We start from the raw sequence: 55,673 nt of genomic DNA, 5'->3' as shown, positions 1-55,673 counted from the left end.
GCTCGAGACGGCGCTGAACAATTTCACGACGGCGCTGCAGTCGCTGTCGAACAATCCGAGCAACCAGTCGGCGCAGTCGGTGGCGCTGTCGGCGGCGCAGGGCGTGGCGCTGCAGCTCAACGCGACCACCAAGGGCATCCAGACCCTGCGCACCAATGTGGAGCAGGACATCGGCAATTCGGTCACGCAGGCGAATGCCGCGATCAAGCAGATCGCGACGCTGAACATGCAGCTGCAGGGGCTCAGCCCATCCGACCCGCTGTCGGCGACGTTGCAGGACCAGCGTGACAACGCCATCGACACGCTGTCCAAATACGTCGACATCCGTGTCGTCTCGGATGCGACCAACGGCACGAGCGTGTTCACCAATTCCGGCATCCAGCTGGTCGGCGCAGGCCTCAGCTCGGAGTTCACCTTCTCGTCGCCGGGGACGCTCGACGCCACCTCGCTCTACAGCAGCGATCCGACCAAGACCGGCGTCGGGCAGCTCAACATCAAGCTGTCGAATGGCGTATCGCTCGACGTCGTGTCGAACAATCTCCTGAACTCGGGGCAGATCGCGGCCGATCTCAAGCTGCGCGACCAGACCCTGGTGCAGGCGCAGACCCAGGTCGACCAGCTCGCGGCGACGATGGCCTCGGCGCTGTCCGACAAGACCACGGCGGGCACCGCGGTGACCGGTCCGCCGGCCGGCTTCGACGTCTCGACCACCGGGCTGCTGGCGGGCAATACCATCAATCTGACCTACACGGATTCGAGCAACGTCCAGCGCCAGGTCAAGATCGTCAACGTCAACGATCCAGCGGCGCTGCCGCTGCGGAATGCCACCGGTGCCAACCCGTCCTATGTCGGCGTCGACTTCTCGCTCGGCATGGCCTCGGTGGTGTCGCAGCTCAACAGCGCGCTCGGTGGCGCGCATCTGCAGTTTGCCAATCCATCCGGCACCACGCTGCGCATCACCGATGACGGCACAAGCCAGGCGACGGTCAAGGCGGCCTCGGCCACCACCACGGTGCAGACGCTCGCCAGCGGCAACGCGCAACTGCCGGTCTTCACCGACGGCGGCGCGCTCTACACCGGTGCGATCACCTCGACCGGCTCGCAGATGACGGGTCTCGCCGGGCGGCTCAACGTCAATCCGGCGCTGCTGAACGATCCGACCAAGCTGTCGACCTATTCGACCTCGCCGCAGACCGCGGCCGGCGACCCGACGCGGCCGGACTTCCTGTTCGCGCAGCTGACCTCGGCGACCTTCAGCTACTCGCCAACCACCGGCCTTGGCTCGGCGGCGCAGCCGTTCCAGGGCACGGTGTCCGGCTATCTGCAGCAGTTCGTCAGCCAGCAGGGCAGTGCCTCGACGCTGGCGACCCAGCTCAGCCAGGGCCAGAGCGTCGTGGTCAGCACGCTGAAGGAGAAGTTCCAGAGCACGGCGGGGGTCAACATGGACAGCGAGATGTCCAACCTGATCCAGGTCCAGAACACCTATGCGGCCAACGCCCATATCATGTCGGTCGTGCAAAGCATGATGCAGAGCCTGCTCCAGGCATTTTAGTGAGGCGCGTGTAAGATGTCGATCAGCAGTGTCAATTACGGAAATTCCCTGCTCGGCCTGTCCGTGCGGAACATCTCGAACCAGCTCGCGGACCTTTCCACGCAGCTCTCGAGCGGCGTCAAGGCGAACAACTACGCCGGCATGGGGCCCGACGAGGGGTTCGCGATCGCGGCGCGAGCGCAGCTCTCGAACATCTCGGCCTTCACGCTGACGATGACCCACGTCAATACCGTGATCGGCGCGGTCAATACCTCGCTGCAGTCGCTGTCCAAGATTCATGACCAGGTCCAGAGCGGCGCCTCGGCGACGCCGCAGAACCTGACCAGCACGGGCCAGACCACGGGACAGTTGACGGCGCTGTCCAACCTGTCGGCCATCACCGGCATCCTCAACACCCAGGTCGGCGATCGCTACATCTTCTCCGGCAGCGCCACCGACCGGCCGGCGATCGCGTCGGCCGACGACATCCTGAACGGCACCACGACGCAGGCCGGCCTGAAGCAGGTCATCGCCGAGCGGCAGCAGGCCGATCTCGGGCTCAACGGTCTCGGGCGTCTCAACCTTTCGGCGTCGGCCACGATGCCGATCACGCTGGCGGAGGACGTCGCCGGCTCGCCGTTCGGTTTCAAGCTGAGCGGCGTGACTTCGTCGCTCACCAACGCCACGGTGACCGGACCGTCCGGCTCGCCTGCGGGCATTTCGGTCGACCTCACGGCGGGCAATCCGAATGCGGGCGACCAGATCAGCTTCACCTTCAAGCTGCCCGACGGCACCTCGGAATCGATCAAGCTGACGGCGTCGACCACGACGCCGGCGCCGACCAATACGTTCGCCATCGGTGCGACGCCGGCGGCCACCTCCGCCAATCTCAACGCGGCGCTCAACACGGCGCTGTCGACCCTGGCCAACACCTCGCTGACCGCCGCCTCGGCAATCGTCGCCGGCGACAACTTCTTCAACACGGCGAGCTCCGTGTCGGGAACGGCCGTCAACAACAAGGCTACGACGCCCGCGCCGATCACCGGGGCGACGCTGCTGTCGGGCCCGGCAAATAGCGACTCCCTCGCGACCAATTTCACCGCCGGCGATACCATCACCGTCAACGGGCAGACGCTGACCTTCGTCGCCTCCGGCGCCAACGGCAACAACCAGATCAACGTCGGCGACAGCGTGCAGACGCTGCTGTCGAAGATCGACACGCTCAGTGGCACGTCGAAGCCGTCGACGGTCAGCGGCGGCGTGATCACCTTGCGCACCGACGACGCCGCCAGCTTCTCGGTGTCGAGCTCGAACGCGGGTGCGTTCGCGGCGCTGGGCTTCTCCGGCACAGTGACGGCGGCGACGCCGCCGTTGCGTGTCTCCGGCTCGCCGCTGGGGTCGGCGACCAGCCTCGTCAACGGGTCGGCCAACACCGTCGCCTGGTACACGGGCAACAGCGGTCCCGGCTCGGCGCGGTCGAGCGCGACCATCCGGATCGACACCGCGCAGAGCATTCAGTTCGGCGCCCAGGGCAACGAGTTCGCGATCCGCAACCTCGTGCAGCAGACCGCGGTCTACGCCGCCGTCAACACGCCGCCGGCGGGAGCGAATGCGCCGCAGCAGATCGGCGCGCTCAGCCAGCGCATCGCCGCCAACCTGACGCCGCAGCTCGGTCAGCAGTCGATCTCGGACATCCAGACCGATTTCGCCAACGCCCAGACCACGATGAAAGACGCCACGGCGCGTCAGACCCAGGCCAAGGCCGCGATGCAGAGCATGGTCGACCAGACCGAGGGCATCTCGCAGCAGGAGGTGGCGAGCCAGATCCTGCAGCTGCAGACCAACCTCCAGGCGTCCTACCAGACGACGGCGATGCTGGCCCAGCTCACGCTGGTGAAATATCTGTAGCGCCCCTGGGGCGGCGGTTAGGTTTTCGTTAACCACGTCTCTTTAGCTTTTGTTCAGATCTGGGGCGAGAGCCTCTTTGTCTGGAGGCGGACGTGAGTGACGGAACCGACGAGCGCATTCACCTGGTGATCGCGACACCATGCTTCGGCGGCCAGGTGTCGAGCATCTATGCGAGCTCGATCTTCGCCCTGCAGCGCGAGTTGCGCGCCACCTCGAACGTCGACCTGACCGTCCACATGCGCGACGGTGATGCGCTGATCACCCGGGCGAGGGCGAATCTGGTCACCCTGTTCCTCAATGATCCCTCGGCCACGCATCTGTTGTTCGTCGATGCGGATATCGGCTTCACGCCAAGGCAGGTGTTCCGGCTGATCGAGTCCGGCGGCGACATGGTCGCCGGTGTCTATCCGGTCAAGAAGGTCAACTGGAACAAGGCGCGCCGCGCCATCAACGACAACCGGATGGACGTGCCGGCGGCGTCGCTCGATTACGTGCTGGAGATCGACAATCCGGATCACGTCGCGGTGGTCAACGGCTTCACCCGCGTGCGCTATGCCGGCACCGGCTTCCTGATGATCCGCCGCCGCGTCGTCGAGGCAATGATCGCGCACCCGGCCTACGCGCCGCTGCAGTTCTTCCGCGAGCATTCGCAGGACGCGCTGGCCGGCTGCCCGAACCGCTTCGCGCTGTTCGAATGCATGATCGATCCTGAAACGGGCACCTATCTCAGCGAGGATTTTGCGTTTTGCAGGCGATGGACCGATCTCGGCGGTGAGATCTGGGCCGATCTCGACAGCCGGCTCGATCATGTTGGTCCGTCCGTGTTCCACGGCAATGTCGCCTCGCAATTCGCGTCGGCGGTGGCGGTTCCCACCGCTGCCGCGGCCGACGCAGCCTGATGATCCGCGCGATGACCCCGGCGGCAACCCGGTCGCACATCTCTCAGCCATCCCCGATCGACCGGCGCGAGCAGGGCGCCGCGACCGGACTGCGTGATCTGTTTGCCTTGCTCGGCGATCTCCTGATCGACGGCGGCGACATCCGCCTGGCGCTCGATCGCCCCTGGGGCCGCAACGTCTATGGCTGCGGGCCGTCGCCCGAACCCGATGTGCTGTGCTTCGCATCGAGCACGGCCTCGCCGATTTCGGAACGCGCCTATGCGCGTGTCGAGCTGGCGCGCGAGCAACTGATGCATGGGGCGATCTCGCTCGGCCTCGACGCGGCGCTCGACCGGCGCACCGAGGAGATGCGCTGCGAATTGCGTGGATATCTCGGCCTTGCCGACGAGGTCGACATCGTGTTCTCGCCGTCCGGCACCGACTCGCAACTGCATGCGCTGGCACTGGTGCGGGCGGTGCTGGGTGAGGCTGTCACGAGCATCGTCGTCGGCGGCGACCAGACCGGCAGCGGCACCGCCACGAGCGCCCGGGGACACCATTTCAGCACGCGGACGGCCAACGGCCTGACGGTGCGAATGAACACTCCGATCGACGGGCTTTCGGGCGACGCCGTGTCGCTGCCGCTGCTCGACGGCGCATCGATGCAGCCGCGCGCTGATATCGACGCCGAGGTGCTCGACAGCGTCGAGGCGCTGGTGCGGAACGGCCGTAGCGTCTTGCTGCAGGTCATGGATTCCTCCAAGCTCGGCTGGCGCGCGCCGGACATGGCCTGCCTGGACGAGGTGGCGCGGCGCTGGCCGGGGCGCGTCCAGGTCGTCGTCGATGCCTGCCAGATGCGGCTCGGCGCGGCGCGGCTGCGCGATCATCTCGAGCGCGGCCATCTGGTGCTCGTCACGGGCTCGAAGTTCTTCGGCGGCCCCGCCTTCAGCGGCGCGCTGCTGGTGCCCGCGGCCGCAGCGGCTGCGCTGCGCGGCGGGCATCCGATCGCGCCCGGCCTGTTCGACTACGTCAATCGCAGCGATTGGCCGCTCGCCTGGACGGATCTGCGCGCGCGCACGGCGCCGCGCGCCAATATCGGCCAATGGCTGCGCTGGGAAGCCGCGCTGGCGGAGATCGCGGCGTATCACGCCGTGCCCGAGACGTTTCGCCGGATGGCGATCCGGCAGCTCGGCGAGTCGATCGAAAGCCTGCTGATGCTGTCGCCGGTGCTGTGTCCGATCACCACCCGCGCCCCCGCGCAGGATGGGAGCGATGGCGAATTCGGCTTTCCCACCATCTTCCCGTTCGCGCTCCAGCGCGATGGCGGACCGCTCGGCCTCGGTGAGACGCAGGCGGTGTATCGCGCGCTGCAGCGCGACCTCGGCAGCCGCTTCACTGGACGCGCGGCCGAGGTTGCCGCGCGCCAGTGCCTGATCGGCCAGCCGGTGCGGATCGAACGCGCGCGCGAGGCGCCGACGGCCGCGCTGCGGCTGTGCATCGGCGCGCGCCAGGTGACGGACGCGTGGTGCGCTGACGTCACCGCCGCCCGGGTCAATCTCGATTCCGACATCGACCGCGTCGCCGACATCGTCGCCAAAACAGAGCTGCTCGTATCGGATCTGAGCAGCCAGGATCTCAGGGACATCTGCAATGCCGACTGATTTGCTCGCGCTGGCCGAGGCCAGCGGCGCAGGATATGCCGACCGGATCGGCATGGCCAAGCTCGCCAAGGCCGCCTTCGACGGCCAGGACCTGAAACCGATGTGGGCCGCCTTGCTCGCCAAGCTGCTCGACGGCCGCGCGCAGCCGGGCGAGGGGCTCGATCTCGCGCTGATCGCGCAGCTCATCGGCGAGAAATCGTCCGGGCTCGCGATCCAGTACGACGTTCTGCAGTCGCAGCAGCTCTACCGCGTTGCCAGCAACAGTGCGACGCCGCGGCTGCGCGTGCTCGCGCTCGCTGCGGCCACCGACATGGGCAGCAACACGCCGATCGAGTTCCTGCTCGAGGACAGCGACATCGAGCTGCTGCTGCTCTATGTCGTTCCGGGCGCGGACCTGCTGGCGCCTTTGCCCGCTCATGACGTCGCCATCGTCATCGCCTCCGATTCCGAGGATTGTCAGCACGCGCTGCGCGAGATCGATGCCGTCGCGGCGCGCTGGCCGCGTCCGCTGCTGAATCCGCCGGAGCGGATCTGGCATCTCGATCGCGACAAGCTGCATGCGCTGCTGGCCGGCATCGACGGGCTCACCATTCCGGCGACCATCCCCGTCGACCGCGAGCGTCTGATCGAGATCGCCGACGAGCGCGAATGGATCACGGACGTCGACCACTCGCTCGCCTTCCCGGTCATTGTCCGGCCGCGCGGCTCGCATGCCGGCGTCGGCCTCGAGAAGATCGATGAGCCGCTCGAGCTGTCGCTCTATCTCGACGAGCGCGACGAGCAGGAATTCTTCGTCTCGCGCTTCGTCGACTATGCCAGCGAGGACGGCCAGTTCCGCAAGTACCGCATCGTGTTCGTCGACGGCACGGCCTACGCCTGCCACATGGCGATCGCGCGGCGCTGGGACATCTGGTACCTCAACGCCAACATGGCCGGCAGCGAGAGCAAGCGCCTCGAAGAGGCGACCTTCATGCAGACCTTCGATATCGGCTTCGGCCGCCGTCACCGCAGCGTGCTCGATGCGATCGCCGCGCGCGTCGGCCTCGATTATTTCATCATCGACTGCGCCGAGACCAGGGACGGCGCGCTGCTGGTGTTCGAGGCCGACAACACGGCCGTCGTCCACAACATGGATTCGCCGGAGGTCTTCCCCTACAAGCCGCCGCAGATGCAGAAGATCTTCGCGGCCTTCGCGGCCATGATCGACAAGCGCGCCGCGTCGCGGGCGGAGCAGGCGGCGTGACCGCCGGGCTGCGCATCGATCCTGCATCGCGGACGGCGGAGACGCTCGATCCGCAACATTGGGACGAGATGCGCGCGCTCGGTCATCGCATGCTCGATGACATGATCGACTATGTCGCTGATATCCGCGACCGGCCGGTATGGCAGCCGATGTCGCCTGCGACGCGGCAGAGCTTTCGCAGCGCGCTGCCGCATGCGCCGACGGATCTCGCCGAGGTCTATCGGGATTTCGGCGAGCTCGTCGTTCCCTACGCGACCGGCAACGTGCATCCCGGCTTCATGGGCTGGGTCCATGGCGGCGGCACCGTGGTCGGCATGCTCGCCGAGATGCTGGCTGCCGGACTGAACGCCAATCTCGGCGGCCGCGACCACGCGCCGATCGAGATCGAGCGGCAGGTCGTCGACTGGATGCGCCAGTTGTTCGGCTTTCCGGCAAGCGCGAGCGGCATCTTCGTCACCGGCACGTCGATGGCGAACCTGATGGCGGTGCTGGTGGCGCGCCGCTCCGCGCTCGGCGCGTCGGTTCGCACGCTGGGCCTCGGTGACGACGGCCGGCGCTTGCGCGCCTACACCTCGAGGGCCGCGCATGGCTGCATCGCCAAGGCGATGGACATTTGCGGACTGGGCAGCGACGCGCTCGGCTGCATCGCGGTGGATGCCGCACATCGCGTCGACGTCGGCGAGCTGCGGACCGCGATCGCGCGCGATCGCGCCGCGGGACTGCATCCGTTTCTCGTCGTCGCCTCGGCGGGCACCGTCGATATCGGCGCCATCGACGGCCTCGCCGATATTGCCGAGCTCTGCCGTGCCGAGGGGCTCTGGTTTCACGTCGACGGCGCCTTCGGTGCGCTCGCGATGCTGTCAGCGGAGCTCGCACCGAAGCTCGCCGGCATCGAGCAGGCGGATTCGATTGCGCTGGATTTTCACAAATGGGGGCAGGTGCCCTATGATGCGGGCTTCCTGCTGGTGCGCGATGGCACCAAGCATCGCGACGCCTTCGCCTCGCCGGCCGCCTATCTGCGCCGGGAAACCCGTGGTCTCGCGGCGGGCACCGAGTGGCCCTGCGATCTCGGTCCTGATCTGTCGCGCGGCTTCCGGGCGCTGAAGACCTGGTTCACGCTGAGGACGTTCGGCACGGACGCGCTCGGCGCCGTGATCGCGCGAAGCTGCGAGCTCGCGCGCCATCTGGAGGCGCGGGTGCGCGCCGAGCCCGAGCTCGAGCTGCTGGCGCCGGTCAATCTCAACATCGTCTGCTTCCGCTATCGTGCCGACGATGCCGATGCGCTCAACGGCGAGATCGTCGCCGATATCCACGAATCCGGCCTCGCCGCGCCGTCGACCACGATGCTCGACGGACGGCTGGCGATCCGTGCCGCGATCGTCAATCATCGCACCGGGACGAGCGACATCGACCGGCTGATTGCGGCGGTCCTCATGTTCGGCCGCCAGCGCGCGGCCGGTCTCACGCCGTTGATCGAGGTCGATGCGCCGCCGCTGGCGCTCTGAGCGCAAACCGCATCTCGGCGTCGTCCGCTGGTCGATGACGACCGCCGGCAGAATGTCGCCGCGCGTGTCGAAACCTTTCCAAAGGTGGTTGACGCGTTGTGAACGACGGGCGCGTTTGTTGAATCAACGAGCCTTTTCAAAGGGCGTTCTTGCGCGATGACGCGGCAATGAGCCGCGCCGATGCGCCTGTTCCGCTGATTGAGGCGGCTGCGCACCACAACCCTTCAGCGTTTGTTAGCCACTGCCATTCACCGTGACGCCCGTCGTCCGGGGTCGTTCAAATCGACCTGGGCTGCACCCTGATCTCGAAGGGATCGGGGTTTATTTCACACCAGAAGGGTATGAAAATGTCAGGTATCGTTCTCTCGGCGTCGGTGCGTCAGAATCTGCTCTCGCTTCAGTCGACGGCTCAGCTCCTCGCGACCACCCAGAACAATCTCTCCACGGGCAAGAAGGTCAACTCGGCGCTCGACAATCCGACCAACTTCTTCACCGCCCAGGGTCTCGACAACCGCGCTTCCGACATCTCCAATCTGCTCGACGGCATCGGCAACGGCGTGCAGGTGCTGCAGGCCGCCAATACCGGCATCACCTCGCTGCAGAAGCTCGTCGACAGCGCCAAGTCGATCGCCAACCAGGTTCTGCAGAGCGCGGTGGGTTACTCCACCAAGTCGAGCGTGACCTCGGCGGCTCTGACCGGCGCGACCGCCACCGACCTGCTCGGCTCCAGCTCGACGGCTGTGACCGGCTCGGTCGTGAACAACGACAATACCTCGAGCGCGGTGGCGATCACCGGCTCGACCAAGCTGTCGGGCACGGCGGGCACCGCGTCGAACAACCTCGCCACCGGCATCACCTCCGGTGAGACGCTGGTCGTCAACGGCACCACCTTCACCTTCGTCACCGGCACGTCCTCGTCCGGCACCAACATCGGCATCGGCGACAGCGTCAGCAACCTGCTGTCGGCGATCCAGACCCAGACCGGCGTCACCGCGTCGATCACCGCGGGTGCGATCACCTTGACGCCGCCGGCGGCGGGATTGACGCTCTCGGGCAGCACCGGCACCTTGGGCAAGCTCGGGCTGACTGCTGTCGGCGACGGCTTGTCAGGTCAGACCTTGACGGTCGGCGCCACAGGAGGTGGCACGGCGACCAGCATCACGTTCGGTCTAGGGACAGGACAGGTCAAGTCGCTGAACGATCTCAACGCCAAGCTCGCAGCCAACAACCTGCAGGCCACGGTCGACTCGTCCACCGGCAAGATCTCGATCACCACGACCAACGACGCGGCTTCGGCCACGATCGGCGCGATCGGTGGTACGTCGGCTGCGGCCAGCCAGGCCTTCAACGGCCTGACGGCGGCGGCTCCGGTGGCGGACGCGACCGCGCAGACGCAGCGCGCGAGCCTGGTCTCGCAGTACAACAACGTGCTGGCGCAGATCAACACGACCGCGAGCGATGCGTCGTTCAACGGCGTCAACCTGCTGAACGGCGACACGCTGAAGCTGACCTTCAACGAGAACGGCAAGTCGACGCTGTCGATCACTGGTGTCACGTTCAACTCGGCGGGCCTCGGCCTCTCGACGTTGACCTCGGGCACCGACTTCCTCGACAACAGCTCGGCGAACAAGGTCATCGGCGTGCTCACCACCGCGAGCTCCACGCTGCGCAACGAGGCCTCGACGCTGGGTTCGAACCTCTCGGTCGTGCAGGTTCGTCAGGACTTCAACAAGAACCTGATCAACGTGCTGCAGACCGGCTCGTCGAACCTGACGCTGGCCGACACCAACGAGGAAGCGGCCAACAGCCAGGCGCTGTCGACCCGCCAGTCGATCGCGGTGTCCGCGCTGTCGCTCGCCAACCAGTCGCAGGCGAGCGTGCTGCAGCTGCTGCGCTGATCCGCAAGCATCGCATCTCGACGACCAGGGCGGCGGGGGAAACCCCGCCGCCTTTTTATCGGAGGATAAGGTCCGACATTGCTGCGGCGTAGCTTGGCGATCGCGCAAAAAATCGAAAGGCCCGGCCTCGCGACCGGCGAGCCGGGCCTTCGATGTCGGGTGAGGAGGCGAAAGCTCAGGCCGCCGAGCTCACCGGCTTGTCCTGCTGTTCGGCTTCAGCCTGCTCGATCAGCTTCTTCTCATAGGCGACGAGCTTCTTGGCTTCCTTCAGCGCCTGGTAGAGATCGCCGTTGAGGATATGGCCGTTGATCGCCTCGATGATCGGCCAGGCGCTCGGCACCGTCGTGATGATGTCGCGCAGCAGGTTGAAATAGGTGCCGTGATCCGCGTCTGCCCCCGGCGAGATGTACATCAGCTGGACCGCAAGATAGACGAGCTTGGCCGGCGTGTCGGCCGTCTCCGGCGTCAGGATGTCCTTCTCGCGCAGGATCGGAATGTTCTCGCCGTCGATCAGGAGACGCGCGCGCTGGTCGGTGTTGGTGATCACGCAGGAGCCGATGATGATGCGCTCATGCGGCTTCAGTTCGACTTTCAGGGCCATTCTCATTCTCCGTTGCCGCATCGGCGTGGCGCCGAACCTGCTGCGTCGAGGCCGATGACCGGTCCAGCTGCCAGTCTAGATCGCGCGGGGAGTCTGCGCGCTCGATCGGTCGGCGCGCAGCAATCCTTTCCGATCATGGTTAACGGACGGTAAACGGCCGCGCACGCCCGGCGAATATGCGGTGTTTTCAAGGTGATCCGCGGCGAATCGCCGATGCGCGGCCGTGCCGATGCCGCGCATCGGGGACCGCGAGCGGTCGTGACTTCACTGTTTGTTAGCCGCTCGCATTTACCTTAACGCCCGTCGCCCGGTGGTGCAGTCACCGACGGGCTTCGCCTTGATCCTGAATGGATCGGGCAGTTTGTTTCACACCAGAAGGGTATGAAAATGTCAGGTATTGTTCTCTCGGCGTCGGTGCGTCAGAATCTGCTCTCGCTTCAGTCGACGGCTCAGCTCCTCGCCACCACCCAGAACAATCTCTCCACGGGCAAGAAGGTCAACTCGGCGCTCGACAATCCGACCAACTTCTTCACCGCCCAGGGTCTCGACAACCGCGCTTCCGACATCTCCAATCTGCTCGACGGCATCGGCAATGGCGTGCAGGTGCTGCAGGCCGCCAACACCGGCATCACCTCGTTGCAGAAGCTCGTCGACAGCGCCAAGTCGATCGCCAACCAGGTGCTGCAGAGCTCCGTGGGCTATTCCACCAAGTCCAGCGTCACCTCGGCGGCTCTGACCGGCGCGACCGCCACCGACCTGCTCGGCTCCAGCTCGACAGCTGTGACCGGCTCGGTCGTGAACAACGACAATACCTCGAGCGCGGTGGCGATCACCGGCTCGACCAAGCTGTCGGGCACGGCGGGCACCGCGTCGAACAACCTCGCCACCGGCATCACCTCCGGTGAGACGCTGGTCGTCAACGGCACCACCTTCACCTTCGTCACCGGCACGTCCTCGTCCGGCACCAACATCGGCATCGGCGACAGCGTCAGCAACCTGCTGTCGGCGATCCAGACCCAGACCGGCGTCACCGCGTCGATCACCGCGGGTGCGATCACCTTGACGCCGCCGGCGGCGGGATTGACGCTCTCGGGCAGCACCGGCACCTTGGGCAAGCTCGGGCTGACTGCTGTCGGCGACGGCTTGTCAGGTCAGACCTTGACGGTCGGCGCCACAGGAGGTGGCACGGCGACCAGCATCACGTTCGGTCTAGGGACAGGACAGGTCAAGTCGCTGAACGATCTCAACGCCAAGCTCGCAGCCAACAACCTGCAGGCCACGGTCGACTCGTCCACCGGCAAGATCTCGATCACCACGACCAACGACGCGGCTTCGGCCACGATCGGCGCGATCGGTGGTACGTCGGCTGCGGCCAGCCAGGCCTTCAACGGTCTGACGGCGGCGGCTCCGGTGGCGGACGCGACCGCGCAGACGCAGCGCGCGAGCCTGGTCTCTCAGTACAACAACGTGCTGGCGCAGATCAACACGACCGCGGCCGACGCGTCGTTCAACGGTGTCAACCTGCTGAACGGCGATACGCTGAAGCTGACCTTCAACGAGAACGGCAAGTCGACGCTGTCGATCACCGGCGTGACCTTCAATACCGGCGGTCTTGGTCTGTCGACCCTCACCTCGGGCACCGACTTCCTCGACAACAACTCGGCGAACAAGGTGATCACCCTGTTGAACTCGGCGAGCTCGACGCTGCGGTCGGAAGCCTCCACGCTGGGTTCGAACTTGTCGGTGGTGCAGATCCGTCAGGACTTCAACAAGAACCTGATCAACGTGCTGCAGACCGGCTCGTCGAACCTGACGCTGGCCGACACCAACGAGGAAGCGGCCAACAGCCAGGCGCTGTCGACCCGCCAGTCGATCGCGGTGTCCGCGCTGTCGCTCGCCAACCAGTCGCAGGCGAGCGTGCTGCAGCTGCTGCGCTGATCCGCAGGCATCGCATCTCGACAACCAACGCGGCGGGGGAAACCCCGCCGCTTTTTTTCGCCTGGTTTGGCCGTCCGGCCCGTATCAATACTGGCACGGAACCGGACGCGAGTGGAGCCCAGGATCGCAACCAGTCGTTAAGCAAGAAATTTAAAGCGCCATTAACCATGTTTTAAAAGTGGCTGGACTAGAACCTCCTGGTGAATAACTAGGAAGGTTTCACACATATGTCCGGTATCGTTCTCTCGGCTTCGGTTCGCCAAAACCTGCTGGCGCTGCAAAACACCGCATCGCTGCTGGCCACGACTCAAAACAACCTGGCCACCGGCAACAAGGTCAACACGGCGCTCGATAACCCCACCGAATTCTTCACCTCGCAATCGCTCAACAACCGCGCGAGCGACATTGCGAATCTGCTCGACAGCATCGGCAACGGTGTCCAGGTTCTCCAGGCTGCGAATACCGGTCTCACCTCGCTTCAGAAGCTCGTCGATAGCGCCAAGTCGATCGCAAGCCAGGTCCTCCAGGCCCCGACGGGGTACACCACCAAGTCGAGCGTGACCTCCGCGGTCATCTCAGGGGCGACGGCGAACAACCTGCTCGGCAGCTCCTCGAACAATTTCGTGACCGGCAGCGCGGTCAACAACGACAACCTCAGCTCGGCCGTTGCGATCACCGGATCCACCAGGCTGTCGGGTACGGCGAGCTCGACCTCGAACGACCTGGCGAGCAGCGTCACCACCGGCGATACGCTCGTGGTCAACGGTGTCGTGTTCACCTTCGTGGCCGGCTCGGTCTCGGCCGGTACCAACATCGGCGTCGGCGACACCGTCAGCAACCTCCTGGCTGCCATCGATTCGGTGACCGGAGCCACCGCAACGCCGTCCACGGTGGCAGCGGGCAAGATCCAGCTGGCGACAGGCACGGCGCAGGATCTGACAGTATCGGGCACGGCCCTGGCCAAGCTCGGATTGACCGCCGGCACGACCACACGAAATCCGCCAGCCTTGACAGGACAGACGCTGACAATTGCCTCGACAGGGGGCGGCGTCGCAACGAACATAACGTTCGGCACAGGTGCTTCGCAGATCTCGACGCTGGCACAGCTCAATACGGCTCTCGCGACCAACAACCTGCAGGCCAGCCTGAGCACGACGGGTCAGCTTACGATCCTCACCACCAACGAAGCGGCATCGTCGACGATCGGCGCGGTCGCCGGCTCTTCGACCGCGGCCAGCATGGCCTTTAACGGCGTGACGGCATCGACCCCGGTGGCCGACACCAACTCCCAGACGACGCGTGCCGGCCTGATCGCGCAGTACAACAACGTCCTGGCGCAGATCAACACCACGGCGCAGGACGCCTCGTTCAACGGCATCAACCTGCTCAACGGCGACACGCTCAAGTTGGTGTTCAACGAGACCGGACGGTCCACGCTGAACATCACCGGCGTGACCTTCAACAGCACCGGTCTCGGCCTATCGGCGCTGGTGGTCGGAAGCGACTTCCTCGACAGCAACTCGGCCAACAAGGTGCTCACGACCTTGAACAGTGCATCGACTGCGATCCGCTCTGAAGCGTCGTCGCTCGGTTCGAACCTCTCGATCGTGCAGATCCGTCAGGACTTCAACAAGAACCTGATCAACGTGCTGCAGACCGGCTCGTCGAACCTGACCTTGGCCGACACCAACGAGGAGGCGGCCAACAGCCAGGCGCTGTCGACCCGCCAGTCGATCGCGGTCTCGGCGCTAGCGCTGGCCAATCAGTCGCAGGCGAGCGTGCTGCAGCTTCTGCGCTGAGCGCGAACGCGCTGGAATGATATCTCATCGAAGCGGCGGGCCATGCCCGCCGCTTCTGCTTTTGGCTATGCCGTGCGTGGCAGCGCGGGTCTCCGTTCGATGTCGGTGGGTGAGCTGCGTGAAGGCGCCGTTGTTCGTGTAGTTCGCGCCGCCGAGGCGTGATGAACAACGTACGATCCTCGTCCGGACATTTTGAATCATCGCGTTCGCAAGAAATTAAGAGGTGCACCAAACAAGGCGATTTGCGGTGCTCCGTGACGCTACGAAACGAATTCCGCTAACGGCCGCTAACCATATTTTAAAGGCACGCAAAGTACAAAACCTGAGCAGTTTGGTCGTGTCCCTGCGTCAGTCCGGAGTAGTTGATGTCATATGCCGCTCAAGCCTATGCCCGCACGTCGCAGACGACGGCATCACCACGGGAGATCGAAGCTCAGGCTCTGTTGAAAGCGGCACGGCAGCTGCAGGAAGTCCAGGCCAATTGGAGCGGCCCTGATCGCAACATGTACAAGGCTCTGCTCTTCAATCGTCGCTTGTGGACGATCTTCATGAGCGCGATGGAGGCGGACGACAATCCGAATCCGCTCGACATCCGCCAGAACATCGCCAACATCGGCGTGTTCGTGATGAAGCAGACGATCGAGATGCAGATGGATCCGGATCCGGCGAAGCTCAAGTCGCTGATCGACATCAACTGCCACATCGCCGCGGGATTGTCCGGGCGGAGCTGACCGTCGGGGACAGGGGCGGGTGGCGCGTCGTCATGACCGATATCACCAGCATCCTGTCTGCGTCCTACAAGTCGAACCTGCTCAGTGCGGCGCGAAGCAACAGCAAATACGTGGCCGTCGATCCGACGCTCTATCAGGGCGGCTGGAGCGGAAAATATGCCAACGGGAAGTCGTTCACGGTCTCGGTCTCCAACGTAAAGGGCTTTCACGCCAAGGTTCGCTACCAGGGCGAGGGCGTGAACAAGTATCAGGACGTGCTGATCAGGGATAATGCGTTGGGGATCGGCGATACGAAGTTCACGCTGACCGGCAACGGCAAGGCCCAGATCAAGAACGTGGTCACCGACGCCGCCTCGGGCCAGACCTATCTCGACACCGCCTACGCGACCCGGAGCAGTTGATCCGCCAAAGCTGCGCCGCTCGATACGGCAACGCCGCCCGGTGGGGCGGCGTGCAGGCGGCGGCGGAATGAAGCGGTAGGCCCCGTGGGGGCTCAGGCGGTGCGATCGGTCGCCACGACGCGCGGCACGTCCGCCTTCTGCATATCCTTCTGAAGGTCGAGCGTGTTGAAGTAGGCCCGGCGGCGCAGCACGGCCTCATCCGGATATTGGGTCACGACCTGATCGGTCTTGCGGTTGACCACCTGGAACACCAGGGCGGCAGCGGCGCGATCGTAATAGGCCTGCCGCGACACCGACAGATCGTTCGCGACGTTGACCGGGACGTCGTTGCGCACGGAGGCGCCAGGCTCGGCCGCGGTCACGGTCTGGCTGGGAGGAAGGTCCGTTGGAACAGCGCTCACCACCGCCTGGCTCGACGGCGGAATTATCGGAACGGACGCTGGCGTCCCTACCGCTCTTACGCTGAAATCGGAACTCATGGCAGCCTCCTCATGGCCATCGAGTCAATTCCCAACCCATCCCGCTTGCAACTATGCCGATGACCAATCAACGTTATGTTAGGAAATAGGATGAACGGCGCGTTGTGATTCGCCAGGGCCTTTTAAGCTTATCCGAGCGTTAAAACGGCGACGGCCGCGCAGCCCTCGAGGCGGCGCGGCGCTGCAATGCAGTGGGGGGTGCCGGTGGTGAGGCTCAGAGCGTCCGGCTGACGGCGAGCGGGGTGAGGTGCCGTGCGCCCGGGGCGGCGCGGCGGCCGCCGGCGGTATACGTGCTGGGGATGTTCTTGCGCTGAACCTCGGCATTGACGCCGCGCACGATCTTTTCCGAGATCGCGTGCGCAGTCGCCAGCACGGTCAGGTTCACCTGCAGCAGGGCGCGGAAGGTGTCGTGGTGACGGTGCAGGGTGGCGAGCAGCTCCGGCGCGGTCTGCTTCATGAACTCCTGGCTCGCCTTGAGGCGGCCCACGGTCGTGACGTAGTGGCGGGACAGCTCGGTCTTCTTCGGGCCGAACGCCATGCCTTCGCGCAGCTTGCCGGCGCGAACTAGCTCGGTCTCCTGCTCGATGACCGCGATCAGCTCGCTCATGACGCTCACCATCTCGTCGGCGAGCGCGCGTGCCTCTGCGGCGCTGGTGGCGGCGGCGTAGGTCGTCTTCTTCGCTTGGCCCTGTGCGGTCATTTCATAACTCCCTTCGGCGTGAGCGTTTGCCGCCCACGCGCTTGTCACGCGAACATCTACGCTTTGCCGTTGGCGCCGGTGCTGCTGCCGGCCTGTTGCAGGATGAGAGTGCGGAAGACGTCGTTGGAGATGCCGACGCCGCCGGCCTTGGCGAAGTTCTTGGAATATTGCTCCGTCAGCATCGAGCGCCAGACGCCGGTGCCGGGCGTGTCGCCGAACGGCCCTTCGCCCTTCACGCCGCTGGTCATCTGCGAAAACATGCTGTTGAGGAACATTGCTTCGAAGTCGGTCGCCGTCGCCTTGGCCCTGGCCTGCGCCTTGGGCGAGACCTTCGTCAGGGCCTCGGCGAGATCGAGATCGGTGCGCGGCGCGGTGACGGCCGCGGCCGTCGGCATGTTGAGAGCGACGCGGCCATGATAGGAGTCGATGAAGGACGTCGCCATCACATCACCTCGATGTCGGCTTCGATCGCACCCGCCGCCTTGATGGCCTGCAGGATGCTGATCAGGTCGCGGGGACCGATGCCGAGGCCGTTGAGGCCGTCGACCAGCTGCTGCAAGGACACACCGTCCTTGACGACCGCGAACTTCTTGCCTTCCTCGGTGACACCGACGCTGGTGCGCGGTGTGACCACGGTGCGGCCGCGCGACAGTGGATTGGGCTGGCTGACCTGCGGACTTTCGGAGATCGTGACGGTGAGGTTGCCTTGCGCCACGGCGACGGTCGCCACGCGCACGTCGCGGCCCATCACGATGATGCCGGAGCGCTCGTCGATGACGATCTTGGCGGCGAGATCAGGATCGACCTGCAACTGCTCGATCTCGGTCAGGAAGGCGACGACGTTGCCCTTGAACTCGGCGGGAACGCTGAGCTGCACCGTCGAAGGGTCGATCGGCTCGGCGGTCTTGACGCCGAGGAAATCGTTGATGGCGGCGGCGATGCGCTTTGCGGTGGTGAAGTCGGCGTTGCGCAGGGCGAGCCGCACGTTCGGCAGCCGGTTCAGGGCGAACTCGATCTCGCGCTCGATGATGGCGCCATTGGCGATGCGGCCGACCGTCGGCACGCCGCGCACGATCTTGGCGGCCTCGCCCTCGGCCTGGAAGCCGGAGATCGCGAGCGAGCCCTGCGCCACCGCATAGACGTTGCCGTCGGCGCCGAGCAGGGGGGTGACGAGCAGGGTGCCGCCCTGCAGGTTCTTGGCGTCGCCGAGCGCGGACACCGTGACGTCCATGCGCGTGCCTTGCGTCGCGAATGGCGGCAGGTTGCCAGTGACCATGACAGCGGCGACGTTGCCGGTGCGGATGGTGGCGCCGCGGATGTTGACGCCCATGCGCTCGAGCATCGCCTGCAGCGACTGCTTGGTGAAGGGGATGTTGTTCAGCGTGTCGCCGGTGCCGTTGAGGCCGACCACGAGGCCATAGCCGATCAACTGGTTCTGGCGCACGCCCTCGATATTGGCGAGATCCTTGATCCGCGAGGTCGCGTTCGCAGACATGACGGTAGATGCCAGCGCCAGCACGGCGGCGCAGGCGACCTGAAACAGGCGCGTGGTTCGGACGCGTCGCATCCTATGCTCCCCTCGAACTCTTCAAGCGATCACTCGGCCACTCCCATGACCGCATGATCGACGTTAACTATGCGAGCGTCGTGCCACGGCGATGCTCCGGGCTAACTCATTGAAAGAGTGTGAAATCGACTCGAAGCTTTGCCGCGGTCCAGGGGGACTCCGGGGGAACGAAGCTGCCGCCCCGGCAGAATTTGCCGGGCCGTTTACGCACCGTTAACCACGGCGGAGCCAATCTCCCGCTCGACACGCGAAGCTTGCGGGAGCCATCGATGCGCATCTACGGACCGAACGGCACGACCCTGGGCTCGTCGACCAGCTCCACGCGGAAGACCTCGTCCAGCGGCTTCAAGCTGCCTGACGTCGGCACCACGCAGGACACGCGCGCGACGCTCGCGCCCAAGCAGACCGCGAACATCGATGCGCTGCTGGCGCTGCAGGGTATCGAGGAGGAGCCGGCGGAGCGCCGCAAGCGCTCGGTCCAGCGCGGCAAGCGCGCGCTCGACGTGCTCGATGATCTCAAGCTGACGCTGCTGTCCGGCAAGCTCGACACCGCGATGGCGCTGCGGCTGCGCGATGCCGCGGCCGACCTGAAGCAGACCTCGGGCGACCCGGGACTGGATGCGATCCTCTCCGAGATCGAGCTGCGCGTCGAGGTCGAGCTCGCCAAGGCCGGGCGGAGCTGAGACGCTTCGCGCGTTCAAGCCGCCTTCGACGGCTGTTGCGCGTCGTAGCGCCGCTGCGCGGCGGTGACTTCCTTGAGATGACGCTCGGCCCAGTCGCGCAGCGGATCGACCGCGGCGGCGAGCGTCAGCCCGAGCGGCGTGATCGAATATTCGACGGTGACCGGGACGGTCGCGATCGCGCGCCGCCGCACCAGGCCGTCGCGCTCCAGGCTCTTCAGCACCTGGGACAGCATCTTCTGCGAAATCCCTTCGATCGACCGCCGCAACTGATTGAAGCGCAAGGGTTCGTTGCGCAGCAGGATCAGGATCAGCACGGCCCATTTGTCGCCGACGCGATCGAGGATCTGTCGCGTTGGGCAGTCGGCCGAATAGACGTTCGCGGCTCTCATCGGTTACTCCGGCGTGACCAGGTGATCTTAAAGTGCGCTCTTAACACCAGCATTCGTTCCGCTATCTAGTCACTATCGGATACCGAGGCGGCTTCGTCCAGATCTCGGATCCGACCTCGTGATCTCGAACATAGGAGCTTCCCATGAAGATCGCCGTCGCCGGCGCGTCCGGCCGTGCCGGGTCCCGCATTACCGCCGAGCTGGCCAGCCGCGGCCACCAGGTCACCGGCATCGCCCGCAACCCGGAGAAGATCGCCGGTCACGCCAACGTCAAGGCGGTGCGGGGCGATGCCAACGACCGCGCCGCGCTGGCAAAGCTCTGGGCCGGCCATGACGTCGCGATCAGCGCGATCCATTTCTCGGCCAGCGATGTCGAGACCCTGATCGGGGCGGCCAAGGACTCGGGCGTATCGCGTTACCTCGTGGTCGGCGGCGCCGGCTCGCTCGAGGTCGCGCCGGGTGTGCGGCTGGTGACGACGCCCGGCTTTCCGGCCGCCTACAAGGCCGAAGCGGAGAAGGGCGCCGCGTTCCTCGATCGTCTGCGCCAGGAGAAGGAGCTCGACTGGACCTTCCTGTCGCCCTCGGCGATGATCGATTTCGGTGCCCGGACGGCCAAGTTCCGGCTCGGAACGGACCAGTTGCTGGTCGATGCCGACGGCAAGAGTTTCATCACCTTCGAGGACTTCGCGGTCGCGATGGCCGACGAAATCGAGCGTCCGGCGCACCGGCGGGCCCGTTTCACGGTCGGTTATTGAGGCCGTCCACGGCGTCCCGCCGGCTGCGGCCGAATTTGCCTGTGCAACGGCCCGAACGGCGGGGCGCCCGTGCCGATGGAAATATTGTCTGTCACATGAGGCCGCTATATAACGCGGCCGCGAACGGGCGTATTCCGTCCGCCGGTGCCGAGACCGGCGCCAGCACGTACAGATGGGCTGACCTTGGAAAAGTTGAAGAACTACAAACCTTCCGAAAAAGAGCCTTTCATGAACGAACGCCAGCGCGACTATTTCCGCGCCAAGCTGCTGGCATGGAAGGAGGAGATCCTGCGCGAATCGAAGCTCACCCTGCAGGCTCTGCAGGAGGAGAACGTGAACCATCCGGACCTCGCCGACCGCGCGTCGTCGGAGACCGACCGGGCGATCGAGCTTCGCGCCCGTGACCGCCAGCGCAAGCTGATCTCCAAGATCGACGCGGCGCTCCAGCGCATCGAGGACAACACCTACGGCTATTGCGAGGAGACCGGTGAGCCGATTTCGCTGAAGCGGCTCGAGGCCCGGCCCATTGCGACGCTGTCGGTGGAGGCGCAGGAACGCCACGAGAAGCGTGAAAAGGTCTATCGCGACGAGTAGGTCGCGACACTGACCTGAACGAGCGGGGATTGCGGCCGCCTGCCGGGTGCGGCCGCAGTATCTGTTGACGGCTGAGACGGTGCTTGTGCGATCCGCACAGGCTGTGCGGGAGCGAGCGCAAGCGCCTTTGGTTTTCCGAACGTCAGGAACTTTTTCGCGCCTGCTGAATTAACTGCGGTTCCATCTCGGAACGCCGCGGGGAATCATGGGCGAGCCGGACATAGCCAGAGGCGCGCTGGCGACGATGCAGCGCTCCTACGGCGCCCTGAGCATCAAGGGACGCCTCCTTCTGCTGGCCGGCATTCTGTTCCTGCCCTGCGTCGGACTGATTGCCTATGTCATCGTGTCGATGGCGCAATCCGCCGACGCCTCAATTCGGCACGGCCTGTCCTATGCCGCGCAGACGATCTCCGGAGCTGTCGACGCCGAATTGCGGCGCTATATCGCGCTCGCCGAGGTGCTGGCGAAGTCTCCTGAACTCAGCGCGGCCGATCTCAGCGACTTCGAGGCGGAGGCGCGCCGCGTCGGTGCGGTCAGCGGCGAAGGCTGGATCATCGTGTCGGACGCGAGCGGCCGCATCCTGCTCAACACCGGGGCGACGCCGGGCAAGCCGCTCGGCGAGCGCACGCCCGAAGGCCGGCACTCGCAGGAGCGCGCTTTTCAGTCAGGAAGGCCATCGATCTCCGACATCTTCACCGGTCCCAATTCCGGCGCGTGGGTGGCGACCGTCGATGTCCCTGTCGTCAAGGATGGCAAGCCGTTCCGTTGCCTGTCGATCGCCATGCCGGCCGCGAACTACACCCGGCTGCTGGCCCAGCAGCAACTGCCGGCCGACTGGCTGGTCGGCATCATGGACGGCCAGGGCCGCTACATCTCGCGCATTCCGAAGAACGCCACCACGATCGGGCAGCCGGCGTCGGCCGGCTGGCGGGCGACTGCCAAGGCCGAGGGGATCGCGGAGTTTCCGTCGATCGAGGGCGATCGTGTCATCAACGCCAATGCGCGTCCCCAACTGAGCGACTGGACTGTCGGGGTCGGCATCAAGCAGGCGGCTTTCGCCCAGGCGATCTCCTCGACGGTGCAGACCGCAACCATCGTGGCAACGACGATCTGTGCCCTGGCGCTGCTGCTGGCGGCCGGCATCGGCCGAAGCATCGCCCGGCCGCTCGAAAGCATCGCCGTCAAGAGCGCCATCCCAGGCGAGGCCGCGCCCTCCGATCCTCCGGAGGTTCGGGCGCTCAACGCCCGACTGGCTGCGGCCGAAAAGGCGCAGGCGGAGAGTGCGCGCGTCATCCAGGAGAATTTCGGGATGCTCGCCCAAGCCAGGGACGATGCGTCGCGCACGGCCGGGCAGCTCAAACTCGCCGCGAAATATGGACGGCTTGGCACCTTTACCTGGGACGGCAGATCCGGCGCCAGCCACTGGTCCGACGAGATCGAAGAACTCTATGGGCTTGCGCCGGGCACGTTCCCAGGGACCTATGACGCCTGGCTGGCGCTGGTGCATCCCGAGGACCAGGCGCGTGCCGACCAGGACAACAAGCAGGCGCTGATCACCGGCGAGCTCGATTCGGAGTGGCGAGTGGCGCTGCCCGACGGCTCAATCCGGTGGATCGAGGCGCGCGCCCGCATGCTGGGCGGCGAGGGCGGCGGCGATCCGTACATGATCGGCGTCAACATCGACGTCACCGCCGCGAAGGAAGCCGACCGCAAGCGCGAGCTGCTCGTGCATGAGCTCGCCCATCGCGTCAAGAACAGCCTCGCCGTGGTGCAATCGCTGGCGCATCAGCTGCTGCCGCGGCACGACGCCAAGGTCCGCGATTTCACCTCACGCCTGCATGCGCTGGCGACGGCGCACACGAGCCTTGCCGAGAACGACTGGCAGGGCGCCGATCTCGCCGCCCTCATCAGGAGTCAGGTCGCGCCGTTCGCCAGCACACCGGATCAACTCGCCACCAGCGGCCCCGCCATCCTGGTCCCGGTCGAGCTGACGACGCAGCTGGCTCTCGTCATCCACGAGATGGCCTGCAACGCCAGCAAATATGGCGCGCTCACCACGCCCAACGGTCACGTCGATGTCAGCTGGTCGTTGGCCCAGGACGCGCTGCATGTCCGTTGGCAGGAGAGCGGCGGCCCGCCGGCGCGCGAGCCTCCGGTGGTCGGCTTCGGCAGCCGGCTGCTGACCCGCACGGTCAGGCATCTGCAGCGCACATTTGCCGAGAGCGGGCTGACCTGCCAGTTCGAGCTGCCCTGGCTCACGACACGTGACGAGAGCTCGATGGCCGCAACGGGCGAGGCGAGTTGAGCGTCAGCGCGCGAAGCGCCGCTCGGCTGGTCCTGACATGGCCTCACATGGCCTCGCCATCGCGCTCTGCCATACCGCGTCCGGGATATCGGCGCAGAGACGGCAATTCCGATGAGCGAGGTACTGGTTATGGGCGGCTGGTCGGTTGAAAGTGCTGCTTGCGCCCGTGGCCGCGCCGTCTCAAATTGTTGATGAAGCTGAGATGGGAGCCAAAATCTCGTTAATAAACAATCCGTTCACCATAAATCCTGCGATGCCGGTTCGGGCCGCGGGCCAGGGGAGTTGAAGGGCCATGGGAGCAGACGAGATCCTTGCCGCTGCGCAACTGATTGTAGATGCCCGCAAGCGGCGGGCGCCCTTGGGCGCTCTGCCGCCGCAGCTTCAGCCGAAGGATGAAGCTGCCGGCTACGAGATCCAGCGTGAAGTCCATTGGCTGCTCGCCGAACAGGCCGGTGACTTCGCCGGCTACAAGATCGGCTGCACCAGCAAGGTGATGCAGGACTATCTTGGTATTCCGCATCCCTGCTCCGGCGGGGTGTTCGCGCGCGGCGTTCACCAGACGGGGGTCGGATTGCGCACGGCCGACTTCGTCCGCGTGGGCGTCGAATGCGAGATCGCCGTGCGGCTCAAGCACGACCTGCTGCCGTTGGACGCGCCGTTCACCATGGATCGTGTCGTCGAGGCGATCGGCGACTGTCATGCGGCGATCGAGATCGTCGACGACCGTTATGTGCAATGGCAGACGCTGGGGGTGCCGACGCTCGTCGCCGACGATTTCTTTGCTGCCGGCTGCGTCCTCGGCCCGGCGCTCCCGCGCGCTGCCGTAGCGGACTTGGCCGCGGTGCAGGGCCGTGCCATCGTCAACGGCACCCTGGTCGGCGAGGGCACCGGTGCGGATGTGCTGGGACATCCGGTCCACGCGCTGGCCTGGCTTGCCAATCATCTCGCCGCCGGTGGTGACGGGCTCGAGGCCGGACAGCTCGTCCTGACCGGCAGCCTGGTCAAGACGATATGGCTGAGCGCGGGCGACCGGGTGCGGATGGAGCTGGACGGCCTCGGTGTGGTCGAGGCGACGTTCATGTGATCCCGCGTCGAGGAAGACCTGCCGATCTCTGAGCGGGGCGTTGCTCCGCTCCAGCTAGACGAGCTCCATGCGCAGATGACGGCCTACGGCTCTGGCGGCGCGCGCCAGCGTGCCGAGCGTGACGGATTCATTGTCGGGATCGAGCAGCCGGTCGAGCTGGGCGCGGCTGGTCTCCATGCGGGCCGCCAGCTCGGTCTTGGAGATCGCCTCGCGCTTCATTAGCTCCTCGAGCTGCCGTACCAGCACGCGCTTGATCGCGCGCGCCGTCACGGTCTCGTAGAGACCGTCCTCCTTCAGAAAGTCGTCGAAGGCAGAGCCGACCTTGCCGGCAGTCTTAGGTGCGCGCATCACGAAATGTCTCTCATGCGTTTGACGGCCAATTCGATATCGGATGCCGGAGTCTTCTGACTCTTCTTGATGAAGGCATGGAGCAGGATCATCCGGCCGTCTCGCAAGCAAAAGATCACACGGGCGATCCGGCCCTGCGTGAGGCTGCTGCGAACCTCCCACAGTCCATGACTCAATGGCCGACACAGAGGAAGCCCGATCGGCCAAGCAAACTCGACGTCCTTGATATCCTCGCCGAGGATCCGACGATCCTCGGCAGGCAATTCCTTGAGCCAGTCCCGGACGGGTTCGCGGCCGGATGGCAGCGCGTAGAAGAACGCCGGTAGCCGTTTCATTGAAATGTACCATTTTTGGTACGTTCTGCAACAGGGAAAATGCTGAGCAGGCTCTCAGTTGATCGCCAAGTGAACGACACTTGTCTAGGCAAGTAAACGAACACGGCCTCCGGCAGGGGAGCTACCGGAGGCCGTGTATACATCGCCCGCTGCGCCTAGGTTCGCATTGGGCAATGTGGGAGCTCGCTTTCAGAGAAGGGCGGCGGCTGCGGATCATCTCATGACCAGTGTCGCGCTCGGCCAAGTCCTTGTCTGACCCTCCGGGGAGGGATTTTCATCGTGTCTCTTCATCCTTGTCCGATTGCCGACCCAAGACATTCAGGTCGGAGCTTTCGCGGCGACCGGGCGTGGTTGGATCCGCCCGGCCTTTCGATGTGATCTTCGCCTCAGAACGGCAGCAGGATGTCCATCACTTGCTGGCCGTAGCGCGGCTGCTGGACGTCGGAGATCTGGCCGCGGCCGCCGTAGGAGATACGGGCCTGGGCGATCTTGGTGGAGTCGATGGTGTTGTCGCTCTGGATGTCCTCGGGCCGCACGATGCCGGCCACGATCAGCTCGCGGATCTCGTAGTTGACCCGGATCTCCTGCTTGCCTTCGACGACGAGGTTGCCGTTCGGCAGCACCTGCGTCACCACCGCGGCGACGCTGGTGGTCAGGGATTCCGAGCGCTGGATGGTGCCCTTGCCGTCGGACGACGAGGTGCCGTCGGCGGTCAGGATGCGGCCGGGCAGCACCTTCTGCGCCTGCACGCCGAGCGTCTTCGCGCCGATGAAGTCGGTGATGCCCGAATCCTCCTTGTTGGTGCGGCTGCGCTGGGTCTCGTTGGCGAAATTGGCCTTGTCGGAGATGCTGACCGTGACGGTCAGGAGGTCGCCGACCTGACGGGCGCGCTGGTCCTTGAAGAAGGCGCGCGAGCCGTTACGCCACAGCGAGTTCGGCGCGTAGGACACCGTCTCGGGCTTGGGCATCGGCATCTGCACCGGCTTGTAGCCCGGCTGCGTGGTCGGGTTGTCGATCTCCGTCAGCTTCGGCCGCTCGCCGATCTGCGACAGCCGGTCGATCGAGGAGCATCCGCCGGCGATCGACAGCACTGCGAAGGAGACCGAGACCAGCGCAACCCGGCGCAGGCTCGAGGCGCCCCGATCATCAAACTTGAACTTCGACATGAAACTTACTCGGCTTTCGGGGTGGCGGAGGTGGGAAGGCGGCTGGCGACGGCGACGGGCGCGGCGATGTCGGCTTCGGAGGTCTGCGCCGGCTTGGCGACGGCGATGTCGACGGAGACCTGGCCGCGACCCGAGACGCGGCCGGTCACGGTGCGCTTGGACTGCAGATTGAGCACGCTGACGACGTCGCCTTCGGTGCCCGACTCCAGCGCCTTGCCGCGCGTGGTGAGATAGATGCCGGCGGTCTGGTAGATCAGCGTGACCGCCTGGTCGCGCTGCACGAGGTCGGGCTTGGCGAGGTCGGTGGTCTTCAGCGCCTGGCCGGCGCGCACCGCGCGGCGCATCTGCATGCCCACTGCGAGCTCGCGCGAGGCAGGCTCGCCGCCGCCGAGCTCGGCGCGCGGCCGCCGCTCGGTCTGCAGGTCGCCTGAGCGGATCATCTCGTTGCGATCGATGTTGCGGGTCAGCACCACGGCCTCGACGGTCTCGATCGCCGTGCCGGTGTAGCGCAGCTTGGTCGGGCTCGCGCCATTGGCATGGCCGAGCTCGAAGGTGATGTCGAAGCGGCCGCTGCGGGGGTCGAAGCGGGCGCTGGTCGGCGCCAGCGTGCCCGACGTCGAGGCCTCGAATTTGAGATCCTGCACCGGCTGGTCGAAGCTGATGCTGAGGTTCGCGGCATCGCCAAGTCCGTTGCGGTGATCGAGCGCCTGGGCCACTGCCGTGCTGATCTCCTTGGCGTCGATGGCGCGGGCCAGCCGCGTGACCGCAACCTCCTTGATGTCGCGGACCTCGACGCCGATGACCTGGTGGGTGCGCAGGGTCGCGATCACCTGCGCGGCCGGCAGCACGCCGGTCGTGCCGAGATCGGGCGCGCGGTAGACGGCGATGTTGGCCGCGACGCCCGCATTGTCGATCAGGTCGCCGACGCGCACGATGTCGCCGGTGACGTTGACGGTGGAGCGCAGCACGGGCGCCTTGATCTGGTCGTCGGCCTCGCCGGCCAGCGCCGACAGCGCGGTCGAGGCGAGCAGGGCGGCTGCGAGCAGGAAGGGACGGACGGTGCGGGTCATGATGGCGATCTCCCTTCGAACCTCAGCGGAACAGCGCAGTGGTCGATTGCAGCATCTGGTCGGCGGCCGAAATGACCTTGGCGTTCATCTCATAGGCGCGCTGGGCGGCGATCAGCTCGCTCATCTCGCTGACGACATCGACGTTGGCCTGCTCCAGGCTGCCCTGGGTGATGCTGCCGAGGCCATCCTGGTTGGCGACGCCGTCCTGCGGTGCGCCCGACGACGGCGTGTCGGTGAACTGGTTGTTGCCGACCGGCTGCAGGCCGGCCTTGTTGATGAAACGCGTGACCTGGAGCTGGCCGATGATGTTCGAGGTGGTCGAGCCCGGCAGCGTCACGGAGACCTGGCCCTGCGCGTTGACGGTGATGCCCGAGGCGTTCTGCGGGATCGTGATCGTCGGCTGCACCGGGTTGCCCTGCGCGGTGACGATGCGGCCCTGATTGTCCATCTGGAAGGTGCCGTCGCGGGTGTATTGGAAGGTGCCGTCGGGCATCAGCACCTTGAAGAAGCCCTCGCCCGAGATCGCGAGGTCGAGATCGTTGCCGGTCTGCGACAGCGTGCCCTGCGTCATCGAGCGCGGCGTGCCGACGGTCTTGACGCCGCCGCCGATGTCGATGCCGACGGGCAGGATCGTGCCCTGGTCGGAGGACTGCGCGCCGACGCGGCGCATATGCTCGTAGATCAGGTCCTGGAACGCCACCGTCTGCTTCTTGAAGCCGGTGGTGCGCAGGTTGGCGATGTTGTTGGAGATCACCTGAACGTTGAGTTCCTGTGCCGCCATTCCGGTCGCAGCGGTGTGAAGCGCCTGCATGTCACGTCTCCTTCAAGATCTGTCAGGCCGGAACGTCGGCGAGTTTCTCGATCGCGTTCTTGCGCAGGTCGCTCTGGACCTGCAGCATGTTGGCGACCTGGGTGTAGGCGCGCATCACTTCGACCATCTTGCTCATCTCGCCGACCGCGCTGACGTTCGACTTCTCGATGTAGCCCTGCTGGATGGTCGACTTGGTGTCCTGCTGCGGGATGGCGCCGGCGGCGGCGGCGTAGAGGTTGTTGCCTTGCTTCTGCGCGGCCTGCGGATCGGCGAAGTTGACGATGCGCAGCTTGCCGCGGATCGAGTCGGTGCGGTTGACGCCCTCGACCACCGTCACGGTGCCGTCGGGCGAGATGTTGACGTCGTGGTCGGTCGGCTGAAACACGATCGGACCGCCGGTGCCGAGCACCAGGTCACCGGCGGAGGTGACGAGCTGGCCGAGATTGTTCATGTGCAGGTTGCCGTCGCGGGTGTAGCGCTCGCCGGCCGCGGTCTGCACCGTCAGGAAGCCGTCGCCCGTGACGGCGACGTCGAGCGCGTTGCCGGTGCGCTGCATCGAGCCCTGCGAGAAGTCGCGATAGGTGCCGCGGTCCTGGACATAGGACACCCTGCGGGCGGCGCCCGGAAAATTGTCTTCATGCGCGCCGGAGGAGAGATACTCCTCGAACAGCTGCTGATCGGCCTTGAAGCCGTTGGTGTTGACGTTGGCGACGTTGTTGGCAACGACGTCGAGCTGCCGCTCCAGCACCATCTGCCGCGACAATCCGATGAGAAGCGCATTCTCCACCGGTCGATCTCCCCTTTTAACGAATCCCGTTCGCGGCACCTCTCCCAAGGCGGTCTCGATCGGGTCTTCAACGAACCGTTCGGCTCTCCCAAGCCGGCGGGTTCGCAAGGGGTACAGCGAAAGCCGTGCCAACTCTGAATCTATCGATAAATCAACGATTTGGATTCAAACCCGGGTTCAGAACGCCCGGCAATAACGTCTCGCTAACCATAATTGCCCGGCAAGTTTTTCCCACCGCCTCGGCAAAAGAAAGCTTCCGTTAACCATTGTTACCGTAGCGTTCCCTCAACAAAGCGCAGATGCGCTGGGAGCGTTGGTTTCGCGTCATTAAGCTTTCTGGCGGCATCGGCTCGATTTTCCGGAAGGATCCGAAAGCCATGGCCGAGAACGACGCCGGAGCAGGCGAAGGCGAGGAGCAAGCAGGCTCGCCGAAGAGCAAGCTCAAGCTGATCATCATGGTCGTCGGCGCGCTGGCGCTGCTCGGCGTCGGTGGTGCGGCCTATTTCTTCTTCTTCAGCCACAAGAACGACGAGCATCACGCCGAGGCGGCGCCGCCGCCGAAGCCGCCGGCCTTCGTCGAGGTGCCGGACCTTCTCGTCAACCTGGTCGGCAATCCCGGCGACCGCGTCCAATATCTGAAAGTGAAGATCGTGTTGGAGGTGAAGGAGGAGAAGCAGGTCGAGACGATCAAGCCGACGCTGCCGCGCGTCACCGACATCTTCCAGACCTATCTGCGCGAGCTCCGGCCGAGCGACCTCAACGGCTCGGCGGGCCTGTTCAGGCTCAAGGAGGAGCTCACCAAGCGGGTCAACGTCGCGCTGGCGCCGAACCAGGTCAACGCGGTGTTGTTCAAGGAAATCGTGGTCCAGTAAGGCAAAGAAGCTCAACGATCATGGCGGGCAACGATCAAGTCGACCAAGATGCGATAGCCGCGCAATGGGAAGCCTCGCTCGACTCGGAGGATCCCACGGAGGCCGCGGAAGCCGCAGCAGCCAATGAACTCACCGAATCGATGGCCCTGCAATGGGCCGCGATGGTCGAGGACGGCAGCCGCGATTTCGGCGCCACCAAGAACGGCGGCGAGCGGGTGCTGTCGCAGGAGGAGATCGACAATCTCCTCGGCTTCACCGCCGGCGAGGTCAGCCTCGACGACCATTCCGGCATTCGCGCCATCATCGATTCGGCGATGGTTTCCTACGAGCGTCTGCCGATGCTCGAAATCGTCTTCGACCGTCTGGTGCGGCTGATGACGACCTCCTTGCGCAACTTCACCTCCGACAACGTCGAAGTCTCGCTCGACCGCATCACCTCGGTGCGCTTCGGCGACTACATGAACTCGATCCCGCTGCCGGCCGTGCTGTCGGTGTTCAAGGCGGAGGAGTGGGAGAATTTCGGGCTCGCCACCGTCGACTCGACCCTGATCTATTCGATCATCGACGTGCTGCTCGGCGGCCGCCGCGGCAACACCCAGCTCCGCGTCGAGGGCCGCCCCTACACGACGATCGAGACCAACCTGGTCAAGCGCCTGATCGAGGTGGTGCTGAGCGACGCCGAGCAGGCGTTCCGGCCGCTGTCGCCGGTGCGCTTCACCATCGATCGGCTCGAGACCAATCCGCGCTTCGCCGCGATCAGCCGGCCCGCCAACGCCGCGATCCTGGTGAAGCTGCGGATCGACATGGAAGACCGCGGCGGCAACATCGAGCTGCTGCTGCCCTACGCGACGATCGAGCCGATCCGGCCCGTGCTGTTGCAGATGTTCATGGGTGAGAAGTTCGGCCGCGATCCCGTCTGGGAAGGCCACTTCGCCACCGAGATCACCAAGGCCGAGATCGCCGTCGACGCCGTGCTCTACGAGGCCGACGTGCCGCTGAAGCAGCTCATGAAGCTGAAGGTCGGCGACACCCTGCCGCTCGACATCCGTCCCGATGCGCTGGTCGCGGTCCGCTGCGGCAGCACCATGCTGACGGAGGGGCGGATGGGCCGGGTCGGCGACCGCGTCGCGATCCGTGTCACCAAGAATTTGCGCAAGCCGAATACGACCCTTGCGATGTTCGAAGGCTCCGAAGGCCAGAACAAGTTGATGGAGGCCCAATGAACCACTCCCTCGGATTGATCATCGAAAGCCTGGTGGCGGTCCTATTGGTGCTGACCATCGGCTATTGCATGCTGCTGAATTCCAGGCTGAAGCGGTTGAAGGCGGATGAGCATTCGCTCAAAGCCGTGATCGCGGAGCTGATCACCGCGACCGAGATCGCCGAGCGGGCGATTGGCGGCCTCAAGCTCGCCGTGCGCGACGTCAACGACAATCTCGGCAATCAGCTCGCCGCCGCGACGCAGATGTCCGACCAGTTGCGCAAGCAGCTCGCCGAGAGCGACGGCGTGGTGCGCCGGCTGTCGCGCATCGCCAGTGCCGCGCGACCCATCACCTCGCCTGAAGCCGCGCCCGAGCCGGCGCCTGCGCCGGTGCCGGCGATCACGACCGAGCCGGTGCGCGTCTCCGGTGCCAAGGCGGTTGCCGCCGCGGCCCAGGCATTCTCCGAACGTCGAAGGACTGGTGGCCTTGCCGCATGAATGCGTTTCGTAACATCCGCGTCATTCCCGTCGTCCTGATCGCGGTGGCCTGCCTTGCGGTCCTGAAGGTGGCCGGCCTCGTGATCGATGGCGGCTACGTTTTCGACTATGACCCTCACCCGACCAAGCGGTCCTGGGCCCAGGAGAACCTGGGCTATCCGGGCCGCGAGGACAATGACATCGTCACCGGCTCCACGCACGGCGCACCGAAGGAGAAGAAGGAGGAGGCGCCCAAGCCCGCCGCTCCGGACACCAAGCCCGAGGGCGTGGTGATCAAGCCCGAGGAGAACCAGCAGCAGGTGTCGCCGGCGGAGAAGGCGATCCTCGAGCGGCTGCAGTCGCGTCGCCAGGAGCTCGACGCGCGTGCGAGAGAGATCGACATCCGCGAGAGCCTGTTGCGCGCCGCGGAGCAGCGCATCCAATCCAAGACCGAGGAGATGAAGGCGATCGAGGGCCGCATCTCCGGCGCGCAGGCCGCCAAGACCGAGGCCGACAACGCCCGCTTCAAGAGCATCGTCACGATGTACGAGGGCATGAAGCCGAAGGATGCCGCCAAGGTGTTCGACCGGCTCGAGATGTCCGTCCTGATCGAGATCGCCTCGCAGATCGCGCCACGCAAGATGTCCGACATTCTCGGACTGATGACGCCGGAGGCGGCCGAACGGCTCACCGTCGAGCTGGCGCGCCGGGCCGGCGCCGACAGGCCCGAGACCAGCGCCGAGCTGCCGAAGATCGAAGGCAAGATCGTGCCCGTGAAGAGCAATTGAGCCGCATGTTTAATGCGCCCTTAAACGCCGGCACCTAGATTTCCGGCGTGGCGGGGCAGGCGTATCCGTCAAGTTGCGGATGTCGAACCGGAAGCTTGTGACCATGGTGCGCACGACTCCCATTGGATTGCGGTCGAAGGCCCGCGCACGGGCGCGCGCCGGCCTTGCCCTGCTGTCGGCCATCGTCATCGGCCTGGTGCTGTCCACGGTCGCGGCAGGCGCTGCGCCGGTGCCGGGCGAGGCCAGCCTGTCGGCTCAGGACGGCTATGCGCGGCTGGTGCTGAAATTCTCCGAGGACATCAGCGCCGACGTCACCACCGCCGGCTCGATTCTGCTGATCAGGTTCGATCGCGCCGCCACCGTTCCGATCGACCGCTGGGTGGACGCGGCGCCCGACTACATCTCGTCGGCCCGCGGCGACCCCGACGGCTCGGCGCTGCGGTTGTCGCTGTCGCGCAAGGTCCGCGTCAACACCATGACCGCGGGCGAACGCGTCTTCATCGACCTGTTGCCCGACAGCTGGACCGGCCCGCCGCCGCCGCTGCCGGCCGAGGTCGTGCGCGAGCTCGCCGAGCGAGCGCGCGCCGCCGAACGGGCGCTGCGGCTGCAGCGCGCCGAGGCGGAATCGAAGAAGCGGCCGCCGATCCGCGTGCGCGCGCTGGTGCAGCCGACCTTCGTGCGCTTCGTATTCGAGATCCCCGACGGTGTCGGCATCTCCTCGGTGCTCAACGACCAGAAGCTGTCGCTGTTCTTCACCGCGCCGCTGTCCTTCGATCTCGCCGACGCCAAGCTCGTCGCGCCGCCGAACGTCGCCGCGATCAACCAGCGCATCGACGGCAGCAGGACCGTCGTCGAGCTCGGCCTGGTCGGCGAGGTCGACGTTCGCGCCTTCCGCGAGGAGAAGAACTACAACATCGACGTCGCCTATCAGCAGCCGGACAAGAAGGTCTCCGCAGTCTCCTCGGACACGCTGCCGGGCGCCAAGGCGGCCGCGGCCGAGAAGCCCAGCGGCAGCAAACCCAATGGCGACAAGCCGAAGCAGGCTGCGCAGCCCGAGATCGTGCCGCCGACCTCCGACACCATCGCCAAGGAGATGAAGACGGAGACCAAGCCGGCGCCTGCGGTCGCGGCGCCAGCCACCGAGCTCGCAGCCGAGCCTGCGCCGTCGGCAGCGGCTGCTGCCGCGCCGGCCGCCGCGAAGGCCGAAGCCGCGCCCGAGGCCCCCAAGCCTGAAGCTGCTGCGCCTGAAGCTGTCAAATCCGAAGCAGCCAAATCCGAGCCAGCGAAGTCCGAGGCGATGAAGCCGGAGGCGGGCAAAGCCGAAGCCGCCAAGCCTATCGAGACCAAGTCTGCCGAGACCAAGTCTGCCGAAACCAAGGCCGCCGAAACCAAGCCGGCCGAGAAGGCAGCTAATGGAGCCGCCACCCTGGAGGCCCTGCGCGACAGTGAGGGCCTGCGGCTCACCTTCGGCTTCGGCCAGGTCACGCCGGCGGCGCTGTTCCGCCGCGGCGACACGGTATGGATGGTGTTCGATTCGACCAAGCCCGTCGACGTCGAGCCCATCCGCGCCAAGGGCGGCGCCATCATCGGCGAGGTCAACAGGATGCCGCTCGACAAGGGGCAGGCGATCCGGATCCGCCTCAACCGCCCGCAGATGCATTCGCTCGGCAGCGACGATGGCGGGCGCAGCTGGACCCTGTCATTCGCCGACAAGGGCCTGACCAATCAGCAGCCGCTGATGGTGATGCGCAACGTCACCGATCCCGCGCTCGCCAATGTCATGGTGCCGCTCGCCAATCCCGGAGCCGGCATGCTGCACCGGCTGACCGACCCGGATGCCGGCGACACGCTGCTGGTCGTGACGGCGCCGCCGCCGATCCGCGGCTTCATCAAGCGCCAGGATTTCGTCGACCTGTCGCTGCTCGATTCGATCCACGGCATCGCGGTGCGTCCGAATTCGGATGACGTCGCCGTCGAGATCGCGCCCGACAAGGTGATCCTCGGCCGGCCGGGCGGGCTGACCCTGTCGTCGATCGGCTTCTCGCCGGAGCGGGCGCCGACCGCCGTACGGCCGATGTTCGACATCGACGAATGGCAGCAGAACCAGACCCAGCCGTTCGTGCCGCGCGAGGATCTGCTGATCAAGGCCGCGGCGAACGCCGAGCCGGAGCGGCGGGCGCAGACGCGGCTGGCGCTGGCGCGCTTCTACATGGCGCGAGCGATGTATCCGGAAGCGCGCGGCGTCACCAATCTGATGATCTCCGACGCCGACCCGCGCACCGACGAGACCGCCATGCTGATGATCCACGCGGTGGCGAGCATCCTGATGGGCCGGCCGGACCAGGGACTCAAGGATCTCGCCACTCCGTCGATCGGCAATAATTTCGATTCGCAGATGTGGAAGGGCCTCGCCTTCGCCCGCCAGGGCAAGTTTGCCGACGCGCGCGAGAAGCTGAAGAACGTCGAGTTCGCCATCGCCTCGCTGCCGCTCGACCTGCAGCGCGTCGTGATCGCGGATGCGATGAAGTCGGCGCTCGAGATCAAGGATTTCGCCGGCGCCGCCAAGCGGCGCGCCGAGCTCGACGTGATCGGCGTGCCCGCGGACATGAAGCCCGACATCGCCGTGCTGCGCGGCCGGCTCGCCGAGGCGATGGCGCAGGAGAAGGATGCGCTCGACGACTATCGCTTCGCCGTCAATTCCGACGACCGCCTTGCGGCCGCGGAGGCCAAGCTGCTGGAGATCAAGCTTCTGCAGAAGCGCGGCGAGATCAAGCCGCCGGACGCGCTGAAGGAGCTGGAGACCTTGCAGGCGATCTGGCGCGGCGACGCCATCGAGGTGCAGACGTTGCAGATGATGGCGCAGCTCTACGAGGAGGCGGGGCGCTATGCGGACTCGCTCGAGGCCGCGCGTCAGGCCACCCGCCTGATGCCCAACTCCGATTTGGCGCGGCAGGCCCAGGATGCAGCCTCCCGCCTGTTCTCGCAGTTGTTCCTGAACGGCAAGGCCGACGAGCTGCCACCGGTCGATGCGCTCAGCATCTTCTACGGCTTTCGCGAGCTGACCCCGATCGGCCGCCGCGGCGACGAGATGATCCGCAAGCTCGCCGACCGGCTGGTCGGCATCGATCTGCTCGACCAGGCCGCCGAGCTTCTGCAATACCAGGTCGACCACCGCCTCGAAGGCGCGGCGCGCGCCCAGGTCGCCGCGCGTCTCGCCATGGTCTATCTCACCAACCGCAAGCCTGAACGCGCCATCGAGGCGCTGCGCACCACGCGCATCGCCGATCTCGCGGGCGAGCTGCGCCAGCAGCGGCTGCTGCTGGAGGCCCGCGCCAACAGCGACATCGGGCGCCACGACCTCGGGCTCGACATCATCACCAATATCGCAGGCCGCGAGGCGATCCGGCTGCGCTCCGACATCTATTGGGCGTCGCGGCGCTGGCGCGAGGCCTCCGAGCAGATCGAGCTCTATTACGGCGATCGCTGGCGCGATTTCCGCCCGCTCAATCCAGCCGAGCGCGGCGACATCCTGCGCGCCGTGGTCGGCTATGCGCTCGCCGACGACGCCATCGGTCTCGCCCGGTTCCGCGAGAAATATGCGCCGCTGATGACCGGCGAGGCCGACAAGATCGCATTCGACGTCGCCAGCAAGCCGGCGAGCGGCTCCAGCGCCGAGTTTGCCCAGATCGCGAAGATGGCGTCGAGCGTCGATACGCTCGACGGCTTCCTGCGCGACATGCGGGCGCGCTTCCCGGATGCCACCGGCAAAGGACCGGACGGCGGCAAGGATGCTGCGAAGGCCCCGTCGGAGGCGACCGGCGCCTTGCCGCGCATCCAGGGCGTCAAGCAGGCGATCGCGGGTCGATGACGTCGTGCATCAAGGCGTAGAGCCGGAGGACATGGCGACATGACGAAGCCGACCAAGACCGAAGCCGAGCTCATCGCGATGGCCAAGGCGGAGCTGAAGGCGCGGGTCGGTTGTGCCGACGGCATGGCGATCTCGGTGCTCCGCTGGGGCACCAAATGGGAGCTCCGCGCCAAGGCCGATCCCGGCACGGCGACGCGCCCCGGCTATCCGGAGAGCGTGTCGATGTCGAAGATCGGCGACGAGCTGAGCAAGCAGTACGACGTCGCGGGGTGAGCGATTCTGAATCCGTCCGAAGCGCGCCAAGACGAAAGTTCGAGACTGCTTTGCGAAGCCAGTGGATCGGTAATTGTCTTGTTCGTTCAGTCAGAGCGATGCGGCGCAAGCGCTTCGATGATGCGGCAGTCGGCAACGGTGCCGTGCTTGCAGCGCCCTATGACATCGGCAAGTTCGTCACGCAGCGCCACGAGGTCTGAGATCTTGCGCTCGATCTCTGCCAGGTGTTGGCCGGCGATGACGTCAACCGCTTCGCACGAGCGGTCTCGCTGATCGGCGAGATCCAGCAGGTCACGGACTTGGTCGATGGAGAAGCCCAAGTCGCGGGCACGCCGAATGAAGCTCAGTCGTCCGAGTTGGTCGTTGTCATAGGTTCGGTAGTTGCCCTCGGTTCTCGCCGGAACCGGTAGCAGACCGATCCGCTCATAATACCGGATCGTTTCGACCTTGGTACCGGTCCGCTTCGCGAGGTCTCCGATGGTCAGTCGTGACATGGCTTGACCCTGTAGTGGCTACAGGGTCCATATAGGACGTCGCATCATCTTGTAAGAGGCGACGATATGGCTGGTTGTCATGATGACTGCTGTTCGTCTTCCCCTCCGAGGGAACTGGACAGCCCCCGCTGGCGTCGTGCGCTCTGGGTTGCGTTGGCCATCAACGGAGCCATGTTTTTGGCCGAGATCGCAGCAGGCGTGGCGGCCGGGTCGGCCTCGCTGCAGGCGGACGCAATCGACTTCCTCGGTGATACGGCCAACTATGCGATCAGCCTCGGAGTGGCGGGACTCGCGTTGACCTGGCGAGCACGCGCCGCCCTTCTGAAGGGCTGGTCGCTCGTCCTGCTTGGCGTCCTTGTCCTTGCCTCCACTGTCTGGCACGCAATTGCAGGCACCCTCCCGGAGGCGAGGACGATGGGGGTCGTCGGCATGCTCGCTCTTGTCGCCAATGCAGGCGTGGCCGTCATGCTCTACCGTTTCCGCGTCGGCGACGCGAATATGAGGTCGGTCTGGATCTGCTCCCGGAACGATGTGCTCGGCAACATCGCCGTGCTCGCGGCCGCAGCCGGTGTGTTCGGCACCGGCACGGCGTGGCCGGATCTCATTGTGGCGGCGATCATGGCCGCGCTTGGTTTGAGCGGTGGCTGGCACATCATACAGCGAGCTCGCGTCGAGTTGCGCGGCTCCTCCACATCGCGCCCCGTCGCAAGCCCAATCCGGGCGAACTGATCGAGGGTACGCGTCAATGGGAGACACGAACCTACTGCCTCTCGCTCATCATGACAGGTGAAACCTACCCGCCGTAGCTCTGCACCAGGCTGCCGGCGACTAGCGACCAGCCGTCGACCAGCACGAAGAAGATCAGCTTGAACGGCAGCGACACCACGACCGGCGGCAGCATCATCATGCCCATCGACATCAAGACCGAGGCGACCACGAGGTCGATGATCAGGAAGGGCAGGAACAGCAGGAAACCGATCTCGAAGGCGCGCTTGAGCTCGGAGATCATGAAGGCCGGCACCAGGATGCGCAGCGACAGGTCGTCGGGCGTCGCCGGCGGCGGCTCGCCGGAGAGGTCCATGAACAGCTTCAGGTCCTTCTCACGCACGTTCTTCTGCATGAAGCCGCGCAGCGGCACCGAGGCGCGCTGCAGCGCGTCCTCGACGCCGATCTGGTTCTCGACCAGCGGCCGGATGCCGTCCTCATAGGATTTCTGCAACACCGGCCCCATCACGAACGCGGTCAGGAACATCGCGAGCGCGATGATGACCGAGTTGGGCGGGGCGGTCGCAGTGCCCATCGCCGTGCGTAGCAGCGACAGCACGACCACGATGCGCGTGAACGACGTCATCATGATCAGGATCGACGGCGCGATCGACAGCACCGTGAGCAGCGCGATCAGTTGGACCGCGCGTTCGGTGACGCCGCCACCGCCAGCGCCGAGATTGATGCTGATGTCCTGCGCAGCAGCACGTCCCGCCAGTAAACCGGCGGCAGTCAGAACAGCGATGAAGACAACTCTACGCGGGGGAAGCAGCGATCTCACTGAGACGACTTCGGACGTCCGAGCAGCGAGGCCATCTCGTCCTCCAGATTCTCGAAGCTGGTCTTGACCGGCGCGGCTTGCGCCGGAGCCGGCTCGCTGCGTGCGGCCGCCCGGGGACCCGAGGCTGGAGCAGCCGACGGATCGGCCGATGGACGCCGCAGCGCGGCCTCGAGCCGTTGCGCCATCTCGGCCAGATTGGCTTCGGCGCTCTGATCGGCCGCTGCGGGCGGCGGCGCAACCGGCGGCGGGGGCGGTGGCGGTGGCATCTGCGCAATCGGCGGCAGCGGCGGCGCCGCCACGCGTTCGACGCGCTCGGCTGCGCGTTCAGCGCTCCGCACCGGCGGCAGCCGGGGCCCCTCGGAGGGGCGCGGCGCCTCTGCCGGCCGTTGCGGCTCGGCGGGGCGCAGCGGGCGCGGCATCACCGGTTCACCGCGGGGCGCCCGCTCGGGGCGCGGCTCCAGGCGGGCTTCGTCGCCGCCGCGCGTCTCTCCACGGACGTCTGCCCGGAGGTCCTGGCGGGGATCGGGACGGCGCGGAGGGAGCGGTGATTCCGGCGGGAATGCCGGTGCCGGCTCACGCCGCTCAGCAGCAGCCGGCCCCGTGCGGCGAACCTCATCGATGAACGACGGCCGCATCGGGCGCTGCGGCGGCTCCGGCATCTGCGGCTCGGCATGCTCGGCGGCCTCGGTCTTCGGCTCGTTGTCGGCCCAGGACGGCGCATCCGGCAGCGGCGCGATGCGCGCCGCCGGCCGCTCTTCATTGATGCCCGGCCGCTGCGGCAATTGCTCGCGCGCCGGCATGGCGCGCACGATGTTGGATTCGACCACGATGTCGGTCGGCCCGCCGATCATCAAAAGATGCTCTATGTTGTCACGGCGCACGAGCACGAGACGGCGGCGGCCATCGACGGCGGCGGCATCGATTACGGCAAGCCGGGGCATGCGGCCGCGATTCGGGTTGGTGCCGAGACGATTGCCCGCGAATCGACGGACCAGCCACGCGGCGAGGCCGATCAGAGCCAGCACCGCCACGAATGCAAAAAAGAACGTCAGTGCCTGCATCTCTGTCCCCGGCAAATACCGCGTCCTTTCGAAGTCTCTCGTCTGTCCAACGCATCGCCGGCAGCGAACGGAGCTTCAGAACCGGAACCAACCTGTTAACGCATGACGGCAGGAACTGCCGCTCGGCCTCTTAATAACCCATGAATCGGCCGGGCCAAAACGACTTCTTGGCGAGCCGCGCCGTCCCGTAATGATGCATCGGTCGGCTGGGACCCCGGCACTTTCCTAAGAAATCGTCAAAACCCCGGGAATGTCCCGTTGGGCATCGCACCGTTTCTTAACTCCTTGTTAACCATATGCACGGCAATTTCTACCTACCCAAACCGTCCGGTAGCCGGACATAACCGAGCAGCGCCATGTCCATCAACGATCTCCCCGTGTTGTCGGCGTTGCGGACCAAGATGCAATGGCACCAGGAGCGCCAGCGCGTGCTGTCGGAGAACGTGTCCAATTCGGATACGCCCAACTTCAAGCCGAAGGATCTGGTTGAGCCGAGGTTCGATTCAACCGGCCAGGCGGTCGGCGGCTTTGCGCCGCTGTCGCTGACCCGGACCAGCACCGCGCACATCGCACCGTCGTCGGGCGAGAGCGCGAGCTTCGACCAGAACCGCAAGGCCGGATTTCAGACGAGGCCCGCCGGCAACGCGGTGAGCCTCGAAGAGGAGATGCTGAAGGTCTCCGCCAACCAGATGGACTATGCCGCGGCAACCTCGTTGTACGGCAAGAGCCTGCATCTGTTGAAGACGGCGATCGGCAAGGCCTGAGCCGGAGTTGAGGACGGAGACCGACAAGCATGGCAAACGACTCCAGCGATTTCCTGCGCTCGATGAGCATTGCGACCTCCGGCCTGCGTGCGCAGGCGGGGCGTATGCGCGTCATTTCCGAGAACATCGCCAATGCCGATTCGACCGCCGCCAAATCGGGTGGCGATCCGTATCGCCGCAAGGTCCCGACATTCACCTCGGCGCTCGACCGTGCGCTTGACGCCAAGGTGGTGGCACTCGGCAAGGTGGTGCCTGATCAATCGTCGTTCCGCGTCAAATACGACCCCAGTAACCCGGCCGCGGACGCGTCCGGCAATGTCAAGTACCCCAACGTCAATCCGCTCATCGAGATGACCGACATGCGCGATGCACAGCGGTCCTACGAGGCGAATTTGAACATCATCGGCGCCACGCGCCGCATGATCCAACGCACACTCGACATTCTGAAGACCTAGGACAGGAACGAAAGTCATGGCCTCCCCAATCTCCGCAGCTAATGCCTATGCGAATTCCGCCCGCGTGCTCGACGCCGGCGGCTCGAGCGGTGCCTTCGGCAGCCTCGGGCGCGTGCGCGACGTGCTAGGCAGCGGCAACGGCGCCGACAAGGGTGGTCCGTCGTTCAGCGCGGTGCTGAAGGATGCGATCGGCAGCGTGATGGAGGCCGGACGCAAGTCGGACAGTCAGGCGGTCGCGATGGCCGCGGGCAAGGCGAACGTCATGGATGTCGTCACGGCGGTCGCCGAAACCGATGTCGCGGTGTCGACGCTGGTGTCGGTGCGCGACCGCGTGATCCAGGCCTATGAAGACGTGATGAAGATGACGATCTAGGCGCAACTCGTAACGCATCAGGGATTTGCCGTCTGCCGCGACTGCGCGCGATGCGCGATGAGGCGGGTGCCGGACCGGAACCGATCGACAGTGAGGAACGACAGGACATGACAGGAGCTGAAACGCTCGATGTGGCGCGCGATGCGATCTGGACCATCGTGCTGGTCTCCTCGCCGCTGATGGTGGTCGGCCTCGTCGTCGGCGTGGTCGTCTCCCTGTTTCAGGCGCTGACGCAGATCCAGGAGCAGACTCTGGTGTTCGTGCCGAAGATCATTGCGATCTTCGTGACGCTGCTGCTGGCGCTGCCGTTCATGGCCGATGCCCTGCATTCGCACATGATGCGGATCTCGTCGCGAATCATCGGCGGATGAGGCAATGTCCGGGGCAGCAGGGCTAGCCTGCGTGAGGGCGCTGCGAGCGGTCGCGAGGAGCAGTGCGGGGGGCGCTGCTGCTTTCGGCCGTGAGCTGGCGGCCTTTCGGGCCAACTCTTCGCAAGCTGTCTCGTCGCAGGCTGTCTCTTCAAAGACCGTCGTGCCGCACCAGCATGCGGTCGAAAGGGCCGTGACGGCGGACGATGCGCATCGATATTTCCTTCCTTCCGGCGCTGGCCGCCGTGTTCATGCTGGCCTTCGCGCGCGTCGGCGCGATGGTGATGCTGCTGCCGGGCCTCGGCGAGGTCAACATCCCCGTCCGCATCAAGCTCGCGACCGCGCTGCTGCTCACGATGATCGTGCTGCCGCTGCACCGTCAGGCCTATCAGGTCGACCTGCAGGCGTTGTCGCCGCTCTTGGTGATGATGGTGCACGAGATCGTGATCGGCATCGTGCTCGGCGCGACGGCGCGGGTGACGCTGTCGGCGCTGCAGGTCGCGGGCTCCGTGATCGCGCAGCAGATGGGGCTCGGTTTCGTCACCGCGGTCGATCCGACGCAGGGCCAGCAGGGCGTCCTGATCGGCAACTTCCTCACCATGCTCGGCGTGACCCTGCTGTTCTCGACCGACAGCCATCACCTGGTGATCGCGGCGCTCAGCGACAGCTACAAGATCTTCGCGCCGGGCGAATTGATCCCGAGCGGCGACGTCGCCTCGCTGGCGACCAAGGCCTTTGCCACGGCGTTCAAGATCGGCCTGCAATTGTCGGCGCCGTTCCTGGTGTTCGGGCTGGTCTTCAACATCGGGCTCGGCGTGCTGGCGCGGCTGATGCCGCAGATGCAGGTCTATTTCGTCGGTGCGCCGCTCTCGATCCTGATCGGCTTCCTGATCTTCGCGCTGGTCCTGACCGCGATGATGGGAACGTTTCTCGGCTATTTCGAAGGCGTCATGCACGAGATGATGCCGCGGTGAGGGGGCCGATCGATGTCCGATGAGGCCGATTCCGAAGACAAAACAGAAGACCCGACGCAAAAGCGGCTGGACCAGGCGCTTGAGCGCGGCGACGTCGTCAAGAGTCAGGAGCTCAACACCTGGTTCGTGATCGCCTCCGCGACCTTGGTGATGTCGACCTTCTCGGGCTCGATCGGCACCGCGGTGCTGGTGCCGATGCGCAACCTGATCGCCAATTCCTGGATGATCCACACCGACGGCGCCGGCCTGCTGGCGCTGGCGCGCAGCCTGTCGTTCGCCGTGATCGCGGCGATCGGCGTGCCGATCCTGATGGTGATGCTGGCGGCGATCGCCGGCAACATGATGCAGCATCGCCTCGTCTGGTCGGGCGAGCCGATGAAGCCGAGCCTGAGCAAGATCTCGCCCTTGGCCGGCGCCAAGCGCCTGTTCGGCAAGCAGGCCGCGGCCAACTTCGCCAAGGGTCTCTTCAAGCTCGTGCTGCTCGGCACGGTCATGGTCATGATCCTGTGGCCGGAGCGGCTGCGCCTCGAATCGCTGCTGCACATGGACGTCAGCGAGCTGCTCGGCGTCACGATGTCGCTGACCACGCATCTGATGGGCTCGGTGGTCGCGCTCCTCGCCCTGGTCGCGATCGGCGACTACCTGTTCCAGTATCGGCAATGGTACGAGCGGCAGAAGATGTCGGTGCAGGAGATGAAGGAGGAGTTCAAGCAGTCGGAAGGCGACCCGCACGTCAAGGGACGCATCCGGCAGATCCGGCAGCAGCGCATGAAGAAGCGCATGATGGCTGCGGTTCCAAAGGCCTCCGTGATCATCACCAACCCGACCCACTACTCGGTCGCGCTGTCCTACGAGCGCGGCATGTCGGCCCCGGTCTGCGTCGCCAAGGGCGTCGACAACATCGCCTTCAAGATCCGGGAGGTCGCCAAGGCGCACGACATCCCGATCGTCGAGAACGTGCCGCTGGCGCGCGCGCTCTACGCCACGGTCGAGATCGACGAGGAGATCCCGGTGGAACATTATCACGCCGTCGCTGAGATCATCGGCTACGTGATGGGGCTGCGGCGCAACCTCTCGGGGCGCCCGCGATGACAACCGATTCGGTCCACGGACGGACCGCAAAATACGGATAAATCATGGAATATCGGCTTGACGGGCTTGCGCTTGACCCGTCGATTCAGGCAGGTGGAAGGGGGAGCCGCGCGAACGGGCTGGGGCTCCCAGCCGACAGGTCGCGTCCCCGAGCCATGAGCGCCGATTCCGACAACGATGGGTTACAGGATCAGGTGGGCCTGCCGGAGCGGCCGCGCCGCAGCGGCAGCATTCTGCTGATCCTGCTGGTGGCGTTCGGTCTCGTCGCGGTCGCGATCGCGTTGATGACGATCGGCCGCGCCCAGGCGCAGCCCTACATTCTCGGGCTGCTGTCGCTGCTCGCCACCGTCGGCCTGTTCAATCTGTTCGCGTTCGCCGCCGGCATCGTCCGCTTCGCCGACAAGTCGACCGACGATCCGGTGTTGGGCGCGATCGCCGATCACGCCTTCGATGGCCTCGCGGTGACCGATCCGCGCGGCCATGTCGTCTACGCCAACGCCGCCTATCTCAACATGACGGGAGCGGCGACCGCGCAGGAGGCGCGTCCCGTCGAGCGTGTCTTCATCGGCAATCCCGATGTCTCCGAAGCGGTGTTCCGCCTGCTCAAGGCGGCGCGCGAGGGCAAGCGGCAGCAGGAGGAGGTGCGCATCACTGCGGCTGAAGGCGCGCAGGGGCGCTGGCTGCGGATGCGCGTGCGCCCGCTCGGCCAGACCAAACGCCATGCCCGCTACGCAGTGTGGTCGATCGCCGACATCACCAGGGATCGCGAGCGCCAGGAGGACGTGTTCCAGGAGCTGCAGCATGCGATCGAATATCTCGACCACGCGCCGTGCGGCTTCTTCTCGGTCAATCCGGAAGGCAGCCTCGTCTACGTCAATGCCACGCTCGCCAACTGGCTCGACTACGATCTCGCCGAGATCGGCTCGGGCGGGCTGAAGCTCGCCGACGTCGTCTCCGGCGACGGCGCGTCCTTGCTGAGTTCGATCGTGGCGGTGCCCGGCGAGGTCCGCACCGAGGTGTTCGACATCGACCTGAAGATGCGCGGCGGCAAGACCATGCCGGCGCGGCTCTATCACAAGCTCGCCTTCGGCGCCGACGGCAAGCCCGGGTCGTCGCGCACCCTGGTCATCAGCCGCGCCCGCGACGAGCGCTCCGATCCGGAGCGCGCCGCCGAGGTGCGCTTCATGCGCTTCTTCGACCACACGCCGATGGCGATCGCGACCGTCGACCGCGGCGGCGCCGTCGTAAGGGCCAATGCGCGCTATGCCAAGCTCGCGCAGAGCGTCAGCGGCGATGTGGCCGCGGCGAAATCGATCTTCCGCACCGTCAGCCAGCGCGACCGGCATCTCCTGATCGCCGCGATCAACCAGGCCTCGGAAGGGCAGGCGGACATTCCGCCGGTCGAGGTGATGCTGGAGGGCGCGAAGGAGCGCTTCGGCCAGTTCTTCGTCACCGCGGTCGACGAGGACGAGCGCGAGACCGAGGCCGCGATCGTCTATCTGCTCGAGACCACCGAGCGCCGCGCGCTGGAGAACCAGATCAACCAGTCGCAGAAGATGGAGATGGTCGGCCAGCTCGCCGGCGGCATCGCCCACGACTTCAACAACGTGCTCTCGGCCATCATGATGGCCAACGATTTCCTGCTGAACGCGCACAAGCCGACCGACCCGTCGTTCCAGGACATCATGCAGATCAAGCAGAACGCGACCCGCGCTGCCACCCTGGTGCGGCAGCTGCTGGCGTTCTCGCGCCGCCAGACCCTGCGGCCGCAGGTGCTCGATCTCGGCGACGCGCTGTCCGACCTGACGATGCTGCTGCGCCGGCTGATCGGCGAGAAGGTCAAGCTCGACCTCGTGCATGGCCGCGACCTGTGGCCGGTCAAGGTCGACGTCTCGCAGTTCGAGCAGGTGGTCGTCAATCTCGCGGTCAATGCCCGCGATGCGATGCCCGACGGCGGCAAGCTCTCGGTGCGCACCGCCAACGTCTCGGCCGACGAGGTCGCGCAGGCCGCCTACAAGGGCATGCCGGTCGCCGACTACGTCCGCATCGAGATCAGCGACACCGGCACCGGCATTCCGGCCGAGATCCGCGAAAAGATCTTCGAGCCGTTCTTCTCGACCAAGGAGGTCGGCAAGGGCACCGGCCTCGGGCTGTCGACCGTTTACGGCATCATCAAGCAGACCGGCGGCTTCATCTATGTCGACAGCGAGGTCGGCAAGGGGACCTCGTTCCAGATCTTCCTGCCGCGGCACATCGTCGTTCCGGAGGTCCAGACCGAGCCGCACGCGGTCAACGGCGCCGCCAAGGAGCCGGCCGCAGCGGAAGCGTCGAAGCCGCGCGCCGACCTGACCGGGCAGGGCACCATCCTGCTGGTCGAGGACGAGGAGGGCCTGCGGGCGCTGAACGCGCGCGGCCTGCGCTCGCGCGGCTACAGCGTCATCGAGGCGTCGAATGGCGTCGAGGCGATGGAGGCGCTGGAGGAGTGCGATGGCGTGCTCGATCTCGTGGTGTCCGACGTGGTGATGCCGGAGATGGACGGGCCGACGCTGCTTAAAGCGATGCGCGAGCGCAATCCGGAGATCAAGATCATCTTCGTCTCGGGCTATGCCGAGGATGCGTTCGAGAAGAGCCTGCCGGAGAACCAGCAGTTCGCGTTCCTGCCAAAGCCCTTCACGCTCAGCCAGCTCGTGGCGGCGGTCAAGGAAACCATGGCGCCGCAATAGGTTACCGGAGTTCCTTAGGAAGTTCCTTGGGGAAGTTCCTTGGCAAGGCGGCCGAGCGCCTTCATCCCGCGACCCAGCGCCGCAGCCGCGCGGCCTCGTGCCGCCTTCCCTTTTCGCCGGTTGTGCCCATCTTACAGGCATCCCCATTCCGGGGAGTTATGGGAAACACAGATGAGCTTCATGCAGCGCAAAAGCGGCCTCCTCAAGGCGATGGCCGTGGCCCTTTCACTGGCGCTGCCGACGGTGCTCGCCGTCTCGGCGGCCGACGCCCGGATCGGCGGCGGCTCCAGCTCGGGCTCCCGCGGCACGCGCACCTTCTCCGCGCCGCCTTCGACCTCCACGGCGCCCGGATCGGCGTCCCAGTTCAACCGCACCATCACCCAGCCGGGCCAGCCCGGCGGCTTCAACACGGCCGCGCCCGCGCGTGGCGGGCTGTTCGGCGGCCGCGCGGGTGGCCTGCTCGGCGGCCTCGCTGCCGGCTTCCTGGGGGCCGGCCTGTTCGGCATGCTGTTCGGCGGCGGGCTCTTCTCCGGCCTCGGCGGCTTCGCCTCGATCATCGGCCTGATCCTCCAGGTCCTGCTGGTGGTGTTCCTGGTGCGCATGGCGATGGCCTGGTGGCAGCGCCGCAACCAGCCAGCCTATGCCGCCGGCCCGGCGCCGTCGCCCACCGACGGCCAGCCGAGCCTCCGCTCGGGCCTGAGCGGCCTTGGTGGTTTCGGTGGCTTCGGCGGTGGCAGCAACACGCCGCCGCTGCAGATCCTGCCGGCCGACTACGAGGCGTTCGAGCGGCTGCTCGGCGAGATCCAGTCCGCCTGGTCGAACGAGGATGTCGGCCGCCTGCGGCTGCTGTCGACGCCGGAGATGGCCTCGTATTTCGAGCGCGATCTCGAGCAGAACCAGGCCCGCGGCGTGGTCAACAAGGTCAGCGCCGTGAAGCTGCTGCAGGGTGACCTCGCCGAAGCCTGGCGCGAGAATGGCGCGGACTACGCCACGGTCGCGATGCGCTTCACCTTGGCCGACAAGACCATCGAGCGCGCCTCGGGCCGGGTGGTCGACGGCTCCGACCAGCCGCAGGAGGTCACCGAGATCTGGACCTTCCTGCGCCACGCCGGCGCCGATTGGCAGCTGTCGGGAATCCAGCAGGTCAGCTGAGCCTGACTTGAGACCCTCATCGGGCGCCGCGGAGCAATCCGCGGCGCCTTTGCTTGTGGAACAATTCCCATCTCTCGCGGGCTCGATGGCGGCTGTTCCCAGGCCGATCTGAAGAGCACGGGCGGTGACGGGCTGCTATACTGCTTCGCGGCGAACTAACACCGCGTCCGTTGCGTCGTCCGAGCCGAACGTGTGGGCGCATCACTGCGAGGATGGCCCATGCGTTACGAGCTCTACTACTGGCCCATGATCCAGGGCCGCGGCGAATATGTGCGTCTCGCGCTGGAGGAGGCGGGCGCCGCCTATCGCGACGTCGCGCGCGAGGACGGCATCGGTGCGATGACGGCGATGATGGAGGCGGACAGCGACACGCCGCCCTTCGCGCCACCGTTCCTGAGAGCGGGCCGCCGCGTCATCGGCCAGACCGCCAACATCCTGCTGTTTCTCGGCAGCCGCCATGGCCTTGCGCCCAAGGCCGAAGCCGGCCAGCTCTGGGTGCATCAATTGCAGCTCACCGTGACCGACTTCGTCGTCGAGATCCACGACACGCATCATCCGCTGGGGCCGACGCTGTACTACGAGGACCAGCGTGCGCCGGCCAGGAAGCGCACCGCCGAATTCTGGGGCGAGCGGGTGCCGAAATTCCTCGGCTATTTCGAGCAGCTCCTGTCGAAAAGCGGTGGCGCCTACATCACCGGGCGCAGGCTCACTTATGTCGACCTGTCGCTGTTCCAGATCGTCGCCGGCCTGCGCTACGCGTTCCCGAAGCGCATGATGGCGTTCGAGCGCAACATCCCGAGCCTCGTCGCGCTGCATGACCGCGTCGCCAGCAGACCGAACATCTCAGCCTATCTCGCCAGCGAGCGCCGCATCGCCTTCAACGAGGACGGCATCTTCCGCCACTACAAGGCGCTGGATGCGTGAAGGCGAAGCCCTGCGGCGCCGCGCTTGACGATGTATAAGCATTGGCTTATGCATCTGGCATGATCGTCGAAGCCCAGCTGACATCCGTCATGAAGACGCTTGCCGACCCGACGCGGCGGGCCGTGTTCGAGCGCATCGCGCGCGAGGGAGAGGTGGCGGCCACCGGCCTGGTGCAGGGTTCGCGCGTGTCGCAGCCGGCGATCTCACAGCATCTCAAGGCGCTGCGCGACGCCGGGCTGGTCAGCGAACGGCGTGACGGCCGCCACAACTATTATAGCGTCGCGCCAAAGGGGCTGGCGCCGCTGGTCGACTGGCTCGGTCATTACCGCACATTCTGGCATGAGCGCATCGCCGGCCTCGAGGCACTGTTGAAGGAGACCGAGTGATGGGTGAGACGCATGCGATCGTGGTGGAGAAGCATCTGCCCCATTCGCCCGACAAGATCTGGCGCACGCTGACCACGAGCGACCTGATCGCGAAATGGTTGATGCCGAACGACTTCGTCGCGGCCACCGGGCATCGCTTCACCTTCCGCACCAAGCCGGTGGGCGACTGGGATGGCGTCGTTCACTGCGAGGTGCTCGCCTGTGAGCCGCCGCATCTGCTCAGCTATTCCTGGAAGGGCGGTTCGGACTCCAACCCGGCCTACGGCTTACGGCTCGACAGCGTCGTGACCTGGACGTTGACGCCGGTCGAGGGCGGCACGCATCTGCGGATGGTCCATGACGGCTTCGTCTTCCCGGGCAACAAGTTTCAGTTCGACATCATGGGACAGGGGTGGAATCGGATCGGCGATGCCATCACACGTATAGCGGCGGATGCCTGAGGCGCCGCCGCTATACGAAGTTGGCCTGAGGGTGTGGGATCGTCAGGCGAGAATGTCGACGCGCGTGCCCTGGCCGGGCGGCAGCGGCGGACGGGAGGCTTGCTTCTCCGCGGCCGCTTCGTCGCCGGTCTTGTCGGGCTTGAAGGCCTGGCTCTGCTGCGTCTGATTCCGGGTCTGCGTGTCTTGGGTCTGCGGCTTGGTCGTCTCGGTCGAGACCGGCGGCGGTGAGGGCGGCGGCGATGACGACGAAACGCTCGAAACGGACATGGTCCAGCTCCTCGCTTGGTGTTGCGATGAGCGTGGCCATCCCTGACGAAAACTTCGTCAACCAGATCGCTCGAATTGTCCGCAACTGTCGGTGGCGCGGCGAATAGTGAACGGGTCGCTGCCGCCGGCGCAGAAACGACAGGGCTATCGCGTCACCCCGGCCTATTGGTCCTTGCTGCGGCTGATCGTGATCGAGGACTCGGTCTTGGTCCGGGCGCAGCGCATGTCGAGCCGGCGGTAGCGGCTGGCGACGTCGTCGCCGCGGAAGATCCCGAGCCGGCGGTAACAGCGTGTGACGCCGCGCTGCATGTCGTCCTTCGGCAAGGTGAACACGATCGCCGCCGCGCTCGCCATCAGGTCGATGAAGGCCGGCGGCGGCTTGCGGTCGGTTTTTCCGAACAATTGATTGCTGACATTCTTCGATGAGCAGCCGAGCGTGAGCTCGCGCGCCTTGGGATGGGCGAGATAGACGGTGCCGGCCGCGGTCTGACCGATCTTGATGCCGTCGATGCCGTTCTTCAATTCCTTGGCGAGATCGTCACAGCGATCGGCGCGCGCGGGCTGCGGCAGCAGAGCCGCGCCCAGAGCAAACACGATGGCGAACAGGACCGCCCGGCCGAACGAGCAATGATACGAACACATTTCGAATTCCCCCCGCGCCATTGAACCCGGCGTGAGGAGATCACGCAAGCGCCGATGCGCTGCCTCCGCACAAGATCATCGCGCGTGTGACACGAGTCGAGAGACGCAGTCAGATGTCGGCGAAAGCGGCGCGATCGGTCTATTGGAATAAGCAGCGGCCCTGACGCATCAGCTCTACGCCGGCGGCCAGGCGTTGACAGTCGCTATTATAGGTTTGGTAATTGCAGCCGCAGACCGGCCTGTAGATGCGAGGGCAGGCCCGCGGCTTCACCCGGCAAACGCCCCTTAGGACGAACCCCTGGCCACAATGGTCGACCGGGAGGTCGCAGAACAGGCCGAAATTGCAGGTGTTGCCGTTAAGGCCGCCGCACAAATAACCTGGACCGACCGCACCGGCGCTGCCGGGGAGCATGGTCGCGAGGCTTAGGGCGAAAGTGATTGCAAAGAACAGACCCTTTTTCATGATACCTCAGGCGCAAATGGATGGATCAACAGCTTTAGGTTTAGCAGGGTACTGTCCTGGTTCAATTCATTTCGCCGTTCGCTCGTGACGGCGTCGAACCGCGGCGGCTTCACGCCGAGGCGATCTGCCGGGCTGTCTCGATCAGCACCTCGAACGTTTCATCAGGCGCCAAGTTCACCACGTCGTGGGCGCAGGCGACGGTGCGCACGGTCCAGGCGGGATCACTGCGCAGACGCTCGTACTGCGCCGTAAACGGTGTCGCGCTCCATCCGGTCGCGTAGACGAAGACGCGCGGCAGCTCGGGATGAGGGCGCGTCAGACGAAGCCGCTGCACGAAAGTGCCGAGCGGATGCGGCCGGCACCGGGGATCGACACCGTCCCGCGGCAGCACCGTGAGCCCGTCATGTCCGGCCTGCGCGATCACCAGCCGTCGATAGTCGTCCCCGGCAAGGTCCCACCAGGCCTGACCATCGTCCGGCGCGAACGCATCCAGGTAGATCAGCGCGGCAAGCCGCTCCGGCGCGCGATCCGCGACTCCCGAGGCCACCATGCCGCCATAGCTGTGCGCGCAGAGGATGACACCTGAGAGATCTTTGACCGCCAACAACTCCAGCACGTCAGCGATATGCGTCTCGAGGTTGATGCGCGCGCCCGGGGCAGGCGTCTCCTCGAGCCCGCTCAGGGTGATCGCATGGGCTGCATGACCGGCCTGGCAGAGACGCGCCGCGAGCGGGGCATACCACCAGCCGCCGCGCCAGCCGCCGGGAATGAGGACAAAAGTCGCCATGGTGATCCTCCGCGATGTGATGTCGAAGCGTGTCTCGATCAGCTCTCGCCTTGCAGGCTATCAGCCTTGTCAAGCCCCCCGCCTGGGCTCGCTGGACCCCCCCCGCTGCGGACCAGCCGCATGGGCGCCATCCGCAGTCCGGCAGCTTTCTTTTCCCCAAAAAGGGCTTAGAACGGCTCTATCGCCGGGTGCCTCGGACAGGCGTTTTCCGGCCCTTCAACCCACGAGTCTTCCATGAACGCGCCCACCGCTTTCCCCGACCAGTCCAAGCCCGTCCCGCCCTACAAGCACACGCCGCTGTTTCCGCTCGGGCCGGACACCACGCCCTACAAGAAGATCACGGCCGAGGGCGTGCGGGTCGAGAAGGTCTTGGGCCGCGACATGCTGGTGGTGTCGCGCGACGCGTTGCGGACGCTGTCCGAGGCCGCGTTCGGCGAGATCAACCACTTCCTGCGCCCCGGCCATCTGAAGCAGCTGCGCAGCATCCTGGAGGATCCGGAGGCCAGCCCGAACGACAAGTTCGTCGCGCTCGACTTCCTGAAGAATGCCAACATCTCCGCCGGCGGCGTGCTGCCGATGTGCCAGGATACTGGCACCGCGATCATCATGGGCAAGAAGGGCTGCAACGTCATCACCGATGGTGACGACGAGGCGGCGCTGAGCCAAGGCGCGCGCGACGCATACTTGCGCCGGAACCTGCGCTACTCGCAGGTCGCGCCGCTGTCGATGTATGAAGAGAAGAACACCGCCAACAACATGCCGGCGCAGACCGAGATCTACGCCGAGGGCGAGGACGCCTACAAGTTCATGTTCATGGCCAAGGGCGGCGGCTCGGCCAACAAGAGCTTCCTGTTCCAGGCGACGCCCTCGGTGCTGACCAAGGACCGGCTGCTGGCGTTCCTGAAGGAGAAGATCCTGACGCTCGGCACCGCCGCATGCCCGCCCTATCACCTCGCCATCGTGATCGGCGGCACCTCGGCTGAATTGTGCATGAAGACGGTGAAGCTCGCCTCCGCCCGTTATCTCGACGCGCTGCCGACGCAGGGCTCCCCGGACGGCAACGCCTTCCGCGATCTCGAGATGGAGCAGGAAATCCACAAGATGACGCAGTCGCTCGGCGTCGGCGCGCAGTTCGGCGGCAAGTATTTCTGCCATGACGTCCGCGTCATCCGCATGCCGCGTCACGGCGCGAGCTTGCCGATCGGTCTCGGCGTGTCCTGCTCGGCCGACCGCCAGGTGCTCGGCAAGATCACCAAGGACGGCGTCTATCTCGAGGAGCTCGAGCATCATCCGGCGCAGTATTTGCCGGAGGTCGAGCAGGCGCTCGGCGGCGAGGTCGTCAAGATCGACCTCAACCAGCCGATGAAGGACATCCTCGCCACTCTGTCGAAGAACCCGATCAAGACGCGGTTGTCCCTGACCGGCACCATGATCGTGGCGCGCGATGCCGCCCATGCCAAGCTGCGCGAGCGCCTCGACCGTGGCGAGCCGCTGCCGGACTACTTCAAGAACCATCCGGTGTATTACGCCGGTCCGGCCAAGACTCCGGACGGCTATGCCTCCGGCGCGTTCGGCCCGACCACCGCGGGCCGCATGGATTCCTTCGTTGACCAGTTCCAGGCGGCCGGCGGCTCGATGGTGATGGTCGCCAAGGGCAACCGCGCGCCGGCGGTGCGCGAGGCCTGCAAGAAGCACGGCGGCTTCTATCTCGGCTCGATCGGCGGCGCGGCGGCGAACCTCGCCGAGCACTGCATCAAGAAGGTCGAGGTCGTCGAATATCCCGAGCTGGGCATGGAAGCCATCTGGCGCATCGAGGTCGTCGACTTCCCCGCCTTCATCATCATCGACGACAAGGGCAACGACTTCTTCAAGGAGCTCAACCTCGGCTGAGGTGAGGTGCGCGATATTTGTTGCAGCGGCCGGGAGTAATCCCGGCCGCTTATTTTGACAGTCTAGAGGAAGTCGGATCAACTAAACGAGTTAGTCCAGCACGGCGGCTAAGGATTGCCGTGACTGGCCGCTTGGTTGTTTATGGCTGCACGAATCTCGGGAATTTCTTTTAGCTGATTCAGAAGATCAGCTCGTACCTTGGTGTCGTTTCGTTCCCAAATTGTACCATGAAGCGTGAGTAACCGCTGTTGAACCGTATCCAGCTTGGTCAGTGCCCGGTCTAGGTCGGACTGGGTAATTACATAGATTGTATCGAAGTTGATTGGGATGTCTCGCGAGAGGACTTGGGAACTTTGCTGGAGGTTCACGAAATGCGTCATGTTGGTGAGCTTGTCAGCCGGTTCTCTAATTAGGAGGGCATCTTCTAACTGATCAGAATATCCCCAAGACCAGTGCGCTAGCTTGTCCCTATACTTCATGGAAGAGCGAATATCGATCTTCATGATCGCTTCTACTACATGGAAGTGATCTTCCGTTAAAGTTGCTCGTGCCGCCGAGCTTATTGTTCGAAGCTGAGCCGATCGATTCTCTAATCCGCTCCAGATGGCGAGAACCGCTTTTTGGTTTGCGTGAAGAAGCATTGCGAGAAATAGTCCGAGAAGACTCTCTATCTCCGACCATTCCGCAATGTACTGTGCTGTTCTAATGCCAACGTTTGGTCGTTTGAGCATTACTGAATTGCTGCCCCATTCAGTGGCGCAGCTAGGTTTCACGCGCGAAAGCGGCTGCATGTGAAGAACCATCTAGCAAAGTCTTAAGTTCGGAAAGTGTGCCGATGCTACTATCTCAGCATGTATTTGGGCAAGAATATAATCCGCTCTATTGGGGATGCTAGCAATAGCGTGTTGCGTGGGAAGTGTCGATGATGATGGCTGTGACACGCAACCAACCCGTCATAGGGCTTGATGGATTCCGCAATGGTTGGGTCGCGGTCGCGATCGACGGTGCCGGGTGCGCGATCAGCTTTCCTGCTGACATCTCCACCGCACTCGCGGCCCCCTTCACCCGTGCCGCCATCGACATCCCCATCGGCATGACCGATGACGGCGAGCGCGCCTGTGACAAGCTCGCGCGCGACAAACTCGCGCCGCACCGCTCCCGTGTCTTCACCGGCGCGCGGCGGTGGCTGTGGGAGGACCACACCGATCCCGACGAGGCGAACATCGAGGCGTCGCGGCGCGGCCAGACACGCGCGTCGCGCCAGCTCTGGCACCTCGGCCGCAAGATCATGGAGGTCGACGCCTTCGTGCGCGCGCATCGCGACTGCGACATCCGCGAGGCCCATCCGGAGCTGGTGTTCCTGCGCCTCAACGGTGCGCCGCTGCCGTCGAAGAAGACGGAGCAGGGCGCTAAGCTGCGGCGCGACCTGTTAGTTGCGGCTGGCTTCGTCGAGATCGACGACTGGGTCACCCGCGCCCGTCTCGGCACCGGCGCCAAGCCCGACGACCTCCTCGACGCCTGCGCCGTAGCGCTCGCTGCCCGCGACTGCGCCGGCTGCGTGCCGGAGGGCGAGGCGCCGCGGGATGCACATGGCGTGGCGATGCAGGTCTGGTTTTGATGTGGCGTTGCCCTTGGGCCATCGAGACGAGCTAACCTCTGCCTGAAGGGGCAGGGGGGCGAATTCGGGGCCAGTCCTTCACACCGCCGTCACCGTCCGCGGGCGATCCAGTATACACTGGCACCTCGGCTGACCAACGCCGTCTCGGGGTACTGGATGTCCTGCCTTCGCGGGGCATGACGATCCTCGGGCAATTGGCGCGAGCGCCACCCCAGCGCACCGGGCCAAGGCTTGCGGGTGATTCTGATAAAAATAAATCTCTTGCTATTTTTTCGAAATCATGTTTTCCTCCCGCCATCCCGTCCCAAGCCGAGGGGCGTAGCGCGCGATCGTCACGACACGCGGGGCGGGGAGCGGTGGCCGCGATCATGTCGCAGCGTGTCTTCGGGCGCGCGGACGAACGATGTGTCGCGGACGTGAAGTCGCAGCGTCCTGACACCCCGATGCCGGTGTTACGTTCGCGACGGCGCTAACGCGCCGCGCGGATCATGGTGGCCAACAAGCCGGTGCACCAGGGAGACTGCGTATAAGGTGCGCCGTGGAAAGGCGCGGTTCTTGAGAGGGTGAAAGTCCCTTCCGGCAAATGTCGTTCCAGCCGGTAGCAATCG

56 protein-coding genes and 1 pseudogene (1 of these 57 running past the window's edge) are annotated in these 55,673 nt (G+C 65.5%); 37 read left to right on the top strand and 20 right to left on the bottom strand.

Annotated features, from left to right (window positions below; genetic code table 11):
- From flgK to QX070_RS20305, 7 genes are all read left to right on the top strand, one after another.
- A protein-coding gene (gene flgK / locus QX070_RS20335) for a flagellar hook-associated protein FlgK (protein WP_315738802.1) crosses the window boundary here: on the top strand, positions 1-1,552 show its 3' portion. 311 nt of this gene lie to the left of the window's left edge; only the last 1,552 of its 1,863 coding nucleotides appear in the window; the start codon falls outside the window, past its left edge; its stop codon occupies positions 1,550-1,552.
- A gap of 15 nt (positions 1,553-1,567) precedes the next feature.
- Positions 1,568-3,439 (top strand): flagellar protein, encoded by a 1,872-nt coding sequence (locus QX070_RS20330; RefSeq protein ID WP_315738800.1) that lies wholly within the window; start codon positions 1,568-1,570, stop codon positions 3,437-3,439.
- Positions 3,440-3,531: 92 nt separating this feature from the next.
- Positions 3,532-4,338, top strand: coding sequence for a hypothetical protein (locus QX070_RS20325; RefSeq protein ID WP_315738799.1), 807 nt, complete (start codon positions 3,532-3,534; stop codon positions 4,336-4,338).
- 11 nt (positions 4,339-4,349) lie between these two features.
- Positions 4,350-5,978 carry a hypothetical protein gene (locus QX070_RS20320; protein WP_315738798.1) on the top strand — a complete coding sequence of 543 codons (1,629 nt, stop codon included), beginning with the start codon at positions 4,350-4,352 and terminating at the stop codon, positions 5,976-5,978.
- 52 nt (positions 5,979-6,030) lie between these two features.
- Complete coding sequence (locus QX070_RS20315; RefSeq protein ID WP_315739127.1) at positions 6,031-7,221, top strand: hypothetical protein; 1,191 nt, start codon at positions 6,031-6,033, stop codon at positions 7,219-7,221.
- A gap of 68 nt (positions 7,222-7,289) precedes the next feature.
- Entirely contained in the window at positions 7,290-8,726 is a 1,437-nt protein-coding gene (locus tag QX070_RS20310) for an aspartate aminotransferase family protein (RefSeq protein ID WP_315739126.1), read from the top strand.
- Positions 8,727-9,073: 347 nt separating this feature from the next.
- Complete coding sequence (locus QX070_RS20305) at positions 9,074-10,624, top strand: flagellin (protein ID WP_315738796.1); 1,551 nt, start codon at positions 9,074-9,076, stop codon at positions 10,622-10,624.
- Positions 10,625-10,799: 175 nt separating this feature from the next.
- On the opposite strand, the gene flbT is transcribed toward QX070_RS20305, so the two are convergent.
- Positions 10,800-11,225, bottom strand: a complete 426-nt coding sequence (gene flbT / locus QX070_RS20300; protein WP_315715996.1) for a flagellar biosynthesis repressor FlbT — start codon at positions 11,223-11,225, stop codon at positions 10,800-10,802.
- Between the two features lie 387 nt (positions 11,226-11,612).
- Between flbT and QX070_RS20295 the strand changes: the two genes are divergently transcribed.
- The 4 genes from QX070_RS20295 to QX070_RS20280 all read left to right on the top strand — a co-directional run bounded on the left by QX070_RS20295 (position 11,613) and on the right by QX070_RS20280 (position 16,094).
- Complete coding sequence (locus QX070_RS20295) at positions 11,613-13,163, top strand: flagellin (protein WP_315738795.1); 1,551 nt, start codon at positions 11,613-11,615, stop codon at positions 13,161-13,163.
- Positions 13,164-13,390: 227 nt separating this feature from the next.
- Positions 13,391-14,962 (top strand): flagellin, encoded by a 1,572-nt coding sequence (locus QX070_RS20290; RefSeq protein ID WP_315738794.1) that lies wholly within the window; start codon positions 13,391-13,393, stop codon positions 14,960-14,962.
- 365 nt (positions 14,963-15,327) lie between these two features.
- Entirely contained in the window at positions 15,328-15,693 is a 366-nt protein-coding gene (flaF, locus tag QX070_RS20285; protein WP_315738793.1) for a flagellar biosynthesis regulator FlaF, read from the top strand.
- A 32-nt stretch (positions 15,694-15,725) separates the two neighbouring features.
- Positions 15,726-16,094, top strand: coding sequence for a hypothetical protein (locus tag QX070_RS20280; protein WP_315738791.1), 369 nt, complete (start codon positions 15,726-15,728; stop codon positions 16,092-16,094).
- 92 nt (positions 16,095-16,186) lie between these two features.
- Here the strand turns inward: QX070_RS20280 and QX070_RS20275 are convergent, their stop codons facing one another.
- From QX070_RS20275 to QX070_RS20260, 4 genes are all read right to left on the bottom strand, one after another.
- On the bottom strand, positions 16,187-16,573 hold the full coding sequence (locus QX070_RS20275) for a hypothetical protein (RefSeq protein ID WP_315738790.1): 387 nt from the start codon (positions 16,571-16,573) through the stop codon (positions 16,187-16,189).
- A gap of 214 nt (positions 16,574-16,787) precedes the next feature.
- Positions 16,788-17,273, bottom strand: coding sequence for a hypothetical protein (locus tag QX070_RS20270; RefSeq protein WP_315738789.1), 486 nt, complete (start codon positions 17,271-17,273; stop codon positions 16,788-16,790).
- 56 nt (positions 17,274-17,329) lie between these two features.
- On the bottom strand, positions 17,330-17,716 hold the full coding sequence (gene flgJ / locus QX070_RS20265; RefSeq protein WP_315738788.1) for a flagellar assembly peptidoglycan hydrolase FlgJ: 387 nt from the start codon (positions 17,714-17,716) through the stop codon (positions 17,330-17,332).
- Positions 17,716-18,840 carry a flagellar basal body P-ring protein FlgI gene (locus tag QX070_RS20260; protein WP_315738786.1) on the bottom strand — a complete coding sequence of 375 codons (1,125 nt, stop codon included), beginning with the start codon at positions 18,838-18,840 and terminating at the stop codon, positions 17,716-17,718. The genes flgJ and QX070_RS20260 overlap by 1 nt, the downstream gene beginning before the upstream one ends.
- 269 nt (positions 18,841-19,109) lie before the next feature.
- On the opposite strand from QX070_RS20260, the gene QX070_RS20255 reads away from it, so the two are divergent.
- Positions 19,110-19,523, top strand: a complete 414-nt coding sequence (locus tag QX070_RS20255) for a flagellar assembly protein FliX (protein ID WP_315738785.1) — start codon at positions 19,110-19,112, stop codon at positions 19,521-19,523.
- Positions 19,524-19,537: 14 nt separating this feature from the next.
- Here QX070_RS20255 and QX070_RS20250 read toward each other — a convergent pair whose 3' ends face one another.
- Positions 19,538-19,912, bottom strand: a complete 375-nt coding sequence (locus QX070_RS20250; protein ID WP_315716006.1) for a helix-turn-helix domain-containing protein — start codon at positions 19,910-19,912, stop codon at positions 19,538-19,540.
- A 143-nt stretch (positions 19,913-20,055) separates the two neighbouring features.
- Between QX070_RS20250 and QX070_RS20245 the strand changes: the two genes are divergently transcribed.
- From QX070_RS20245 to QX070_RS20230, 4 genes are all read left to right on the top strand, one after another.
- Entirely contained in the window at positions 20,056-20,667 is a 612-nt protein-coding gene (locus QX070_RS20245) for an NAD(P)-dependent oxidoreductase (protein WP_315738784.1), read from the top strand.
- Between the two features lie 228 nt (positions 20,668-20,895).
- Complete coding sequence (gene dksA, locus QX070_RS20240; protein ID WP_170323279.1) at positions 20,896-21,261, top strand: RNA polymerase-binding protein DksA; 366 nt, start codon at positions 20,896-20,898, stop codon at positions 21,259-21,261.
- 205 nt (positions 21,262-21,466) lie between these two features.
- Entirely contained in the window at positions 21,467-23,566 is a 2,100-nt protein-coding gene (locus tag QX070_RS20235) for a sensor histidine kinase (RefSeq protein ID WP_315738783.1), read from the top strand.
- A 292-nt stretch (positions 23,567-23,858) separates the two neighbouring features.
- On the top strand, positions 23,859-24,650 hold the full coding sequence (locus QX070_RS20230; RefSeq protein ID WP_315738782.1) for a 2-keto-4-pentenoate hydratase: 792 nt from the start codon (positions 23,859-23,861) through the stop codon (positions 24,648-24,650).
- Between the two features lie 54 nt (positions 24,651-24,704).
- Here the strand turns inward: QX070_RS20230 and QX070_RS20225 are convergent, their stop codons facing one another.
- From QX070_RS20225 to flgF, 6 genes are all read right to left on the bottom strand, one after another.
- Entirely contained in the window at positions 24,705-24,998 is a 294-nt protein-coding gene (locus QX070_RS20225) for a helix-turn-helix transcriptional regulator (RefSeq protein ID WP_315738781.1), read from the bottom strand.
- On the bottom strand, positions 24,998-25,333 hold the full coding sequence (locus tag QX070_RS20220) for a type II toxin-antitoxin system RelE/ParE family toxin (RefSeq protein ID WP_315738779.1): 336 nt from the start codon (positions 25,331-25,333) through the stop codon (positions 24,998-25,000). The genes QX070_RS20225 and QX070_RS20220 overlap by 1 nt, the downstream gene beginning before the upstream one ends.
- A gap of 386 nt (positions 25,334-25,719) precedes the next feature.
- The gene (flgH, locus tag QX070_RS20215) at positions 25,720-26,499 is read right to left on the bottom strand and encodes a flagellar basal body L-ring protein FlgH (protein WP_315738777.1); all 780 of its coding nucleotides are present in this window, start codon (positions 26,497-26,499) and stop codon (positions 25,720-25,722) included.
- A 5-nt stretch (positions 26,500-26,504) separates the two neighbouring features.
- A complete protein-coding gene (flgA, locus tag QX070_RS20210; RefSeq protein WP_315739125.1) occupies positions 26,505-27,572 on the bottom strand; it encodes a flagellar basal body P-ring formation chaperone FlgA in 1,068 nt (355 codons plus the stop codon).
- 19 nt (positions 27,573-27,591) lie between these two features.
- Positions 27,592-28,380: a flagellar basal-body rod protein FlgG gene (gene flgG, locus QX070_RS20205; protein WP_315738775.1), complete on the bottom strand. Its 789-nt coding sequence runs from the start codon at positions 28,378-28,380 to the stop codon at positions 27,592-27,594.
- 22 nt (positions 28,381-28,402) lie between these two features.
- Positions 28,403-29,167 carry a flagellar basal-body rod protein FlgF gene (flgF, locus tag QX070_RS20200; protein ID WP_315738774.1) on the bottom strand — a complete coding sequence of 255 codons (765 nt, stop codon included), beginning with the start codon at positions 29,165-29,167 and terminating at the stop codon, positions 28,403-28,405.
- Between the two features lie 377 nt (positions 29,168-29,544).
- On the opposite strand from flgF, the gene fliL reads away from it, so the two are divergent.
- From fliL to QX070_RS20170, 6 genes are all read left to right on the top strand, one after another.
- Positions 29,545-30,039: a flagellar basal body-associated protein FliL gene (fliL, locus tag QX070_RS20195; RefSeq protein WP_315738773.1), complete on the top strand. Its 495-nt coding sequence runs from the start codon at positions 29,545-29,547 to the stop codon at positions 30,037-30,039.
- Between the two features lie 20 nt (positions 30,040-30,059).
- Positions 30,060-31,262: a flagellar motor switch protein FliM gene (gene fliM, locus QX070_RS20190; RefSeq protein WP_315738772.1), complete on the top strand. Its 1,203-nt coding sequence runs from the start codon at positions 30,060-30,062 to the stop codon at positions 31,260-31,262.
- On the top strand, positions 31,259-31,738 hold the full coding sequence (locus QX070_RS20185) for a DUF6468 domain-containing protein (RefSeq protein ID WP_315716016.1): 480 nt from the start codon (positions 31,259-31,261) through the stop codon (positions 31,736-31,738). The genes fliM and QX070_RS20185 overlap by 4 nt, the downstream gene beginning before the upstream one ends.
- Positions 31,735-32,505: a flagellar protein FlbB gene (locus QX070_RS20180; protein ID WP_315716017.1), complete on the top strand. Its 771-nt coding sequence runs from the start codon at positions 31,735-31,737 to the stop codon at positions 32,503-32,505. The genes QX070_RS20185 and QX070_RS20180 overlap by 4 nt, the downstream gene beginning before the upstream one ends.
- Positions 32,506-32,608: 103 nt before the next feature.
- Positions 32,609-36,373, top strand: a complete 3,765-nt coding sequence (locus QX070_RS20175; RefSeq protein WP_315738771.1) for a tetratricopeptide repeat protein — start codon at positions 32,609-32,611, stop codon at positions 36,371-36,373.
- Between the two features lie 39 nt (positions 36,374-36,412).
- Positions 36,413-36,646 (top strand): hypothetical protein, encoded by a 234-nt coding sequence (locus QX070_RS20170; protein ID WP_315738769.1) that lies wholly within the window; start codon positions 36,413-36,415, stop codon positions 36,644-36,646.
- A gap of 86 nt (positions 36,647-36,732) precedes the next feature.
- Here QX070_RS20170 and QX070_RS20165 read toward each other — a convergent pair whose 3' ends face one another.
- A complete protein-coding gene (locus QX070_RS20165) occupies positions 36,733-37,140 on the bottom strand; it encodes a helix-turn-helix domain-containing protein (RefSeq protein ID WP_315738767.1) in 408 nt (135 codons plus the stop codon).
- Positions 37,141-37,206: 66 nt separating this feature from the next.
- Between QX070_RS20165 and QX070_RS20160 the strand changes: the two genes are divergently transcribed.
- Positions 37,207-37,869 (top strand): cation transporter, encoded by a 663-nt coding sequence (locus QX070_RS20160; protein ID WP_315738766.1) that lies wholly within the window; start codon positions 37,207-37,209, stop codon positions 37,867-37,869.
- A gap of 64 nt (positions 37,870-37,933) precedes the next feature.
- Here the strand turns inward: QX070_RS20160 and fliP are convergent, their stop codons facing one another.
- Both fliP and QX070_RS20150 read right to left on the bottom strand, forming a co-directional pair.
- A complete protein-coding gene (gene fliP, locus QX070_RS20155) occupies positions 37,934-38,686 on the bottom strand; it encodes a flagellar type III secretion system pore protein FliP (RefSeq protein WP_315738765.1) in 753 nt (250 codons plus the stop codon).
- Positions 38,683-39,747 carry a flagellar biosynthetic protein FliO gene (locus tag QX070_RS20150; RefSeq protein WP_315738764.1) on the bottom strand — a complete coding sequence of 355 codons (1,065 nt, stop codon included), beginning with the start codon at positions 39,745-39,747 and terminating at the stop codon, positions 38,683-38,685. Before QX070_RS20150 ends, fliP begins: the two co-directional genes overlap by 4 nt.
- Positions 39,748-40,103: 356 nt before the next feature.
- On the opposite strand from QX070_RS20150, the gene flgB reads away from it, so the two are divergent.
- The 12 genes and pseudogenes from flgB (at position 40,104) to QX070_RS20090 (ending at position 49,398) form a co-directional block, all read left to right on the top strand.
- A complete protein-coding gene (flgB, locus tag QX070_RS20145) occupies positions 40,104-40,511 on the top strand; it encodes a flagellar basal body rod protein FlgB (RefSeq protein ID WP_315738763.1) in 408 nt (135 codons plus the stop codon).
- 29 nt (positions 40,512-40,540) lie between these two features.
- Complete coding sequence (gene flgC / locus QX070_RS20140; RefSeq protein WP_315738762.1) at positions 40,541-40,966, top strand: flagellar basal body rod protein FlgC; 426 nt, start codon at positions 40,541-40,543, stop codon at positions 40,964-40,966.
- Between the two features lie 16 nt (positions 40,967-40,982).
- Entirely contained in the window at positions 40,983-41,339 is a 357-nt protein-coding gene (fliE, locus tag QX070_RS20135) for a flagellar hook-basal body complex protein FliE (RefSeq protein ID WP_315738761.1), read from the top strand.
- Positions 41,340-41,446: 107 nt separating this feature from the next.
- A complete protein-coding gene (fliQ, locus tag QX070_RS20130) occupies positions 41,447-41,710 on the top strand; it encodes a flagellar biosynthesis protein FliQ (RefSeq protein WP_008965881.1) in 264 nt (87 codons plus the stop codon).
- Positions 41,711-41,913: 203 nt separating this feature from the next.
- Entirely contained in the window at positions 41,914-42,681 is a 768-nt protein-coding gene (gene fliR, locus QX070_RS20125; RefSeq protein ID WP_315738760.1) for a flagellar biosynthetic protein FliR, read from the top strand.
- Positions 42,682-42,693: 12 nt separating this feature from the next.
- Positions 42,694-43,773: a flagellar biosynthesis protein FlhB gene (flhB, locus tag QX070_RS20120; protein WP_315738759.1), complete on the top strand. Its 1,080-nt coding sequence runs from the start codon at positions 42,694-42,696 to the stop codon at positions 43,771-43,773.
- Between the two features lie 155 nt (positions 43,774-43,928).
- Positions 43,929-46,496 (top strand): cell cycle histidine kinase CckA, encoded by a 2,568-nt coding sequence (cckA, locus tag QX070_RS20115; protein WP_315738758.1) that lies wholly within the window; start codon positions 43,929-43,931, stop codon positions 46,494-46,496.
- 180 nt (positions 46,497-46,676) lie between these two features.
- A complete protein-coding gene (locus QX070_RS20110; protein ID WP_315739124.1) occupies positions 46,677-47,648 on the top strand; it encodes a Tim44 domain-containing protein in 972 nt (323 codons plus the stop codon).
- Between the two features lie 56 nt (positions 47,649-47,704).
- A pseudogene (locus tag QX070_RS20105) lies at positions 47,705-47,807 on the top strand (lectin); the annotation flags it as partial.
- A 60-nt stretch (positions 47,808-47,867) separates the two neighbouring features.
- Complete coding sequence (locus tag QX070_RS20100; RefSeq protein ID WP_315738757.1) at positions 47,868-48,572, top strand: glutathione S-transferase; 705 nt, start codon at positions 47,868-47,870, stop codon at positions 48,570-48,572.
- 59 nt (positions 48,573-48,631) lie between these two features.
- Positions 48,632-48,958 carry a metalloregulator ArsR/SmtB family transcription factor gene (locus QX070_RS20095; RefSeq protein ID WP_315739123.1) on the top strand — a complete coding sequence of 109 codons (327 nt, stop codon included), beginning with the start codon at positions 48,632-48,634 and terminating at the stop codon, positions 48,956-48,958.
- Positions 48,958-49,398 carry an SRPBCC domain-containing protein gene (locus QX070_RS20090; RefSeq protein WP_315738756.1) on the top strand — a complete coding sequence of 147 codons (441 nt, stop codon included), beginning with the start codon at positions 48,958-48,960 and terminating at the stop codon, positions 49,396-49,398. Before QX070_RS20095 ends, QX070_RS20090 begins: the two co-directional genes overlap by 1 nt.
- A 42-nt stretch (positions 49,399-49,440) precedes the next feature.
- Here the strand turns inward: QX070_RS20090 and QX070_RS20085 are convergent, their stop codons facing one another.
- From QX070_RS20085 to QX070_RS20070, 4 genes are all read right to left on the bottom strand, one after another.
- Positions 49,441-49,665 carry a hypothetical protein gene (locus tag QX070_RS20085; RefSeq protein ID WP_315738755.1) on the bottom strand — a complete coding sequence of 75 codons (225 nt, stop codon included), beginning with the start codon at positions 49,663-49,665 and terminating at the stop codon, positions 49,441-49,443.
- Positions 49,666-49,827: 162 nt separating this feature from the next.
- Positions 49,828-50,307, bottom strand: coding sequence for a hypothetical protein (locus tag QX070_RS20080; protein WP_315738754.1), 480 nt, complete (start codon positions 50,305-50,307; stop codon positions 49,828-49,830).
- A gap of 139 nt (positions 50,308-50,446) precedes the next feature.
- Positions 50,447-50,719 carry a Kazal-type serine protease inhibitor domain-containing protein gene (locus QX070_RS20075; RefSeq protein WP_315739121.1) on the bottom strand — a complete coding sequence of 91 codons (273 nt, stop codon included), beginning with the start codon at positions 50,717-50,719 and terminating at the stop codon, positions 50,447-50,449.
- 160 nt (positions 50,720-50,879) lie between these two features.
- Entirely contained in the window at positions 50,880-51,557 is a 678-nt protein-coding gene (locus QX070_RS20070) for an alpha/beta hydrolase (RefSeq protein ID WP_315738753.1), read from the bottom strand.
- A 234-nt stretch (positions 51,558-51,791) separates the two neighbouring features.
- Between QX070_RS20070 and QX070_RS20065 the strand changes: the two genes are divergently transcribed.
- Entirely contained in the window at positions 51,792-53,447 is a 1,656-nt protein-coding gene (locus QX070_RS20065) for a fumarate hydratase (RefSeq protein ID WP_315738752.1), read from the top strand.
- Positions 53,448-53,554: 107 nt separating this feature from the next.
- Here the strand turns inward: QX070_RS20065 and QX070_RS20060 are convergent, their stop codons facing one another.
- A complete protein-coding gene (locus tag QX070_RS20060) occupies positions 53,555-54,238 on the bottom strand; it encodes a hypothetical protein (protein WP_315738751.1) in 684 nt (227 codons plus the stop codon).
- 131 nt (positions 54,239-54,369) lie between these two features.
- Here QX070_RS20060 and QX070_RS20055 point away from each other — a divergent pair, with 131 nt between their 5' ends.
- Complete coding sequence (locus QX070_RS20055; RefSeq protein ID WP_315738749.1) at positions 54,370-55,065, top strand: DUF429 domain-containing protein; 696 nt, start codon at positions 54,370-54,372, stop codon at positions 55,063-55,065.
- The last annotated feature ends 608 nt before the right edge of the window (positions 55,066-55,673 follow it).

Source organism: Bradyrhizobium sp. SZCCHNR1093, from assembly GCF_032381175.1.
GTDB lineage: Bacteria > Pseudomonadota > Alphaproteobacteria > Rhizobiales > Xanthobacteraceae > Bradyrhizobium.
This window is presented reverse-complemented; position numbering and strand designations above follow the sequence as displayed.

Bases quoted from the DNA above. Each gene is read 5' to 3' on its own strand.
- QX070_RS20330 (WP_315738800.1), top strand. From the start codon at position 1,568: ATGTCGATCAGCAGTGTCAATTACGGAAATTCCCTGCTCGGCCTGTCC.
- QX070_RS20320 (WP_315738798.1), top strand. From the start codon at position 4,350: ATGACCCCGGCGGCAACCCGGTCGCACATCTCTCAGCCATCCCCGATC.
- QX070_RS20315 (WP_315739127.1), top strand. From the start codon at position 6,031: ATGGCCAAGCTCGCCAAGGCCGCCTTCGACGGCCAGGACCTGAAACCG.
- QX070_RS20310 (WP_315739126.1), top strand. From the start codon at position 7,290: ATGCGCGCGCTCGGTCATCGCATGCTCGATGACATGATCGACTATGTC.
- QX070_RS20305 (WP_315738796.1), top strand. From the start codon at position 9,074: ATGTCAGGTATCGTTCTCTCGGCGTCGGTGCGTCAGAATCTGCTCTCG.
- flbT (WP_315715996.1), bottom strand. From the start codon at position 11,225: ATGGCCCTGAAAGTCGAACTGAAGCCGCATGAGCGCATCATCATCGGC.
- QX070_RS20295 (WP_315738795.1), top strand. From the start codon at position 11,613: ATGTCAGGTATTGTTCTCTCGGCGTCGGTGCGTCAGAATCTGCTCTCG.
- QX070_RS20290 (WP_315738794.1), top strand. From the start codon at position 13,391: ATGTCCGGTATCGTTCTCTCGGCTTCGGTTCGCCAAAACCTGCTGGCG.
- flaF (WP_315738793.1), top strand. From the start codon at position 15,328: ATGTCATATGCCGCTCAAGCCTATGCCCGCACGTCGCAGACGACGGCA.
- QX070_RS20280 (WP_315738791.1), top strand. From the start codon at position 15,726: ATGACCGATATCACCAGCATCCTGTCTGCGTCCTACAAGTCGAACCTG.
- QX070_RS20275 (WP_315738790.1), bottom strand. From the start codon at position 16,573: ATGAGTTCCGATTTCAGCGTAAGAGCGGTAGGGACGCCAGCGTCCGTT.
- QX070_RS20270 (WP_315738789.1), bottom strand. From the start codon at position 17,273: ATGACCGCACAGGGCCAAGCGAAGAAGACGACCTACGCCGCCGCCACC.
- flgJ (WP_315738788.1), bottom strand. From the start codon at position 17,716: ATGGCGACGTCCTTCATCGACTCCTATCATGGCCGCGTCGCTCTCAAC.
- QX070_RS20260 (WP_315738786.1), bottom strand. From the start codon at position 18,840: ATGCGACGCGTCCGAACCACGCGCCTGTTTCAGGTCGCCTGCGCCGCC.
- QX070_RS20255 (WP_315738785.1), top strand. From the start codon at position 19,110: ATGCGCATCTACGGACCGAACGGCACGACCCTGGGCTCGTCGACCAGC.
- QX070_RS20250 (WP_315716006.1), bottom strand. From the start codon at position 19,912: ATGAGAGCCGCGAACGTCTATTCGGCCGACTGCCCAACGCGACAGATC.
- QX070_RS20245 (WP_315738784.1), top strand. From the start codon at position 20,056: ATGAAGATCGCCGTCGCCGGCGCGTCCGGCCGTGCCGGGTCCCGCATT.
- dksA (WP_170323279.1), top strand. From the start codon at position 20,896: ATGAACGAACGCCAGCGCGACTATTTCCGCGCCAAGCTGCTGGCATGG.
- QX070_RS20235 (WP_315738783.1), top strand. From the start codon at position 21,467: ATGGGCGAGCCGGACATAGCCAGAGGCGCGCTGGCGACGATGCAGCGC.
- QX070_RS20230 (WP_315738782.1), top strand. From the start codon at position 23,859: ATGGGAGCAGACGAGATCCTTGCCGCTGCGCAACTGATTGTAGATGCC.
- QX070_RS20225 (WP_315738781.1), bottom strand. From the start codon at position 24,998: ATGCGCGCACCTAAGACTGCCGGCAAGGTCGGCTCTGCCTTCGACGAC.
- QX070_RS20220 (WP_315738779.1), bottom strand. From the start codon at position 25,333: ATGAAACGGCTACCGGCGTTCTTCTACGCGCTGCCATCCGGCCGCGAA.
- flgH (WP_315738777.1), bottom strand. From the start codon at position 26,499: ATGTCGAAGTTCAAGTTTGATGATCGGGGCGCCTCGAGCCTGCGCCGG.
- flgG (WP_315738775.1), bottom strand. From the start codon at position 28,380: ATGCAGGCGCTTCACACCGCTGCGACCGGAATGGCGGCACAGGAACTC.
- fliL (WP_315738773.1), top strand. From the start codon at position 29,545: ATGGCCGAGAACGACGCCGGAGCAGGCGAAGGCGAGGAGCAAGCAGGC.
- fliM (WP_315738772.1), top strand. From the start codon at position 30,060: ATGGCGGGCAACGATCAAGTCGACCAAGATGCGATAGCCGCGCAATGG.
- QX070_RS20185 (WP_315716016.1), top strand. From the start codon at position 31,259: ATGAACCACTCCCTCGGATTGATCATCGAAAGCCTGGTGGCGGTCCTA.
- QX070_RS20180 (WP_315716017.1), top strand. From the start codon at position 31,735: ATGAATGCGTTTCGTAACATCCGCGTCATTCCCGTCGTCCTGATCGCG.
- QX070_RS20175 (WP_315738771.1), top strand. From the start codon at position 32,609: ATGGTGCGCACGACTCCCATTGGATTGCGGTCGAAGGCCCGCGCACGG.
- QX070_RS20170 (WP_315738769.1), top strand. From the start codon at position 36,413: ATGACGAAGCCGACCAAGACCGAAGCCGAGCTCATCGCGATGGCCAAG.
- QX070_RS20165 (WP_315738767.1), bottom strand. From the start codon at position 37,140: ATGTCACGACTGACCATCGGAGACCTCGCGAAGCGGACCGGTACCAAG.
- QX070_RS20160 (WP_315738766.1), top strand. From the start codon at position 37,207: ATGGCTGGTTGTCATGATGACTGCTGTTCGTCTTCCCCTCCGAGGGAA.
- QX070_RS20150 (WP_315738764.1), bottom strand. From the start codon at position 39,747: ATGCAGGCACTGACGTTCTTTTTTGCATTCGTGGCGGTGCTGGCTCTG.
- flgB (WP_315738763.1), top strand. From the start codon at position 40,104: ATGTCCATCAACGATCTCCCCGTGTTGTCGGCGTTGCGGACCAAGATG.
- flgC (WP_315738762.1), top strand. From the start codon at position 40,541: ATGGCAAACGACTCCAGCGATTTCCTGCGCTCGATGAGCATTGCGACC.
- fliE (WP_315738761.1), top strand. From the start codon at position 40,983: ATGGCCTCCCCAATCTCCGCAGCTAATGCCTATGCGAATTCCGCCCGC.
- fliQ (WP_008965881.1), top strand. From the start codon at position 41,447: ATGACAGGAGCTGAAACGCTCGATGTGGCGCGCGATGCGATCTGGACC.
- fliR (WP_315738760.1), top strand. From the start codon at position 41,914: ATGCGCATCGATATTTCCTTCCTTCCGGCGCTGGCCGCCGTGTTCATG.
- flhB (WP_315738759.1), top strand. From the start codon at position 42,694: ATGTCCGATGAGGCCGATTCCGAAGACAAAACAGAAGACCCGACGCAA.
- cckA (WP_315738758.1), top strand. From the start codon at position 43,929: ATGAGCGCCGATTCCGACAACGATGGGTTACAGGATCAGGTGGGCCTG.
- QX070_RS20110 (WP_315739124.1), top strand. From the start codon at position 46,677: ATGCAGCGCAAAAGCGGCCTCCTCAAGGCGATGGCCGTGGCCCTTTCA.
- QX070_RS20100 (WP_315738757.1), top strand. From the start codon at position 47,868: ATGCGTTACGAGCTCTACTACTGGCCCATGATCCAGGGCCGCGGCGAA.
- QX070_RS20095 (WP_315739123.1), top strand. From the start codon at position 48,632: ATGATCGTCGAAGCCCAGCTGACATCCGTCATGAAGACGCTTGCCGAC.
- QX070_RS20090 (WP_315738756.1), top strand. From the start codon at position 48,958: ATGGGTGAGACGCATGCGATCGTGGTGGAGAAGCATCTGCCCCATTCG.
- QX070_RS20085 (WP_315738755.1), bottom strand. From the start codon at position 49,665: ATGTCCGTTTCGAGCGTTTCGTCGTCATCGCCGCCGCCCTCACCGCCG.
- QX070_RS20080 (WP_315738754.1), bottom strand. From the start codon at position 50,307: ATGTGTTCGTATCATTGCTCGTTCGGCCGGGCGGTCCTGTTCGCCATC.
- QX070_RS20075 (WP_315739121.1), bottom strand. From the start codon at position 50,719: ATGCTCCCCGGCAGCGCCGGTGCGGTCGGTCCAGGTTATTTGTGCGGC.
- QX070_RS20070 (WP_315738753.1), bottom strand. From the start codon at position 51,557: ATGGCGACTTTTGTCCTCATTCCCGGCGGCTGGCGCGGCGGCTGGTGG.
- QX070_RS20065 (WP_315738752.1), top strand. From the start codon at position 51,792: ATGAACGCGCCCACCGCTTTCCCCGACCAGTCCAAGCCCGTCCCGCCC.
- QX070_RS20060 (WP_315738751.1), bottom strand. From the start codon at position 54,238: ATGCAGCCGCTTTCGCGCGTGAAACCTAGCTGCGCCACTGAATGGGGC.
- QX070_RS20055 (WP_315738749.1), top strand. From the start codon at position 54,370: ATGATGATGGCTGTGACACGCAACCAACCCGTCATAGGGCTTGATGGA.